Annotated in this window: 53 protein-coding genes and 2 pseudogenes (2 of these 55 cut by a window edge); 25 read left to right on the forward strand and 30 right to left on the reverse strand. The window is 58.0% G+C overall.

Going from position 1 to position 56,653, the window contains the following annotated elements; genetic code table 11:
- Window positions 1-331, reverse strand: the 5' end (the start) of a protein-coding gene (locus ACS4NR_RS07630) for a 3-oxoacyl-[acyl-carrier-protein] synthase III C-terminal domain-containing protein (RefSeq protein WP_456019583.1). Its footprint begins 719 nt before the window's first position; only the first 331 of its 1,050 coding nucleotides appear in the window; the start codon lies at window positions 329-331; the stop codon falls past the left edge of the window.
- Window positions 332-785: 454 nt separating this feature from the next.
- Here ACS4NR_RS07630 and ACS4NR_RS07635 point away from each other — a divergent pair, with 454 nt between their 5' ends.
- Window positions 786-1,457, forward strand: a complete 672-nt coding sequence (locus ACS4NR_RS07635) for a lipopolysaccharide kinase InaA family protein (protein WP_456019584.1) — start codon at window positions 786-788, stop codon at window positions 1,455-1,457.
- Window positions 1,458-1,648: 191 nt separating this feature from the next.
- Here the strand turns inward: ACS4NR_RS07635 and ACS4NR_RS07640 are convergent, their stop codons facing one another.
- On the reverse strand, window positions 1,649-2,605 hold the full coding sequence (locus tag ACS4NR_RS07640) for a LysR family transcriptional regulator (RefSeq protein WP_456019585.1): 957 nt from the start codon (window positions 2,603-2,605) through the stop codon (window positions 1,649-1,651).
- 42 nt (window positions 2,606-2,647) lie between these two features.
- Here ACS4NR_RS07640 and ACS4NR_RS07645 point away from each other — a divergent pair, with 42 nt between their 5' ends.
- Both ACS4NR_RS07645 and ACS4NR_RS07650 read left to right on the forward strand, forming a co-directional pair.
- Entirely contained in the window at window positions 2,648-3,178 is a 531-nt protein-coding gene (locus ACS4NR_RS07645; protein WP_456019586.1) for a GFA family protein, read from the forward strand.
- A 146-nt stretch (window positions 3,179-3,324) separates the two neighbouring features.
- Window positions 3,325-3,567, forward strand: a complete 243-nt coding sequence (locus tag ACS4NR_RS07650) for a hypothetical protein (protein ID WP_007967139.1) — start codon at window positions 3,325-3,327, stop codon at window positions 3,565-3,567.
- Window positions 3,568-3,617: 50 nt separating this feature from the next.
- Here ACS4NR_RS07650 and ACS4NR_RS07655 read toward each other — a convergent pair whose 3' ends face one another.
- The 5 genes from ACS4NR_RS07655 to ACS4NR_RS07675 all read right to left on the reverse strand — a co-directional run bounded on the left by ACS4NR_RS07655 (window position 3,618) and on the right by ACS4NR_RS07675 (window position 8,639).
- On the reverse strand, window positions 3,618-4,520 hold the full coding sequence (locus tag ACS4NR_RS07655; protein WP_204894628.1) for a bestrophin family ion channel: 903 nt from the start codon (window positions 4,518-4,520) through the stop codon (window positions 3,618-3,620).
- 179 nt (window positions 4,521-4,699) lie between these two features.
- Window positions 4,700-5,656 (reverse strand): 2-hydroxyacid dehydrogenase, encoded by a 957-nt coding sequence (locus ACS4NR_RS07660; protein ID WP_456019587.1) that lies wholly within the window; start codon window positions 5,654-5,656, stop codon window positions 4,700-4,702.
- 31 nt (window positions 5,657-5,687) lie between these two features.
- Complete coding sequence (locus ACS4NR_RS07665) at window positions 5,688-6,452, reverse strand: SDR family oxidoreductase (RefSeq protein WP_456019588.1); 765 nt, start codon at window positions 6,450-6,452, stop codon at window positions 5,688-5,690.
- A 45-nt stretch (window positions 6,453-6,497) separates the two neighbouring features.
- Complete coding sequence (locus tag ACS4NR_RS07670) at window positions 6,498-7,190, reverse strand: fumarylacetoacetate hydrolase family protein (protein ID WP_456019589.1); 693 nt, start codon at window positions 7,188-7,190, stop codon at window positions 6,498-6,500.
- 99 nt (window positions 7,191-7,289) lie between these two features.
- A complete protein-coding gene (locus tag ACS4NR_RS07675) occupies window positions 7,290-8,639 on the reverse strand; it encodes an MFS transporter (RefSeq protein ID WP_456019590.1) in 1,350 nt (449 codons plus the stop codon).
- A gap of 590 nt (window positions 8,640-9,229) precedes the next feature.
- On the opposite strand from ACS4NR_RS07675, the gene ACS4NR_RS07680 reads away from it, so the two are divergent.
- Window positions 9,230-10,162, forward strand: a complete 933-nt coding sequence (locus ACS4NR_RS07680) for an AraC family transcriptional regulator (protein ID WP_456019591.1) — start codon at window positions 9,230-9,232, stop codon at window positions 10,160-10,162.
- Between the two features lie 92 nt (window positions 10,163-10,254).
- Here ACS4NR_RS07680 and ACS4NR_RS07685 read toward each other — a convergent pair whose 3' ends face one another.
- A complete protein-coding gene (locus tag ACS4NR_RS07685; RefSeq protein ID WP_456019592.1) occupies window positions 10,255-11,544 on the reverse strand; it encodes a carbohydrate porin in 1,290 nt (429 codons plus the stop codon).
- On the opposite strand from ACS4NR_RS07685, the gene ACS4NR_RS07690 reads away from it, so the two are divergent.
- Complete coding sequence (locus ACS4NR_RS07690) at window positions 11,543-11,665, forward strand: hypothetical protein (RefSeq protein ID WP_456019593.1); 123 nt, start codon at window positions 11,543-11,545, stop codon at window positions 11,663-11,665. The genes ACS4NR_RS07685 and ACS4NR_RS07690 overlap by 2 nt on opposite strands.
- Here the strand turns inward: ACS4NR_RS07690 and ACS4NR_RS07695 are convergent.
- On the reverse strand, window positions 11,650-14,055 hold the full coding sequence (locus ACS4NR_RS07695) for a glucose/quinate/shikimate family membrane-bound PQQ-dependent dehydrogenase (protein WP_456019594.1): 2,406 nt from the start codon (window positions 14,053-14,055) through the stop codon (window positions 11,650-11,652). The two genes, ACS4NR_RS07690 and ACS4NR_RS07695, sit on opposite strands and share 16 nt — an antisense overlap.
- 354 nt (window positions 14,056-14,409) lie before the next feature.
- On the reverse strand, window positions 14,410-15,279 hold the full coding sequence (locus ACS4NR_RS07700) for a LysR family transcriptional regulator (protein WP_456019595.1): 870 nt from the start codon (window positions 15,277-15,279) through the stop codon (window positions 14,410-14,412).
- A 148-nt stretch (window positions 15,280-15,427) separates the two neighbouring features.
- Here ACS4NR_RS07700 and ACS4NR_RS07705 point away from each other — a divergent pair, with 148 nt between their 5' ends.
- Both ACS4NR_RS07705 and ACS4NR_RS07710 read left to right on the forward strand, forming a co-directional pair.
- Window positions 15,428-16,411, forward strand: a complete 984-nt coding sequence (locus tag ACS4NR_RS07705; RefSeq protein WP_115984668.1) for a hypothetical protein — start codon at window positions 15,428-15,430, stop codon at window positions 16,409-16,411.
- A gap of 56 nt (window positions 16,412-16,467) precedes the next feature.
- Window positions 16,468-17,235 carry a sulfite exporter TauE/SafE family protein gene (locus ACS4NR_RS07710; protein WP_095135790.1) on the forward strand — a complete coding sequence of 256 codons (768 nt, stop codon included), beginning with the start codon at window positions 16,468-16,470 and terminating at the stop codon, window positions 17,233-17,235.
- Window positions 17,236-17,285: 50 nt separating this feature from the next.
- Here ACS4NR_RS07710 and tspO read toward each other — a convergent pair whose 3' ends face one another.
- The 9 genes from tspO to ACS4NR_RS07755 form a co-directional block, all read right to left on the reverse strand.
- Complete coding sequence (gene tspO, locus ACS4NR_RS07715; protein ID WP_456020372.1) at window positions 17,286-17,729, reverse strand: tryptophan-rich sensory protein TspO; 444 nt, start codon at window positions 17,727-17,729, stop codon at window positions 17,286-17,288.
- Between the two features lie 59 nt (window positions 17,730-17,788).
- A complete protein-coding gene (locus tag ACS4NR_RS07720) occupies window positions 17,789-19,978 on the reverse strand; it encodes an ATP-binding protein (protein WP_456019596.1) in 2,190 nt (729 codons plus the stop codon).
- Window positions 19,979-20,135: 157 nt separating this feature from the next.
- Window positions 20,136-21,674, reverse strand: coding sequence for a cryptochrome/photolyase family protein (locus ACS4NR_RS07725; protein WP_456019597.1), 1,539 nt, complete (start codon window positions 21,672-21,674; stop codon window positions 20,136-20,138).
- A gap of 14 nt (window positions 21,675-21,688) precedes the next feature.
- Window positions 21,689-21,994 (reverse strand): DUF6482 family protein, encoded by a 306-nt coding sequence (locus ACS4NR_RS07730; RefSeq protein WP_095135795.1) that lies wholly within the window; start codon window positions 21,992-21,994, stop codon window positions 21,689-21,691.
- A gap of 14 nt (window positions 21,995-22,008) precedes the next feature.
- Window positions 22,009-22,719 carry an SDR family NAD(P)-dependent oxidoreductase gene (locus ACS4NR_RS07735; RefSeq protein WP_456019598.1) on the reverse strand — a complete coding sequence of 237 codons (711 nt, stop codon included), beginning with the start codon at window positions 22,717-22,719 and terminating at the stop codon, window positions 22,009-22,011.
- Window positions 22,716-23,258 carry a DUF3833 domain-containing protein gene (locus ACS4NR_RS07740; protein WP_456019599.1) on the reverse strand — a complete coding sequence of 181 codons (543 nt, stop codon included), beginning with the start codon at window positions 23,256-23,258 and terminating at the stop codon, window positions 22,716-22,718. The genes ACS4NR_RS07735 and ACS4NR_RS07740 overlap by 4 nt, the downstream gene beginning before the upstream one ends.
- A gap of 107 nt (window positions 23,259-23,365) precedes the next feature.
- Window positions 23,366-23,926: a GTP cyclohydrolase I FolE gene (gene folE, locus ACS4NR_RS07745; protein ID WP_027611787.1), complete on the reverse strand. Its 561-nt coding sequence runs from the start codon at window positions 23,924-23,926 to the stop codon at window positions 23,366-23,368.
- A gap of 241 nt (window positions 23,927-24,167) precedes the next feature.
- A complete protein-coding gene (locus ACS4NR_RS07750) occupies window positions 24,168-25,292 on the reverse strand; it encodes an alkene reductase (protein WP_456019600.1) in 1,125 nt (374 codons plus the stop codon).
- A gap of 95 nt (window positions 25,293-25,387) precedes the next feature.
- Window positions 25,388-26,065 carry a type 1 glutamine amidotransferase domain-containing protein gene (locus tag ACS4NR_RS07755; RefSeq protein ID WP_456019601.1) on the reverse strand — a complete coding sequence of 226 codons (678 nt, stop codon included), beginning with the start codon at window positions 26,063-26,065 and terminating at the stop codon, window positions 25,388-25,390.
- Window positions 26,066-26,261: 196 nt separating this feature from the next.
- On the opposite strand from ACS4NR_RS07755, the gene ACS4NR_RS07760 reads away from it, so the two are divergent.
- On the forward strand, window positions 26,262-26,846 hold the full coding sequence (locus ACS4NR_RS07760) for a TetR/AcrR family transcriptional regulator (RefSeq protein ID WP_456019602.1): 585 nt from the start codon (window positions 26,262-26,264) through the stop codon (window positions 26,844-26,846).
- Between the two features lie 188 nt (window positions 26,847-27,034).
- On the forward strand, window positions 27,035-27,283 hold the full coding sequence (locus tag ACS4NR_RS07765) for a CsbD family protein (protein WP_098964018.1): 249 nt from the start codon (window positions 27,035-27,037) through the stop codon (window positions 27,281-27,283).
- A 180-nt stretch (window positions 27,284-27,463) separates the two neighbouring features.
- Here ACS4NR_RS07765 and ACS4NR_RS07770 read toward each other — a convergent pair whose 3' ends face one another.
- Window positions 27,464-28,387: a LysR substrate-binding domain-containing protein gene (locus ACS4NR_RS07770; protein ID WP_456019603.1), complete on the reverse strand. Its 924-nt coding sequence runs from the start codon at window positions 28,385-28,387 to the stop codon at window positions 27,464-27,466.
- Window positions 28,388-28,587: 200 nt separating this feature from the next.
- Here ACS4NR_RS07770 and ACS4NR_RS07775 point away from each other — a divergent pair.
- Window positions 28,588-28,800 (forward strand): annotated as a pseudogene (locus tag ACS4NR_RS07775) (tautomerase family protein).
- Between the two features lie 59 nt (window positions 28,801-28,859).
- Window positions 28,860-29,573 (forward strand): SDR family NAD(P)-dependent oxidoreductase, encoded by a 714-nt coding sequence (locus tag ACS4NR_RS07780; protein ID WP_456019604.1) that lies wholly within the window; start codon window positions 28,860-28,862, stop codon window positions 29,571-29,573.
- 62 nt (window positions 29,574-29,635) lie between these two features.
- Here ACS4NR_RS07780 and ACS4NR_RS07785 read toward each other — a convergent pair whose 3' ends face one another.
- A complete protein-coding gene (locus ACS4NR_RS07785) occupies window positions 29,636-30,295 on the reverse strand; it encodes a carbonic anhydrase (RefSeq protein WP_095135815.1) in 660 nt (219 codons plus the stop codon).
- A 324-nt stretch (window positions 30,296-30,619) separates the two neighbouring features.
- On the opposite strand from ACS4NR_RS07785, the gene ACS4NR_RS07790 reads away from it, so the two are divergent.
- From ACS4NR_RS07790 to ACS4NR_RS07805, 4 genes are all read left to right on the forward strand, one after another.
- Window positions 30,620-31,231 (forward strand): dTMP kinase, encoded by a 612-nt coding sequence (locus ACS4NR_RS07790; RefSeq protein ID WP_456019605.1) that lies wholly within the window; start codon window positions 30,620-30,622, stop codon window positions 31,229-31,231.
- Window positions 31,232-31,469: 238 nt separating this feature from the next.
- A complete protein-coding gene (locus tag ACS4NR_RS07795; protein ID WP_456020373.1) occupies window positions 31,470-32,912 on the forward strand; it encodes an ATPase domain-containing protein in 1,443 nt (480 codons plus the stop codon).
- A 23-nt stretch (window positions 32,913-32,935) separates the two neighbouring features.
- Window positions 32,936-33,298, forward strand: a complete 363-nt coding sequence (locus tag ACS4NR_RS07800) for a response regulator (protein WP_456019606.1) — start codon at window positions 32,936-32,938, stop codon at window positions 33,296-33,298.
- Between the two features lie 241 nt (window positions 33,299-33,539).
- Window positions 33,540-34,295 carry a bestrophin-like domain gene (locus tag ACS4NR_RS07805; RefSeq protein ID WP_095135822.1) on the forward strand — a complete coding sequence of 252 codons (756 nt, stop codon included), beginning with the start codon at window positions 33,540-33,542 and terminating at the stop codon, window positions 34,293-34,295.
- Window positions 34,296-34,382: 87 nt separating this feature from the next.
- On the opposite strand, the gene ACS4NR_RS07810 is transcribed toward ACS4NR_RS07805, so the two are convergent.
- The 8 genes and pseudogenes from ACS4NR_RS07810 to ACS4NR_RS07845 form a co-directional block, all read right to left on the reverse strand.
- Window positions 34,383-35,195 carry a DUF1206 domain-containing protein gene (locus ACS4NR_RS07810; RefSeq protein WP_456019607.1) on the reverse strand — a complete coding sequence of 271 codons (813 nt, stop codon included), beginning with the start codon at window positions 35,193-35,195 and terminating at the stop codon, window positions 34,383-34,385.
- Between the two features lie 111 nt (window positions 35,196-35,306).
- On the reverse strand, window positions 35,307-35,840 hold the full coding sequence (locus ACS4NR_RS07815) for an SH3 domain-containing protein (protein WP_456019608.1): 534 nt from the start codon (window positions 35,838-35,840) through the stop codon (window positions 35,307-35,309).
- Window positions 35,841-36,036: 196 nt separating this feature from the next.
- Window positions 36,037-36,368 (reverse strand): annotated as a pseudogene (locus ACS4NR_RS07820) (NAD-dependent dehydratase); the annotation flags it as partial.
- 202 nt (window positions 36,369-36,570) lie between these two features.
- A complete protein-coding gene (locus ACS4NR_RS07825; protein WP_456019609.1) occupies window positions 36,571-37,086 on the reverse strand; it encodes a cupin domain-containing protein in 516 nt (171 codons plus the stop codon).
- A 134-nt stretch (window positions 37,087-37,220) separates the two neighbouring features.
- A complete protein-coding gene (locus ACS4NR_RS07830; protein WP_456019610.1) occupies window positions 37,221-39,623 on the reverse strand; it encodes a TonB-dependent siderophore receptor in 2,403 nt (800 codons plus the stop codon).
- A 67-nt stretch (window positions 39,624-39,690) separates the two neighbouring features.
- Window positions 39,691-40,653: a FecR domain-containing protein gene (locus ACS4NR_RS07835; protein WP_456019611.1), complete on the reverse strand. Its 963-nt coding sequence runs from the start codon at window positions 40,651-40,653 to the stop codon at window positions 39,691-39,693.
- Window positions 40,653-41,162, reverse strand: coding sequence for a sigma-70 family RNA polymerase sigma factor (locus tag ACS4NR_RS07840; RefSeq protein ID WP_456019612.1), 510 nt, complete (start codon window positions 41,160-41,162; stop codon window positions 40,653-40,655). The genes ACS4NR_RS07835 and ACS4NR_RS07840 overlap by 1 nt, the downstream gene beginning before the upstream one ends.
- A gap of 94 nt (window positions 41,163-41,256) precedes the next feature.
- Window positions 41,257-42,153: a helix-turn-helix domain-containing protein gene (locus tag ACS4NR_RS07845; RefSeq protein ID WP_166495752.1), complete on the reverse strand. Its 897-nt coding sequence runs from the start codon at window positions 42,151-42,153 to the stop codon at window positions 41,257-41,259.
- Window positions 42,154-42,314: 161 nt separating this feature from the next.
- On the opposite strand from ACS4NR_RS07845, the gene ACS4NR_RS07850 reads away from it, so the two are divergent.
- From ACS4NR_RS07850 to arnT, 6 genes are all read left to right on the forward strand, one after another.
- On the forward strand, window positions 42,315-43,673 hold the full coding sequence (locus tag ACS4NR_RS07850; protein ID WP_095135836.1) for a glutamine synthetase family protein: 1,359 nt from the start codon (window positions 42,315-42,317) through the stop codon (window positions 43,671-43,673).
- 180 nt (window positions 43,674-43,853) lie between these two features.
- A complete protein-coding gene (locus ACS4NR_RS07855) occupies window positions 43,854-44,942 on the forward strand; it encodes a polyamine ABC transporter substrate-binding protein (protein ID WP_456019613.1) in 1,089 nt (362 codons plus the stop codon).
- Complete coding sequence (locus tag ACS4NR_RS07860) at window positions 44,939-46,240, forward strand: NAD(P)/FAD-dependent oxidoreductase (RefSeq protein WP_456019614.1); 1,302 nt, start codon at window positions 44,939-44,941, stop codon at window positions 46,238-46,240. The genes ACS4NR_RS07855 and ACS4NR_RS07860 overlap by 4 nt, the downstream gene beginning before the upstream one ends.
- Before the next feature lie 185 nt (window positions 46,241-46,425).
- On the forward strand, window positions 46,426-48,081 hold the full coding sequence (locus tag ACS4NR_RS07865) for a PqiB family protein (RefSeq protein WP_456019615.1): 1,656 nt from the start codon (window positions 46,426-46,428) through the stop codon (window positions 48,079-48,081).
- A gap of 16 nt (window positions 48,082-48,097) precedes the next feature.
- Window positions 48,098-48,649, forward strand: coding sequence for a PqiC family protein (locus ACS4NR_RS07870; protein ID WP_095135844.1), 552 nt, complete (start codon window positions 48,098-48,100; stop codon window positions 48,647-48,649).
- A gap of 99 nt (window positions 48,650-48,748) precedes the next feature.
- Window positions 48,749-50,449 carry a lipid IV(A) 4-amino-4-deoxy-L-arabinosyltransferase gene (gene arnT, locus ACS4NR_RS07875; protein ID WP_456019616.1) on the forward strand — a complete coding sequence of 567 codons (1,701 nt, stop codon included), beginning with the start codon at window positions 48,749-48,751 and terminating at the stop codon, window positions 50,447-50,449.
- 12 nt (window positions 50,450-50,461) lie between these two features.
- Here arnT and ACS4NR_RS07880 read toward each other — a convergent pair whose 3' ends face one another.
- Window positions 50,462-51,352, reverse strand: coding sequence for a site-specific integrase (locus ACS4NR_RS07880; RefSeq protein ID WP_095135848.1), 891 nt, complete (start codon window positions 51,350-51,352; stop codon window positions 50,462-50,464).
- Window positions 51,353-51,787: 435 nt separating this feature from the next.
- Between ACS4NR_RS07880 and arnB the strand changes: the two genes are divergently transcribed.
- The 4 genes in view from arnB to arnD are tightly spaced (each overlapping or abutting the next) and all read left to right on the forward strand, a layout consistent with a single transcriptional unit that may run on beyond the window.
- The gene (gene arnB / locus ACS4NR_RS07885; protein ID WP_456019617.1) at window positions 51,788-52,936 is read left to right on the forward strand and encodes a UDP-4-amino-4-deoxy-L-arabinose aminotransferase; all 1,149 of its coding nucleotides are present in this window, start codon (window positions 51,788-51,790) and stop codon (window positions 52,934-52,936) included.
- Window positions 52,933-53,958 (forward strand): undecaprenyl-phosphate 4-deoxy-4-formamido-L-arabinose transferase, encoded by a 1,026-nt coding sequence (gene arnC, locus ACS4NR_RS07890; protein WP_095135852.1) that lies wholly within the window; start codon window positions 52,933-52,935, stop codon window positions 53,956-53,958. The genes arnB and arnC overlap by 4 nt, the downstream gene beginning before the upstream one ends.
- Window positions 53,955-55,946: a bifunctional UDP-4-amino-4-deoxy-L-arabinose formyltransferase/UDP-glucuronic acid oxidase ArnA gene (gene arnA / locus ACS4NR_RS07895; RefSeq protein ID WP_456019618.1), complete on the forward strand. Its 1,992-nt coding sequence runs from the start codon at window positions 53,955-53,957 to the stop codon at window positions 55,944-55,946. The genes arnC and arnA overlap by 4 nt, the downstream gene beginning before the upstream one ends.
- Window positions 55,946-56,653, forward strand: the 5' portion of a protein-coding gene (gene arnD / locus ACS4NR_RS07900; protein ID WP_443533574.1) for a 4-deoxy-4-formamido-L-arabinose-phosphoundecaprenol deformylase. Its footprint extends 177 nt past the window's final position; 708 of the gene's 885 nt are visible here — the first part of the coding sequence; it begins with the start codon at window positions 55,946-55,948; its stop codon lies beyond the right edge, outside the window. The genes arnA and arnD overlap by 1 nt, the downstream gene beginning before the upstream one ends.

A 56,653-nucleotide genomic window follows, 5' to 3' on the forward strand; every position in this document is an offset into this window, starting at 1 on the left:
GCGCCTTGGCAATGAACGTACTGTTGGCCGGCTCGATGAACCCGCGGGTGACGTTCGGATAGATCAACAGATCCAGGTCGGCCTTGTCGATGTTGGCCTGAGCGAGCGCCGAGTTGAATGCAGTCTCCATCAATTGCATTGGCGTTTCGTTGGCACCCAGCCAATGACGCGTTCCGCTGCCGCTTTTTTCAAGCAACTTGCTGATGGTCTTTAATGTTTTAGGCAAGGCTTCCTGGAAGGTATCTTTAGAGTGTTCCTCGACCAGGTTTATAACGTCCTGATTGCTGACAATGCGTGATGGGAGAATCCCGGACAACCCAACTATTTTCATATGACTTCCTTGTTGAAAGTATGCATCCGTGGGCAATGGCTGCGGATGAGCAAACCCTTACTCATCCCTGTAAGGAGCCACTGGCGGCAATACTTTTAGCACAAAGAAAATGCCGATCAAGAAGGTTGTTCGTTATTTCCTTCAATCGAATTGAATCATGATCTGGGTCAATTTAACGAGCTTTAAGGTTGATCGAAAGACAGTCGGCGGACCCTCGCGACACGGTTGGCATCTGTGTTTGATGTCGTTAGCTATCGGCGAAAAGGACACACCTGAAGGGCCAAACACCCCTCAATAGCCAATTGTCGTCACGTAGTCGCGTAAAAGCCCCAACCTGGCCCTAAAATCCGCGAACAACGAGGGAACTATTAACGTCTACCAACAGACTGAGCTGCTGGTGCGACCCTCATGCAAACGTCGCACGAAACGATTTCTACAATAAATGGAGCGCGCAATGGGCAGGGCAGGCGATGAGTTTGATTTCTGGTGGGGTACGTCTGGATCGTGGGTTGAACCGCCGAATGTGCGCCGCAGCGGCACCAGCGGTGTCCAGTTGGTTGTTCAGGGTGACAAGACGTTTTTCGTAAAGCGTCAAACCGGCCATTTGTTCCGCAGTCTCCGTTACCCCACTGGCCGACCCACTGCATTGCGTGAAGGCGTTGCCCTTTCAAGACTCGAAGAGCTGGGTGTGAATGCGCCGAGACCGGTATTTTATGGCGCGAGAAAAGTCGACGGCGTATGGCAGGGTGTCTTGGTTACCAAAGACCTGGGCGGCTTCATTGATCTGGATACCTGGTATAGCCAGGGCGCTGCAAGCCTGTTGACCACAGAGCAACATCTGCGACTTTTTGAGCGTTTAGCGCAAATGCTGGCACGGATGCACTCGGGCAGATGGCAGCACGGTTGCATGCGTTCCAAACACGTCTTTATCAAGGCGTCGATTACCGACACAGACTTCGATTTCGAACTGGCGCTGCTTGACCTGGAGAAATCTCGCGGTCGGGCTACGGCAATGGGTGCGGCGCGTCACGACATTCCGCAACTCAGACGGCATTCTTTCTGGGATGAATCGCAGTGGCGGCATTTTCTTGCGTGCTATGAGCAAGCCAGTGGTAGAACGATGTAGGTAGGTGTGCCTTCCGCCGGGGCCTTACCGACCTGTTGGCGGATTGTTAAACAGCCACAAGCCTTTGGTAAACAGCGGGGGGCAGCCCCCCAAATTGAACGTCAACTAATGGCTGAAGCGGACGTTTGACTTCATCCACTGACATACCCTCATTACCAGCGGGTCAAACAGCGGACGCTCAATCACTTCCCTCAATGGTCATTCGAGCGCAGATAGTGATGCAGTTCCTCACCTATCACTTCGAACGCCTTGGCGATCCGTTTGATTTTGCGCAAGTCACTGTGCATCGCGATCCACACATCGACCTCGAAGCCGAAGCTGTCTGGCAATACGTGAATCAGCCCATGGCTTCTGGCGATAGGTATCGGGCAAAGACCGAAGCCCAATCCCGCTTTCAATGCAGCCAGTTGCGCAAGGTGATGATCCGTGGCAATCGCGAAATGCTGATCGGCTTCAAACAGCCCGACGTCGACCAAACGACGCAAGTCGGCTGAGCGACGGTCTGGCCCGATCATCGGCCGCTGGCGCAGCGACGTCAGGCTGACGGGGTCACCATAACGCTCCAGGCACTCGGCACTGGCATGGATGCCGATCCGTAAGCTGCCGACTCGCCGCACCGCGATATCGGCCTCCATAGGACGCATCAGGCGTACGGCTATATCCGATTGCAGCCTGGCGATATCTTCCAGTGCGTCGCCGATGCTCAGTTCGAGCTTCAATCCAGGATGGTTGTAATGGAAGTTCCGCAGTAAAGCGGGCAACACCTCAACCCCCAGCAATTCGCCACAGGTCAGCCGTACCGTGCCGTGGTCCACTGACGTTTCAGCGCTGGCCGCCCGGTTGAAGGCTTGCGCGGCGAGGTCCATGGCTTCGACATGATCGATGAGGCGCTGCGCCCCACTCGTAGGTGTCAGGCCTGAGGGCGTGCGGGTGAACAGGCTCAAGCCGAGTGTCTGCTCAAGATGATCGAGGCGTCGGCGCGCGGTGGCCTGCGCAATCCCCAACAACTTCGAAGCACCGCTCAGGCTGCCGGAGCGCAGCACCGCAAGGAACACCTGCTGGCTTTCCCACTCAAGACCGCTCATACATTCTTGACCAACAGTTGCTCCTTTTTTGCTCTTCTGCTCGGGCGAGTGAAAAGGGATCATGCGCGCCGAACTTATCCGGGCGTCATTGTAAGGAGTCAACGCATGAGATTCACCGGTCAATGTCTGTGTGGGCACGTCAGCATCGAAATTGAGGCGCAGCAACTGCCACCGCTGTATGCCTGTCATTGTCTGAACTGCCAGCGTTGGAGCGGCAGCGCGTTCGGCCTGCATATGCTATGCGCGGCTTCGGCAGTGCAGGTGACGGGCGAAACAGCGACCTTTGCACACGAGCACCAAGGGCATACCTCCACGCAACATGTCTGCGGCGAGTGCCATACCCGACTGTTCAACGAGACCAGCGCCGCGCCCGGCATGCGTGTGGTGCGGGGCGGCGTATTGGAAGGTTCGGAGCGCTTCACGCCGGTCGCGCATATCTGGACGCGACGCAAGCAACCTTGGCTGGTTCTGCCGCAAGGCGTTGCACAATGGGAGGAGAGCCCGACGCCCCAGGCGTTTTGCCAGCGCACTCGGGTAAAGGAGCGTACTCCTGAAAAATCCGGAATAAAGGGGCGGATTTTTCAGGAGTACCAAGGTGGCTTAACAATGTCCGTTATCAGTAGTCTGCGGACGTAATCGAACGTCCGCCTTTGGCTTTCGCCAAGTCGCTCGATCGAGTCAAATAATCTGAACCCCGCCCGAACGCCCACGCCTAACGATCAGCTTGTGTTCATTCGCACAGGCCCGGTGCCAATACCGGCACATTCCGAGAGGTGGTCAACGTGGCTAAAGACGAGAAGAAAAGCAAAAAAGACGACGCTTCGAAAGCCAGCAAGGACTTGAAAGACAAAAAGTCTTCGCCGGAAAAGAAATCAGCGGCAGCTTCGGCGCTTTCCAAGTCCTCCGACAAGAAAGACAAGAAGAAAGACGCCGAACCGAAAAAGTCTGCGAAAAAAGCCGATAGCAAGCCGGAGAAGGCCAAGGACTCAAAGAAGGCTGACAAGCCGGCGAAAAAGAAGAAGTAATACCTGCGACTCGCCAGGGCTTTACGCCTTGGCATCCCTCAGATCGTTGTTCAAGCGGTTTCTTCAACCCTGTGCACATCCCCCAACGAATCACGCTGCATCGACTGCAGGTTTTTCTCGATGGTTTCGCACAGGGCTTCCATCTGGATCTGGTGCTCGCTGTGGCGAAACGGGCTTTGCAGGTCAGTACCGATGCGTTCGATGGCCAGCAGCATGAAGCCCACCACCGTCGAGGCCAGCGGGGTGAACCAACCCAGCGACTCCACCAGGCCCACCGGCACAATCAGGCAGAACAGCGAGATAAACAGGCGTGGGAAGTACACGTAAGGGTAGGGCAGCGGGGTATTGGCGATCCGCTCCATGCCACCCTGGCTGTTGGACAGATCGACCATCGTCGATTCCAGCCGTGCCAGACGAATACTGTCCAGGCGCCCGGCCTTGTATTCCCGGGCGAGCAGCGCCGCGGAACCGGTGAGGATGTCGTTGGCAAAGTTGTTGGTGGTGCCGCTACGGGCGAATTCATCCGCCGGGATGAACGCGCGGACTTCCTCCGGGCAAGGCTGACCTTGCAGATGCGCCGCGAGGCAATTGACGTAGGCCACATGGCGGCGCAACAGCGTCGCCTTCACCGGGTTCACTTCGTTGTCGGGATCATCCAGCAGCGTCAGCACCTGCCGGGCAAAGCTGCGCGAGCTGTTGATCATCATGCCCCACAGGGTGCGCGCCTCCCACCAACGGTTGTAGGCGCTGCTGTTGCGGAAACTGATCAGCACCACCAGAGCAGAACCGAGCAAAGTCAGAGGCATCAGCGGCAGGTTGATCTTGGCGTTGAGGAACAACATGAAATCGACGGTGACGGCGATGTCCCAGAGCAACAGCCAGAACAGCGACCAGCCCACGTAGCCCATGGTCTTGATGATCAAGCGGTATTTTTTGACGATGGTGGCTTTCAAACGGAAACCTCGTGGCGAGCGGTCAACAATTACGTCTTAGCTCGGACGGTGTTTTCGCTGTAAAGGTTCGATGGCTGGCCGCATCCATCAAACGAGGGCAACGCAGGTCACGCTCACAGGCCTGATGCCTGGGCGCGCCTGCGACGCTTTCGTGCAGAGTCAGAGATGTCTGATTACCGCTAGCCGGTGACGCATCCCTGTGGTGTTTTTCCGGCAAAGCTGTCGAGCAGACTCGCCACGACCATTTCGCCCATTCGTGTGCGGGTCTGCAGCGTTGCGCTGGCGCGATGGGGCTGCAACACCACCTGTTCGTTGGCGAACAGCGCCTCAGACACATTCGGTTCGTCGACAAACACATCCAGCGCCGCACCGGCAATCTCGCCGGCCGTGAGGGCTGCCACCAGATCCTCTTCGTTGACCAGTTTGCCCCGCGCCACGTTGATCAGGTATCCATCTTTGCCCAGCGCCTGCAGCACCTGAGCATCGATAATCGCCTCGGCTTTATCGGCGGCGGCTGCCAGTATCAAGGCGTCGCTGTCGCGGGCCAATTGCTTGAGATCAGCCACGAAGGTGTGGCCGACATCGCTCATCGGTTGCAGATCGGTGTAACTGATCGGGCAACCGAACGCAGCCGCCCGCACCGCCACGGCGCGGCCAACCCGGCCCATGCCCACAATGCCGATGCGCATGCCGGAGACCTGGCGAGCCAGCGGCAGCGGTGCCAGCGGTGTCGGGCTCTGCGGCCACTGGCCGGAGCGCACATAACGGTCGCTGGTACACAGGCCACGACACACGGCGATGAGCAAACCGATCGCCAGATCGGCGACGTCCTCGGTCAGCGCGCCGATGGTTGCAGTGACGCGGATCCCGCGATCCCGGGCGTAAGCCAGGTCTACCGCATCGGTGCCGACGCCATTGACGGCCACCACTTCCAGTTTCGGCAGCCGTGCCATCAGCGCCTGGCTGATCCCCGTATGGCCACCGGTGATCACGCCACGGATATTGGCCCCGTGCTCGTGCACATACGCCGCTTTGTCAGCCTGCTCGAAGTAACGTCTGATCGTAAACAGCTCGCTGAGACGGGCGTTGATTTCGGGAATCAGGATCGGGCTGAGCTGCAGGACTTCTGGCTTCATGTAAACCTCACTTACTCGATAAAAGGCCGGCTTAACCGCGACCGGCAAAAGGCATGGCCGTGGCCATGACTGTCATGTTCAGGACGTTGGCCGACAGTGGCAGGGCCGCGATATAGCGCACGGCATCAGCCACATGCTTGACGTCGACCATCGGCTCCACGGCGATACTGCCGTTGGCCTGGCGCACACCTTTGGTCATGCGCACCGACATTTCGGTGAGGGCGTTGCCAATATCGATCTGGCTGCAGGCGATGTTGAATTCGCGACCGTCCAGCGCCAGTGATTTCGTCAACCCGAGCACGGCATGTTTGCTGGCGGTATAGGCGCTGCTGAAAGGGCGTGGCGTGTGAGCCGAGATCGAGCCGTTATTGATGATCCGGCCGCCCTGCGGTTGCTGGCGGCGCATCAAACCGAAGGCACCACGAGCGCAGAGGTAAACGCCGTTGAGATTGGTGTCGATCACGTTGCGCCACTGCTCGAACGTCAGTTCATCCAGGGGAACGGCGGGGGCATTGACCCCGGCGTTGTTGAAGACTACGTCAAGGCGTCCATAGACTTCGGCGATGGTGGCAAACAGCACATCGACACTGGCCGGGTCACGCACATCGGTGGGCACCGCCAACGCCTGATGGCCTTGCAGGGCTGCCATCTCGACCAGTTCCTGCAACGGTTCCGGTCGGCGTCCGGCGAGTACCACGGAGTGACCGTCGGCCATCAGACCGAGTGCCACACTGCGGCCGATTCCGCTACCGGCACCGGTCACCAGGGCTACTTTCAAAGGTTGAGCGCTCGACATCTTATTGTTCTCCTGTCTACGAATCAGGTTGGGCGTGGCGCGGGATCAAGTCCGTGGGCCGACGCGCATTTCGAGTTGGCCGATACCGTCGATGCCGGCGTTGATGATGTCGCCCGGTTGCAGCACATCGACGCCGGCCGGGCTGCCGGTCATGATCAGATCGCCGGCCTTGAGCGTCACCGATCGGGAAATCCGGCTGATCACTTCACTGACCGACCAGATCTGGTTATCGAGGCTGTCGCGCTGACGCTCCTGACCGTTGACGTTCAGCCATAGCTCACCGTCGGGATGGCCCAACCGATTGACGGGGACAATGGCGGTCATCGGTGCGGCACCGTCGAACACCTTGGCCCCTTCCCATGGCAAACCGCTGCTTTTGGCCTGGCGCTGCACGTCGCGGCGGGTCAGGTCGAGGCCGGCGGCGTAGCCCCATACATAGGCCAGCGCTTGACTCTCTGGAATATCGGCGCCCCCTTCACCGATGGCGACGACCAGTTCGATTTCGTGGGCGAACTCGTCGGTCAGCGGCGGGAAGGGCACTTCACCAACGGCATCCACCACGTTGCTCGCCGGTTTCATGAAAAATACCGGTGGCTGGCGAGATTGCCCCTGAGTGTCTGGCCAGGGGTAATTACGGCCGACGCAAAACACCCGGCCGACGGGAAAACGTTGCTCACTGCCGACAACCGGCAAGGTCACTGGCAGATCCGGGGTAAAAACATACTCAGTCATGTTCATCCTGTTAAATGTCCTGTCAGAAGCTTCAGCGTACGGCGGCGCTCGTTGGCAAAGTTGGACGAAAGCCGCCTCTGGTTGGAGAAAACGGTGCTTTGCGGCTCAGTTGGTCTTCAATTCGATGCGATACAAACGGCCGAGCAGTAGCGAGTAGGAAAGGGTGCCGATCAGTGCGACAGCGCCAATGAACCAGAAGGCCCAGGCGAACGAGCCGGTGGCATGGACAATCGCCCCGATCACGATCGGCGTAACGATGCCGCCGATGTTCGCGGCCAGACTGGTGATGCCGCCGGTGAGCCCGATGAGTTCCTTGGGCGCCACTTCCGACACCGCCGCCCACGAAGACGAGGCGATGCCCTGAGCGAAGAAGGCCACGGTCAACACGGCAATGCAGATCATGTTGGAGTCGGTGAAATTGACCAGAACGATGGACATTCCGAGCATCGAGCCAATCACCAGCGGCAATTTGCGTGCGAAGGACATCGAGTAGCCCCGGCGAATCAGCAGGTCGGACACAATCCCGGCGAGAAGAATGCCGACGGTGGCGCCCACGAATGGCATCACGGCAAAAATCCCGGCTTTGATCATGGTCAGTTTGCGTTCCTCGATCAGGTAAGTCGGGAACCAGGTGAGGAAAAAGTACAGGGCAGAGGTACTGGCGAACTTGCCAATGCAAATCGCCCAGATCTGCCGGTAGCTGAACAGCTCGGCGATTTGCCGCCAGTTGAAGCGGGTGCGCTCCTGACTGCTCTTGACCAGACCACCGCCTGCTTCGATGTAGGTCAGTTCTTCTTTGCTGACTTTCTTGCAGTTCAACGGGTCGCGATACAGATAAAGCCACAGCACACCAAAAACGATGCCCAGCGCGCCCGTGCTGTAGAAGACATGGCGCCAGTCAAAGGTCGTGGCCAGCCATAACAGCGCCCCGGTAAACAACGCTGTGCCCAGGTACTGGCCGCATACATAGATACTGCTGGCCAGACCGCGCTCGCGAGCCGGAAACCACACCGTGACCGCACGACTGTTGGCCGGAAACGCCGGAGCCTCCATGGCGCCGACGGCCAGGCGCAGACCGAACAGTGAGGCGAATCCGCTGGCAAAACCCTGGCAGACGGTGACCGTCGACCAACTGATCAGCGAGACACCGTAGGTAAAACGGGAACCGAAGCGGTCGGCAATAAACCCGGCCGGCACCAGAGCCAGCGCGTAGGTCCAGGCGAACGCGGAAAAAATCAGGCCCATTTCGATCTTGTCCAGGCCCAGATCCTTGGCCATGAACGGTGCCGCAATCGAAATGTTCACCCGGTCGATGTAGTTGATGATCGTCGCGATCAGCAGCAAAGAGAGCATGAACCAGCGCCGCCGCGAAGGCAGTCGCTGAGGCAACACGGTGTCGCGCGCGCCGGGAAGCAATGGCGCAGCGCTCGATTGGGAAGTGTGGGTATTCGACATGAGTGAGCCTCGTTTTATTGTTAGAAATGTCGAGATGTTTGCGGGCAGCCGACGCCTTGCCCGCAAAAGCAGGGAGCGAGCCATCGAGTGCTGAAAAAAGACAGTGAGCGTTAGCGGCAGACGTTCAGGTTCGTCGTGCGCCAAGCGCTACAGGCATAAGTTCGGGGGGATCAGCGGGGAGCAATAGCAGAGTCATGACGTGCGCACCTTTGATTGTTTTTGAAAGAGGTCGGGCTGCATGGGTAATCACAGTGGTCGTACAACCTTGTTAAAGCAATCCGGGTTTTAGATCGTTTTTTTGTTGAAAAACCGATTTGGCAAACCTGTCCAAAAACATCCCACAGTAAATCTGTATGGCGTCGCCGCCTGATAATTGCCTACCTATTTGTTTTTAAACGGAAAATCTAAATCATCCACAATTTATTTTTTTGGACAGTCGAAATCGATTCGCGCACTGGCAAAATTTTTCACGAGCAGAGACATCGTATGACTTCTTGAAGGAGCACCCCTGAGGCTTCAAGATAAACATCGCCACTTGCCCGGCAACGCCAGGACAACCTGCCAACGTACCTGTCGAGGATTCTCAAAAAATGTCGTCACCCAGCCGTGTCCCCACCTTTGTCATGCAGCAACGTAGTGAACTCACCGACTTTTACATTCGCGACAAACAGGGCCGCCGCGCCGAGACCAGCCCGCATCGGCATGAGTACTTCCAGATTCAGGTCAACCTCGGCGGCGACACCGTGCAGCACATTGGCAACGCTGTGCGTCCGTTTCCGCGCAATACGCTGGCCTTTATCCTGCCGCATCGGGTGCATGTGATCCCGCATCCTGCGGACAGCAAGTTCATGGTGATCAACTTCTCCCAAACCTTCCTGTTGCCGCATTTGCAGTGCGACCCGATGGATCTGGAGGAGGTGTCGATTCTTCTCGCGCCTGAGCTGTCGCCGTTCCGCTTTCAGGAGCATCTGGACTTCGTTCTGGAGGATGCGGATTTCAACAAGGTCTGTGCCTTGATCGAGCAGATGCGCACGCTGGATGAGAACCGCCAGTTAGGTACCCGCGAAATGCTCAAGGGCTTGTTGCTGCAACTGATCGGCAACGTGTGTTTTCTGTATGCCGAACCGCTCAAACGCCTGGCAGAGGAAAATGCGGCTGAAGCCAGTCGACGCGATGCGCTGAGCCGCATGTATGAGTATCTGCGCAAGAACATTGCCGATCCCGATCTGAATCTGATCAAGGTAGCGGCCGCGACCTATCTGTCTCCGACGTACCTGACGCACTGGTTACGCAAGGAAATCGGCAAGACGTTTACCGAACTGGTGCTCGAACGCAGGATGCACGCAGCGCGCAATTACCTGCTTAACGGCACACGGCCGGTGGGCGAGGTGGCGAGGTTGTGCGGCTTCGCGGATGAGGCTTATTTTTCCCGGCGCTTCCGCCAGATCCACGGCCAGCCTCCGGGGCAATTCCGGCGTCGGCAGCTTGATCCCGATACGCCGCAGTCAGCGTTGAACACGTGATAAGAGAGCCTCCCGAGTCGCGATAATCGAGCAACAAAAAACCCGGCGATAGGCCGGGTTGTTTGAGTCTGCAATTGCTTCACATCGAAGGTTCAGAGCGAGGCTTTCACCTGCAAGCCAAACACCAACGCATTGTCGATGTCCTGCCCGGAAAACGCGCCCGGTTCGATGATGTATTGCATGTTCGGGCGCAGCGTCAGCCAAGGCGTGGCCTGGTAGCCGTAGCCGAGTTCGATCAACTGCTCGCCACTGTCCAGGTTCGGGAACTGCGTGCCGTTGGCCATGGCGGCGTCCTGTTGCACGTCGCGGCTGCGCGGGTTAGGCACGGCGCGGCCGTAGCCCAGAGCAACGGTGTCGCGCGGGCGACCTTCGAACGGTTTGTACAGCACCAGTCCGGTGCCATACCACTTGCTGAACGGCGAAGCCGCTTCGCTGGCCGCCGAGTACTGGCCGAACGCATGCAGGCTGCGGCCCTCGGACGTTGGCGAACTCCACACCGCCTGATCGATCAGCAAGTAGTGACCGCCACGGCCGGATACTTCTTTGTCACTGCCGATGCGTTTCACGTCGGAGCTGTCGTAGTAGTAACCCAGCTTGTATTCGCCGGGCAATTGGCCCGCGTGCTTGTACACCAGTTCGATCGGCACCACGGTGCCGGTGGTGTGTTTCGGGCCCAGATGCCAGGCGCGGCTGGAGTTGCCGTTGCTTTCCGGATCGACGTTGAACGCGGCCACGCGCAGTTGCCAGGACGGCGACAAGTCGTATTTCACCCGCACGCCCAGGTGTGCGTTGGGATAGTTGGTCCAGCCACTGCCGCCGGACATGTTCAGCGGATGGCCGCAGAAACCGGCGTTCATGAAGTTGCACAGAATGCCGCTGTCCAGACCACCGAGGTCGTTGCCCATGGCCATGTAACCCAGCTTCACGTTGAGCGCTGGAGTGAACAGGCTGCGCTCGTAGCTGAGTTCGGTCAGGCGGGTGTAGAGACCACCGTAGTTTTCCTGGATCGGCAGGCGGTTGCCAACCAGATCTTCGGAGGCGCTGTTGCCGCGGCGGTCGTTGATGGTCAGCTGAACCTTGCCGGCGTTCTCTACGCCATACAACTTGCTCAGGTCGAACTGCGCGCCGAGCTTGATGTTCTGCGAGTAACGGCCGGAGCGATGCAGGCCGCCATCGGCGTTGTAAGCCATTTCACCGGTGTAATCGCCGGTGAACTTGATGCCGTCCTGGTCCATCTGGTGGCGCAGACCGCCCCAATCGCCGGTCAGGGTATTGCGGGTCAACAGGTTTGAATCGGTATCGGCGAAGGCGGGCAGGGTGGCGCTGCAGGTCAGGCCCAACAGCACGCCATTGACCCAGCCGTTACGAGTAAAACCAAACATGGAGATCTTCCTGCTCAAAGCGGTAGCGATATCGGAAAGCGGCGCGGCACCCTCAGGTGCCGCGCGCAAAAAAGAAGCGCCCGTGTTCAGCACGGGCGCTGCGGCTTACGGCAAGGCGTAAGCCATCACGTAGTCGCCGCGATCGGTCGACTGACGTGCACCACCGGCGGTGACGACGATGTACTGCTTGCCGGTCTTCGGCGACACGTAGGTCATCGGGCCGCCCTGACTGCCAACCGGCAGGCGCGCTTTCCACACCTCTTCACCGTTGCCGCTGTTGAAGGCGCGCAGGTAGAAGTCCTGGGTGCCGGCGATAAAGATCAGGCCACCCTGGGTCGACAGGGTGCCGCCGAGGGTTGGCAGACCGATCTTGATCGGCAAGTGCATGCGGATGCCCAAGGGACCTGTGTCTTCAACGGTGCCGACCGGAACCTGCCAGGCAACTTTCTGAGTCTTCATGTCGATCGCGGTCAGCGTGCCAAACGGCGGAGCCTGGCAAGGAATGCCGGCCACCGACAGGAAGCGGTTTTTGTTCACCGCATACGGCGTGCCTTTGAGCGGTACCGCGCCCATGCCGGTGTTCAACGCTTCGCCACCGGAGGAGGCCTGAGCCTTGTTCTGCGACGGGATCATCTGAATCCACAGACCCAGGCGCATGTCGTTGACGAAGATGAAGCCGTGCACCGGGTCAGTGGAGATGCTGCCCCAATTCATGCCGCCCAGCGAACCCGGGAAGCTCAGCGATTTGTCGGTACCCGGCGCGGTGTACAGGCCGTCGTAACGCATCGATTTGAAATCGATCCGGCACAGCAACTGGTCGTACGGGGTGGCGCCCCACATGTCCGACTCAGTCAGGTGCTGGGCACCGATCTGTGGCATGCCCACCGATTTTGGCTGGGTTGGCGAGTACGGTTCGTTCGGGATGTTCGCGGCTTTGACCGGGACTTCTTTAACCTCGGTCAACGGTTTGCCGGTGGCGCGATCAAGCACGTAGATCTGCCCGGCCTTGGTGCCGATGACCAGCGCCGGAACGCTTTTGCCGTCCTTGGTGAAGTCGATCAGGCTCGGCTGCATCGGCAGGTCGAAGTCCCAGAGATCGTTGTGCACGGTCTGGAACACCCAGCGTTCATCACCGGTGGTGGCGTCCAGCGCGAGGATCGAGGCGCCGTAGGTGTGATCGAGTTTGCTGCGCTCGACACCATAGATGTCGGTGGACGAGCTGCCCATCGGCAGGAACACGGTGTTGGTCGCCGGATCGTAGGACATCGGCGCCCAGCTGTTCGGCGTGCTGCGCACATACGTGCTGCCATCGGCCGGTGCCTGTTTGTCCTGCGGGTTGCCCGGGTCGAAGGCCCAGCGCATGGCGCCGGTGATCACGTCAAAACCACGGATCACGCCGCCCGGCATGTCGGTTTGTACGTTGTCGGCCACACGACCGCCGACCACCACAGTGGTACCGGCCATCAACGGCGCGGAGGAGAGCTGGTAGTAGCTGTCCGGCACGTCACCGAGACCGGCCTTCAGATCAACCTGACCGTTGTTGCCGAAACCCTGGCAGAACTCGCCGGTGTCGGCATCGACCGCGATCAGGCGGGCGTCGATGGTGTTGGTCAGCAGACGGCGCTGGCAGTTGGCGGCCGGCGCCGGTTTGGCTTCGATGATGCTCGAATTGCTTGGCTGAGCGATGCTCTTGGTCGCATCGAAATAAGCCATGCCACGGCAACGCTGCCAGACTTTGGATTTGGCGTTGATCGCGTTCTTCCACAGCTCTTTGCCGGTGTCGGCATCCAGCGCGATCAGGTTGTTGTGCGGGGTGCAGATGAACACTTTGTTGCCGATCTGCAGCGGAGTGAGCTGGTCTTCGGCACCGTTGCCATCGCTCTCGGCGACGTCACCGGTGTGGTAGGTCCACGCCACTTTCAGCTTGTCGACATTGTTGCGGTTGATCTGGTCCAGCGCAGCAAAGCGGCTGCCGCCTTCGGTATTGCCGTAGTGCGCCCAGTCTTTTTGCGCCTTGTCCGGCTCAACCGGGGTCACGCCTGGACCAGTGCCGGTCGCGGCGACAGTCGGGTGCGCAACGAACATATTGCCGGCAGCCACCGCCAGTCCCACGGCCAGGACAGCGGCAACGGCGTAAGCGCCACGACCCGGAACATCACCGTTGGCACGCTTGAGCAGCGGGTAGACCAGCGTCACCGCCAGACCCACGGCGCTGAACATGAACAGGCGCGAGAACACCGGCCAGAACACCAGCCCGGCATCGCTCACCGCCCAGATCGCTGTCCCGAGCAGAAATGCCGCGAACAGCCAGGCGCCGGCCGTCTTGAAGCGAGCAATCAGCAGACCGGATACGGCCATCACCAGACCACCCACGAGGAAGTACCACGACCCTCCCAGGCTGACCAGCTTCACTCCGCCAGCCGCAAGTGCCAGGCCGAGCAGGGCGATGATCACCCCCAGCCCGACCAGAATGAATTTTGATATGCCCGAGAGGCGTTGACTCTGCTTCACGTTGAATGTCCCGTTGAAATGAGGCGTGCATTATATAGATAGGTAACTACCTAGTTAAATCACTAATTCAGCATGAAGCATAGATCACCGTGCCTGTGCGGGTTTGCGAGCAGGCACGAGCGCTCGCGGGACGGACAAGGACTGGTCTTGCGTCAGCTAAAGTCGCGCTTTTGTCTGGATAAATGGGATTTTTGACAGGTGGGAAGGGTGAGTCGAAAAGCGCGATTTCGAAATGCCAGCCATCAACCGACATACGGTTGCACCCTTTTCGGCTGCACAAGGACGATGCTCAGTAAGGTCAACACGCCGCGCGCGCACTGAATTCAGTGAGCACGCCGTACTGCAGACATGACCTCAGACGTTCTTGAATTCCTCTACGAGCAGCTCCGCAAATTTTTCTTTTGCTCGATGGGGCCCGCTGTTTTTATTCCCTATAAAATAATTTTGTATTGGCAGCAGGTCGTCAAATACATAGCCGCTTATGTCACCAATCCGCCGAAACTGTTCAAATACGCCTCTGGGAACTAACGAAACACCCGCTTTGGAGCTGACGCAACCGAGAATGGTGCCATAGCTGGCGATGCTGGTAATGGAACCAGAGACATCGTGCGCGTCCAGCCAGGTTTCCAGCGCTCTTCTATAAGGACAGCCTTCAGGCCACATGAATATGTCCGTGCCACTCAGGTCTTGCGGTTTATGTATCTGTCCCGCGGCTGAAGAGGCAATCAATACCAGTTCTTCCTTGTAGATTTCGATACTTTCAATATCCGGATGATCCTGATTGACGGCAATGATGGCGCCGTCCAGTTTATGATCAACCACATCATTCAATAACTGCGACCAATCACCTGTGCTGAATTGCATTTGCACAGACGGATAGAGTTGATGGTACTTTGAGAGCAGCTTGGGCAGTCTGCCAGTGGCCGATGACTCTATTGCCCCGATCTTCAATAGTCCTGACGGCGCCGCCGCAGGATCGAGAGCTCTTTGTGATTCTTGGCATAAAGACAGTATTTTGTTTGCGTAGCCGAGAAATAATCTACCGGAAGGGCTGATAACAAGTCCCCGGCCTTTCCTGATAAACAATGAAACACCGAGCTCCTTCTCTAGAAGTTTGATTCTATTGGTAATGTTTGATGGGACGCAGTGCAGTAGTTCAGAGGCGCGAATGATACTTCCGTGATCCGCGACCGTCTTGAACATAGTAAGTTGAGAAAGCTCCATGCTATTGCTCACTTATAATGAATGATTTGATCATTATAATTCACTTGTCGCCACCCATCAAGTGACATACTGTTCAAGTCCTGATTTGATTATGGAAGTTTAAATCAGGGGGCCAACTCGACATATCTTTAGGGAGAAGGATAAGCTCATGAACTCAACCATGTTGCAGAGTCGCCTTGACGCGTTTGACAGTTACAGGTCTATGCAAGAGTTTGGTGAGGTTTTTATTGATGCGCTGCCAAAGCACATAAAGAACCTGAAAATACCGGGTCGAGTCATATTGCAAAATCAGCGCAGACAGCCAGTAATGGCAAATGTCACGCACATTGCTGACATTCAGGATTCCATGCTGGAGGTGCTCAATCATTCCATTACCCAGGAAGCCCAACGCCATGCGGAGAACGCGTTCAAAGCGTTTCTTCAAACAGACACAGTGAGTTCAGCTGTTCTGAAATTTTTTAACGGATGGAATGAAACGCATAAAACTACTAGCCTGGTCTCTGCAAAGATAATTATGCGGCTTTCAGCAGATGCAATGTCCGTACCTGCTGAAAAACAAATTGAATATCTCAATGTCATGGCACATATGCATGAAGTTGCAAAAGACGACTTCGGGCTCGGACACCCAGGGCATGACGGTATGTACGAATACATGACTTCGGCTTTTGCCGCGACTGCCTGGGTTGAAAGTCAATACAAGGTTCGGGAGTGCAATGAGTTTTCAGACTTTCTTTACAATACGGGCATCGCAGAGCACAAGTCCGCTCTGAACTCGCTTGAGCACAAAAGCTCAATTATGGATGCGATGATGGTTTCTATTGCTTCTGAACTCTGGAATGGTCGTGAGTATAACTTTATCGCTCAGTACATTGAGGATAAGTTGCTTGAAGTCAATCCATTGTTGAAAAACAATGTGCATGCACTACGTAACGCCAAAGGTTACGTGATGGGCCACTCGGGGGAAGTCGAAAACAAACATGGCCTGCATGCTTTGGCCGCAGCGCAAGCGTATGGCCGAACGATGGATCTACCCTTTAAACTCGGCCGCCTGAAAGGCATCATGCTCAACTACAATGAGCGCGTAGGCAGAGCTTTCGAGGCCATGTACCGAAATCTGAATACGGAAAAATAGCTTCGAGGATGTTGTGATGCTTTACGGAGAATTACAGTTCCGAAAGGGTCCCCTGCATGGATTTTGAACAGGCGTTGTTCGCCTTGGGTTTTTTTGCTTTCTGCGGTGGTTTGATAGATGCGGCGGTCGGTGGTGGCGGGCTTGTACAGCTGCCAGCACTTCTACATGCCCTGCCTCAGTATAGTTTGGCCACTGTTTTTGGAACCAATAAGCTGGCGGTTCTGGCGGGCAACCTTTCTTCGATATACAGCTATACCAAAAGAATAAAAATCGTCTGGAAATTGATGCTGCCCACCATGCTTTCAGCATTTGTTTTTGCGTTTCTTGGTGCGTTTTCCGTTTCAATTGTTCCAAAGAAAATCATGGAGTTTGTAGTTTTTTTTATTTTGATAGCCATGGCCATATATACCTTTGCGGAAAAAAGATTAGGCCTGGTCAGCACTGACTTTCATTGCGGAACAAAAGAAATTGCCTGGGGCATTTTTTTTGGTGGCCTGATCGGGTTTTATGACGGCGTCTTCGGTCCGGGCAGCGGTAGCCTACTGTTATTCATCTTCGTCAAATACTTTGGTTTTGATTTTTTGAACGCATCCGCCTCTGCAAAACTGGTCAATCTGGGCACCTTCAGCGCAGCACTCCTGTTTTTTGTGCCAACCGGAAATGTACTGTGGGCTGTAGGTGGAGTCGTAGCGCTGTGCAACATCGCCGGTTCCCTCACCGGAGTATTTCTGGCACTGCGTTACGGAAGTGGCTTTATTCGGATCTTTTTCCTGATTTTGCTGGTTTTTCTGATTGGCAGAATGGGGCTGTCTCTATTTTCATAGATCAAAACGAGCCCCTTCAGCACTTGAAAATCACTGGACGTCAGTCTTGCTCACCTTGGGTTATTGCGCAGAATCGAGAAATTCAACGCCGCCGCCACACACAGCCAGGCCAGATAAGGAAACAGGATCAACCCGGTGATCAAATCCAGGCGCAACGCCATAAAAACCATCACCGCGACCACCAGCCACAACAGCAGCAGAATCACCATGGCGGCGGCCACCTGATGCGCGCCGAAGAACACCGGCGTCCACAACGTGTTCAAGGCAATCTGCGCCGCCCACAGCGCCAGTACTGTCTGACTGCCAGGAATCAGGCTCAAGCGATAACCGGCCCAGGCCAGCAATAGATAGATTATTGTCCAGGCCACCGGAAACGCCCAATTGGGTGGAGTAAATCCGGGCTTGTTCAGCCCTTCGTACCATGGCCCGGGTTTGAAAATCACCCCGGTAGTCGCCGCAGCGCCGCACGCGATCAGAAAAATCAGAAACGTCACCATTTATCACTCCTTGGCCGCAGCCACTCTGTCTGAATTCATATCACCATGACGGTGGTTTATTCGGATTTCACCGCCATCAGGTCGCTAACCCGCGCCACCAGCGTGTCGACGGCAAACGGCTTGGTCAGCACCTGCATGTCCGGGCCCAATTGACCGGCGCCAATCACCGCGTTTTCCGCGTACCCGGTAATGAACAGGGTCTTCAGATTCTGGCGGATTTCCCGGCCGGCGTCGGCCAGTTGCCGACCGTTCATGCCGCCCGGCAAGCCGACGTCGGTGATCAGCAAGTCGATGTGAATGTCCGAGCGCAACATCTTCAGCCCGACCACGCTGTCAGCGGCCTCTATCAAGGTGTAGCCGAGATCGCCGAGCACGTCAGTCAGCAGCGAACGCACCGTAGGCTCGTCGTCCACCACCAGAATCGTCTCGCCAGACTTGGGCAAGGCTGCCGGCGTGTTGTCCTTGTGATCCTGATTCGGCACGGGCTCGCCATGGTAGCGCGGCAGATAAATGCACATCTCGGTGCCCTGACCGACCTGCGAATGCACGCGCACCTGGCCACCGGACTGCTTGGCGAAACCGTAGATCATCGACAGCCCCAACCCGGTGCCCTGGCCCAGCGGTTTGGTGGTGAAGAACGGATCGAAGGCCTTGGCGATCACATCGGCAGTCATGCCAGTGCCGGTATCAGTCACGCACAGGCACAGGTATTCGCCCTCGGGCATGTCCAGCGTGCGCGCCGTCTCGCAGTCCAGCGCACGGTTGGCCGTCTCGATGGTGATGCGCCCGCCGTCCGGCATCGCGTCGCGCGCGTTGATGCACAGGTTGAGCAGGGCGTTCTCCAACTGACTGGCATCCACCAGCGTTGGCCAGAGTCCCGGCGCGCCGAGGGTTTCCAGGACGATGCTGGGGCCTACCGTACGCTGGATCAGTTCGGTCATGCCGGTCATCAGCGTGTTGACATCGGTTGGTCGTGGATCGAGGGTCTGGCGTCTGGAAAACGCCAGCAGACGGTGGGTCAGGGCGGCGGCTCGCTTGACCGCGCCCTGGGCGGTCACCATGTATTTGTCGACCTCGTTCAGCCGGCCCTGACTTATGCGCGCGCCCATCAACTCCAGCGCGCCGGAAATGCCGGCCAGCAAATTGTTGAAGTCATGCGCCAGGCCTCCGGTCAGTTGGCCGACGGCTTCCATTTTCTGCGACTGACGCAGTTTCTCTTCGGCCTGCATCAACTCTGCGGTGCGCGATGACACGCGCTGCTCCAGCGTATCGTTGAGCGCGCGCAACGCGGCGATGGCGCGGTCGCGCTCCGCTTCGACATTGCGCCGTTCCTCGACATCGATCAGCACGCCGGGAAAGCGCAGCGGCGTTCCATCATCGGCACATTCAACACGGCCGTTGGCCTCGATCCACTGATATTTGCCGTCAGCGCGGCGCACACGGTACTGGTGGGAGTAGGCACCACCGCGGCCGATGGCTTCGTTGATCGCGGTGGTCAGTCCATCCTGGTCTTCGGGATGCACGGTCACCATGACTTGTTCGAGGCTGAGCCCTTCGCGGCCCAGCGCCGGGTCGAGGTCAAACACCCGGGCGAACGCTTCGTCCACGGCAAAACGGTCAGTGAGCAGGTCCCAGTGCCAGGTGCCGATGATCGCACCGGCGGCGAGCGCCAGTTGCACGCGCTCGACGTTCTCCCGCGCAATGGCCTCGCTGGCTCGCAAGCGCTCCTCGGCGTCGCGCCGCTCGGTGACGTCGTTGAACAGAATGGCGATCTGCCGGTCAGCCGGATCGCCGACACGCACCGCGCGTACGTCGAACCAGCGTTCGAAGGTGTTAGCGTAGCTCTCGAAGTTCGCCGGCTCTCCGGTCTTGGCCACGTGGCCATAGGTTTCGAACCAGAATTTTTCCAGATTGGGCGCGAACTCGGTCACCCATTTGCCGCGCAGGTTGACCCCGCACTGGTGTTCGAACGCCGGGTTGGCTTCGACGAAGTAATAGTCGACGGGCTTATCCTCGGCGTCGAATTTGACCTTGACGATGGCGAACGCCGACTCGATGGTTTCCAGAATGGTGATGAAGCGAGCCTCGCTGCGTGCGAGCGCATCCCGACTGGCTTGCAGTTGCGCCGCCATGTCGCGATCGAGGTCAACGACCTGTGTGTCGACCTGAGGGCACTGAAGCGCCGCGCGCAATCGCCTTACCTCTGACTCAAGCGCTTCGCGGCTAAGGTGTTCAAGGGTATCCATGTGACCTGCTTATTGAATTTTCAGGGTCTGGCTTCATACAGCGCGTAGGCACACACGAGCAGTGAAAGTTGCGCTCGCAAGGGATTCGACCGCCAATCATCCGTTGACCGGGCGCGCTGTACTTAAGTTTCACCACCCGCGCAAGCGAGCGTTCATTTCAGATCGATTCGCCGTTATCCAGACGCGCCAACAGGTTCTGCCCGCGTTGCCACAGCGCCTCCTGTTTGGCTTGCGGCATGCGGTCGAGGTTCTTGTACATCATCGCCATGCGCTGATTGCCGCGCAGTTGCTCACCGTGGCGCATCAGGAAATGCCAGTACAGCGAATTGAACGGGCAGGCATTGTCCGCCGTACTTTCGCTGACCTTGTAGGCACAACCTCGGCAGTAGTCGGACATGCGATTGATGTATTGGCCACTGGCGCAATAAGGTTTGGAACCGAGATAGCCGCCATCGGCATGCATGACCATGCCCAGCGTGTTGGGCAGCTCGACCCAGTCAAAGGCATCCATGTAGATCGCCAGATACCACTCGCAGATCTGGCTCGGCGCGATGCCGGCGAGCAGGGCAAAATTGCCGGTGACCATCAGCCGCTGAATGTGGTGCGCGTAGGCGTGCTGCAGACTTTGGCCGATGGCCTGGCGCATGCAGTTCATCTGCGTAGCGCCGGTCCAGTAGAACTCGGGCAGTGGCCGGTCGTTGCCGAATACATTGCCCAGTGCGTAGTCCGGCATTTTCAGCCAGTACACGCCGCGCACATATTCCCGCCAGCCGATCAGTTGCCGAATGAAGCCTTCGGCGGCATTCAGCGCAATCCTGCCGGCCCAATAAGCCGACTCGACGTCGCTGCACAACTGCCGCAAATCCAGCAGGCCTATATTAAGCGCAGCGCTGATGCGCGCATGAAACAGAAACGGTTCGTCACTGGCCATGGCGTCCTGATAGTCGCCGAATCCTGCCAGGCCATAATCCAGAAAATATTCCCATAGCGCTTGCGCGTCGGCGTGGGTGACTGGGTAGTTGAAGTCGTCGAGTGCACCGTAATGCTGACTGAAGCGCGCCTTCACCAGATCCAGCACTTCACCGGTGATCGCGTCATTACTGAAACGGATCGGGTAGGGGGCTTTCACGCCTTTGGGCAGGGCCTTGCGATTCTCGGCATCGAAATTCCACGCGCCGCCCACCGGCGTGCCGTCGCCATTGAGCAGCAAGCGACTCTTGCGGCGCATCTCGCGATAGAAGAACTCCATGCGCAACTGCTTTTTGCCGGCGGCCCAGGCGGCGAACTCATCACGACTGCAAAGAAAACGCATATCGGCGTGCCAATGGATGGGCAAGCCACAGTCCCTGATCGATTGCTCCAGGCGCCAGTCCCCGCATTCGGTGACGTGCACTTCCTCGGCGTGCAACCGCTGTTGCCAGCGGCGTAACTCCCCCGGTACCGAGCCGCTGTTGTGCGGATCATCCAGGGTCACGTATTCGACGCTGACTCCTTGGTCTCGCAGTGCCTCGGCGAAATGGCGCATGGCGCTGAAGATCAGGGCAATCTTTTGCGGATGGTGCGGCACATGGCTGGCTTCTTCCATGACCTCGACCAGCAGCACAGTGTCGCGCTCGCTATCGAGCGTCTGCAATGAAGCCAGATCGAAGGACAACTGATCGCCCAGCACCAGGCACAACCGACGTTTCTGGTTCATTCACAGCATCCGTTTCATAGCGGTGTGGCCAACGAAAACGGAATCCGCAGCTCTTCGACGGGCCCGGTATCACGCCCGCACATTTCATCGTGCACGCATTGCTGCACCAGCACGCAGGGGAATGCCGGCACGGTCTGCAGCAGGTCACGCAGATGGGTGATTGAACGCAGATGCATCGGTTTGGCTGCATCGTCGAGCAAGGTGAACTGGCCGTGATCCAGGCGGATGCGGGCCAGATAAAAACCACCTTCAAGCGACAGCAACTCCAGCTCACGAATTTCGCTGTTGGCCGCACGTTCGGTCAGGGTTTGCAGATTCATGCTTCACTCCTTGCCTACCAAGGCAGGCGTTGTCCATCGTAGGCAAAGAACTGGCCGCTGTCGGCCGGGGTCAATTGGTCAATCAGGTTGAGTAACTGGTCAGCGGCAACGTCTGCCGGGCGGGCGCTGGAAGCCCCGCGAAAAGGTTGCGACAACCCCGACACGACCGTGCCCGGGTGCAAACTCAGCAAGCGGCTGTGCGGGCGGGTGCGCGCCAGTTCGATCGCCGCGGTCTTGATCAGCATGTTCAGCGCCGCCTTGGAGGCGCGGTAGGCGTACCAGCCGCCCAAACGGTTGTCGCCAATGCTTCCGACCTTGGCCGAGAGCATCGCCATCGCCCCTTGGGGATCGAGCAGCGGCAGAAAATGCCGCAACACCATTGCCGGTCCCAGCGTGTTGACTTGAAACACGGCTTGCAGCGCATCCGCCTCGATCGCGCTGTAGCTCTTTTCTGGCTTGATCCGCTCACGATGCAGCAGACCCGCAGCGTGCACGATCAACTGATAGGGCGCTTCTGCGGCCAATTCGGCGGAGGCGTTGGCGATGGTTTCCGGTTGCTCCAGATCCAGCGCCGGAACGGTACGACGCCCCAGCTCACGAACCCCGGCACAGCGCGGATCCTGACTGAGCTGCTGGCAAAACGCGCTACCGATAGCACCACTGGCACCAATCACCAGTGCGCGATAACCATCGCCCAGGGAAGCCATGCTGAAGGGGCTGTTCATTGGTTTTCTCTCGCGCCCTGGCGACGGAAGAACAAGGTCACCTGGCCAACTTCAACCCCGAGCTTGGACATGCTGGTGCGATTGATCAGCGTGTCCTCGTCCATCTGGTACATCCAGTCGTCCATGCTCATTTCATAGGTCGTGCCGTCGACCGGCAGATTCAGGCGATAACGCCAGTGCAGCGCATTGCCAGCGACCTGACCTGTGGCGACACCCACCACATCACCCGCACGCCCGCTCCAGCGCCCCTGGCCCTCGGGCGTCAGGGTCCAGACGCGGCGTTGGCGCGTGCCGTCGCTGTACAGGAAGTGCTCATCGAGAATCAGGTTGTCGCCTTCACGATGGCTGACGATGTTGACCTCAAAGCGCTTGACCACTTCCCCGGAGCGCTTTTGAAACATTCCCCAGGCTTTCACGGGTTTGCTGAAAAAGCGTTGCAGATCCAGCGCCGGTTGCTGATCGGCATAGTGGCTGACATCCACGCTGCCGCAGCTCGCAACGCCGAGTACCAGAGCCAGTAAGAGCACAAGTCGGGCCATTGCCGTTCTCCCTGAGTGCACAGGTATGGGGGGTGAGATTAGGAATATCGTGCTTGTACAGTGGGGTTGCTGTGTACAGGTTTATCGCGCCTGTCGAAGATCGGAAATCAACTTCGCCGCCCGATCAGTTGCAGAAACTCCTGACGCGTCGTGGAGCTGTCGCGAAAAGCACCGAGCATTACCGAGGACGTCATGATCGAATTCTGCTTTTCGACGCCGCGCATCATCATGCACATGTGCCGGGCTTCAATGACCACGGCCACGCCGGCGGCATCGGTGATCTGCTGAATCGCCTCGGCGATTTGCCGGGTGAGGTTTTCCTGGATCTGCAGGCGCCGGGCGAACATGTCCACCACGCGCGCCACTTTCGACAGTCCCAGCACTCTGCCGGTGGGGATGTACGCCACGTGCGCCTTGCCGATGAAAGGCAGCATGTGGTGCTCACACAAGGAATAGAGCTCGATGTCACTGACGATGACCATCTCATCGCTTTGCGATTCGAACAGGGCACCGTTGGTCACGTCTTCCAGGCTCATCGAGTAGCCGTTGCACAGATACTGCATTGCTTTGGCCGCACGTTTGGGCGTGTCGAGCAGACCTTCGCGTTCGGGATTTTCACCGACACCGACGAGGATTTCGCGGTAATGGCTGGCTAGTAGTGGGTTCATTCAGGGTGCTCGCGGCAGTGCTGTGCGTGAGGGCCAATCCATAGCGGAAGAGTTGTACGCAGATAAGTGCTTTGTATAGGTTTTATTCAAGATAGGCTGAAAAAATAAACCTGACAATCAATCGGCAATCTTTTTTGTGCAGATGCGAAAACCTCGCAGCGCAGCGCGCGAGGTTGCGGGTGTAGCGGGGGAGAAGAGGAAGCGCTCCCGGTGAGTGGGAGCGCTGTGCGAATTCGCGGAATTATTCGCTGTAGGTCGGGTAATCCACATAGCCTTCGGCATTGCCGCCGTAAACCGTGGCGGGGTTCAGCGGATTGAGCGGCCAGTCATTGGCGATGCGCGCCGGCAGGTCCGGGTTAGCCATGAACGGACGGCCGAAAGCCACCAGATCCGCCAGTCCCGATTCAATTAATTGCGCACCGGATTCAGCGTTGTAGCGTCCGGCGTAGATGATCGCGCCACTGAAGGTATCGCGCACCGCACGGCGGAAGGTTTGCGGCATCGCAGGCGCGTCGTCCCAGTCCGCTTCAGCGATGGACAGGTAGGCAATGCCCACATCCTCAAGCACCTTGATCGCTTCGATGTAAGTGGTATGCGGATCCTCTTCGACCATGCCCAGATAGGTGCGCGCCTCATCGGTGGTGGTGAACAGCGGCGCGAAACGCACGCCGACTTTCTCCTTGCCGATGCACTCGGCGACACCCGACACCACTTCGCGCAGAAAGCGCAGGCGGTTGTGCAGCGAGCCACCGTACTGATCGGTGCGCACGTTGCTGTGGGCCGAAATGAACTGGTTCACCAGATAGCCGTTGGCGCAGTGCAGTTCGATCCCGTCGAAACCGCCGTCCATCGCATTGCGCGCCGCCTGTATATAGAGCTGAACCAGTTCCTGGACTTCATCGGTGCTCAGTGCTCGCGGCGCGGATGGCGTGACCAGCTCGCCGGCGCCCGGCGCAGTTTCGATGAACACGCTGACCCGTTCGGTGGCGATGGCAGACGCTGAAACCGGTGCTGCGCCACCGGGTTGCAGCGCGGTGTGGGACACACGTCCGACGTGCCAGAGCTGCGCGAAAATCACGCCGTCCTGTGCATGAACCGCTTCGGTGACTGTGCGCCATCCGGCAATTTGTTCAGGGGTGTGAATGCCGGGAGTCCAGGCGTAGCCCTGACCGCGAGGCTCGATCTGCGTGCCTTCGGTGACCAGCAGACCGGCGCCGGCGCGTTGCTGGTAATACTCGGCCATCAATGCGTTGGCAACATTGCCCGGTTGTGTGCTGCGCTGGCGGGTGAGGGGCGGCAGGACGATGCGGTTCTTCAGGGTGTGCAGGCCCAGTTTGACGGGGGTGAAGTAAGGGCTGTTTTTCATGTGATTCCTGTTTTGGCCTTATTAGACCAGTCGACTAGCAATGCGGTAAAAAAACACCGTGCGGGATGCGCACGGTGTCTGGAGCGGTGGAGGGCTCAGGCCAACAGCTTCAGCAGTTTTTCGGCGACGGCTGCCGAGCTGGCCGGGTTTTGACCCGTCACCAGTTGGCCATCGGTCACCACGTGAACCTGCCAGTCAGCCACTTTGGAGTAACGCCCGCCGAGACGCTGGAATTCGTCCTCGATCAGGAACGGCACGACATCGGTCAGGCCCACGGCGGCTTCTTCAGCATTAGTGAAACCGGTGACGTCCCGGCCTTGAATCAACGGTTTGCCATCGGCAGCCACCACGTGATGCAGAACGCCCGGCGCATGGCAGACGAAACCGTGAGGTTTGTTGCTGCGGTCGAAGGCTTCGATCAATGCGATCGAGTGTTGGTCTTCGGCCAGATCCCACAGCGGGCCATGACCACCCGGGTAGAACACGGCATCGAAATCCTCAGCGCGGACATCCGCCAGGCGCCCGGTATTGGCCAGTGCCTGCTGAGCGGCAGGGTCCTTGCGGAAGCGGTCGGTTTCAGCGGTTTGTGCATCGGGCTCATCGCTTTTCGGATCGAGCGGTGGCTGGCCGCCGGCCGGCGATACCAGAGTGATCTGCGCGCCGGCATCCTTGAAGGCGTAGTAGGGGGCCGCGAACTCTTCGAGCCAGAAGCCGGTTTTCTTGCCGGTGTTGCCAAGCTGATCGTGGGAAGTCAGAACCATCAAGATTTTCATAGAGCGCCCTGTATTGGTCTGGTGTCCTCGACGGGTTCGTCTGCGACACCTCGGAAGGAGTGACGGGCACAGAATAGATTCATATTAGACCGGTCGTCTAGTAAATTTTTACGCCCGTGTTTCCAAGCCATCACTGTGGCAAACTCCTGCTCATCAGAAATATACGACTGGTCTAATGTTTGGTATTTTGCGCCCCATGAAACCGACCTACGACGATACCCGCCAACATCTGCTCGACACCGGCCACCGCATGATGGCCGAAAAGGGCTTCACCAGCGTTGGCCTGAGCGAGATCCTGCAGACCGCCGGTGTGCCCAAGGGCTCGTTCTATCACTACTTCAAATCCAAGGAACTCTACGGCCAGGCGCTGCTTGAGGACTATTTTGTCGGCTATCTCGCGGACATGGAGCGACGCCTGACCCTGCCCGGCCTCAGTGCCTATGAGCGGCTGATGGATTACTGGCAGGGCTGGCAGAACCGCTGCACCCTGGAAGGTCATGGCGATGAATGCCTGGTGGTCAAGTTGAGCGCGGAAGTCGCCGACCTGTCCGAGTCGATGCGCCTGACCTTGCGCGACGGCGCCGAGCGCATCGTTGCGCGCATCACGACGTGCCTGGAAGAAGGGCAGTTGGATAACAGTTTGCCGCAGACCGACGCTCGGCAACTGGCAGAAACCCTGTACCAACTCTGGTTGGGTGCCAGTTTGTTGAACAAGCTGCAGCGCACGGGGCAGTCGTTGCAGACGTCGATGGTGATGACCAAACAGCTTTTGCAAAGCTGAGGACACCCACAACCCTTTCTCCCCACTCGCCAAGGAAGCGTCAATGGGCATTCGAGGAAAAGACCTTTCCATTTTTTGAGCACCACTGACGAGCGGCAGCCATAAAAAGTGGAACTCCAACTCACAGCCACCAGTCAACTTTTCTGTCGAGACTCAGAGCTTCCCACTTACACGAAGGTTTATGAATCATGAAGAGTGAACAGGTAGAAGGCGTAGCGGAAAAGTTGGCTGGCAAGGCGCAGAGCGCGGTCGGGAAACTGATGGGTGATTCGAAGATGGAAGCTGAAGGTGCCGGACATCAAGCAGCTGGACAACTGACTAAATCCTACGGCGATGCACTGGATAACGTGTCGACCTTCGTCAAAGAAAAACCGATAGCTGCAATCGCGATTGGTGCTGCGGCATTGATCCTGATAAACCGAATTTTTCGTCGCTGAGTGAGTGACCGGGTTTTTCACCAGACGTTGAAAGACAGGAAAATTGAATTAAAGGAAAGGGCCCTTAGGGGCTCTTTTTTTTAACCGGCCTTTCATGGACGTTATGGATTCAACGACAGACCGCCGAATGCGCGGGAATGCAGCGTTGCTCTCACTGATATTTGATGATGCTCTGGAGGGTCAGTTCGCGGCCCAGTCGGCTCGATACTGCAGCAGAAAGTCGACGAATGCCCGGACGCGCTGAGGGACATAGCGGCCATGGGGGTAGAGCAGGGTGTAGGGCCTGGAGCGTCCATTGTAGGGCTGGAGTACCTCGACGAGGCTGCCATCGGCCAGTTCGCGCTCGACAATGAATTTGTAAGTCTGGAACAGACCCGCACTGTGTTTGGCCAAGGTAACGCCACCCAGCACATCATCCGAGCAGCAATAGCTGCCCTCAGTGAAGATCTCCCGATGTTTGCCCTCGACGTCGAACAGCCATGAGATGCGTCGACCGCTGCTCGGCAGTTCAAATTGAATGCACTCGTGAGCGACGAGGTCATCCAGTGTCGTTGGTGTGCCGGCCTTGCTCAGGTATTCAGGTGTTGCGACCACGACCAATTGTGCGTCTTCGAGCAAGCGCGCAATCAGGGTCGAGTCCGGTTGAGCACGGACCCGAATCGCCAGATCATAGCCCTCCGCCACAAAATCGATATTTCGGTTACCCAAGTGGATATCCACGCTGACGTCTGGATATAGCGCTCGAAACTTCGGCAGAAGCGGCAAGATCCGATGATGCCCATAGGTGGTCGGAAGACTGATACGCAGCCGCCCTGAAGGCTTCGATTGAGCTCCCATGACTTCTTGCTGCGCTTCCACCAATTGAGTCAGGGCTTGTCGGCATTGTTCGTAGAACACCCGTCCCGGTTCAGTCATCCGGATGCTGCGCGTGGTTCTCACGAACAGGCGTGATCCCAAACGCTCCTCAAGACGCAAAATTGATCGGCTTACTGCCGCAGGCGTCACACCGGCGACCTGCGCGGCTGCGGTAAAACTGCCGGTTTCCGAGGCGAGGCAAAACAGCTCGATGCTGCCTAGCTGCAGGTCATCAAAATGGCGCTTCATATTAATCACACCGGATCTTCGCGAAGTGCCCGAAAGCATACCGATGTCGATGATGCAGTGGCGAGGACCGCGGATCGATTCATTACACCGCGTCACAAATGAAGTAACCGAACCCGCATTTATTCATTGAAGGCAACCTCCTAGAGTTCACTCCACTGCCGCCTCCTCATGCCGATGAGGCGCGAACTGGAGACTCTCCCGTGCCTTTCATCAGCGTTCGTATCACCCGCGACGGCGTTACCAAAGAACAGTAAGCCCAGGTCATCGCCGAGATCACCAAAACCATGCAGACGGTGCTCAACAAGGATCCGCACCTGACGCACATCGTGATCGAGGAAGTCGATACCGATAACTGGGGCTACGCAGGAATAACCACTACCGAGTACCGCCAGTCGCTGGTGGAGCCCAAGTAATCACGCCATCAGGCTCGTCTGTGTGTGAAACCCCTTTCGTAAACTATTGAGGAATTATCATGAGCCATTCAAAAAAAGTCGTTGTGGTCACTGGCGCATCCCAGGGGCTGGGCGCAGGCATCGTCGAAGGTTTTCGCAAACTCGGCTATCAAGTGGTGGCGACTTCGCGCTCCATCAAACCGTCAGCGGATCCGGACATCCTGACCGTCGCCGGTGACATTGCCGATCCGGCGACTGCCGAGAAAATCATCCGCGAAGGCGTAGCGCGTTTCGGCCGCATTGACACGTTGGTGAACAACGCCGGGATCTTCCTCGCCAAACCGTTCACGGCCTATACCCGCGAAGAGTATGTAAATACTGTGGCCACCAACATGGGCAGCTTCTTCCACATGTCGCAGCAGGCGATTGCCCAGATGGAGAAACAAGGTGAGGGCGGGCATGTGGTCAGCATCACCACATCGCTGGTCGATCACGCCATCGATGGGGTGCCGTCGGTGCTGGCGTCGCTGACCAAAGGTGGTATGAACGCCGCCACCAAATCCCTGGCGATCGAATACGCCAAGCGCGGCATCCGCGTTAACGCCGTATCGCCCGGGATCATCAAGACCCCGATGCATGGCGAGGAAAGCCACGCCGCTCTGGGCAGCCTGCATCCGCTCGGACACATGGGCGAGGTGCAGGATATCGTCGCAGCGGTGCTGTACCTGGACAGCGCCAACTTCGTCACCGGTGAAATTCTGCATGTCGACGGCGGCCAAAGCGCCGGTCACTGATGAAGACAGCGAGTCGACAAGAAGCCGCCACAGGCGGCTTCTGCCTCACTTATATGTAGCCATCACATCTGCTTGCCGTTACGCGCTGCGATCGCAACGGTGGTCGGCGAATCAGCCAGTGACACGAATTTGCGGGTCGCGCCATCCAGAGCATCGATGCATCCCGCTTCGATGTCGTAGACCCAGCCGTGCAGATTCATGCGTCCCTGCTCAAGCGCCAGGGCCACCGATGGATGCGTCCGCAGATTCGCCAGTTGCGCGATCACGTTTTCCCGCACCAGACCATCAAGCTTGGCGCGGGGGGTGTCGAACTCATGTGCTGCGTTAATCGCTTTCGCGGCGTCCGAGTGACGTAGCCAGTTAGCAACCGCCGGAAGATGATCCAGACACGTGCAGCGTGAAATCGCGCCCATCGCCCCGCAGTCCGAGTGGCCGCAGATCACGATGTCCTGTACCCCGAGCACGGCGACCGCATACTCGACGGTCGCCGACACGCCACCCGGTTCAGGGCCGTAAGACGGCACAATGTTGCCGGCGTTACGAATCACGAACAGTTCGCCCGGCTCGCGCTGCGTAAGGAGTTCCGGCACCACACGGCTGTCCGAGCAGGTGACGAACAACGCCTTCGGATTCTGTTCTGTCGCGAGCTGCTTGAACAGCTCGACGCGTTGCGGATAAACCTCGCGCTGAAAGCGCAGAAAGCCGTCAATAATGTCCTGCATGAAGTCCTCCAAACCCGAAAAGCAGATGTGGGCACGAGCACTCGATATGCCTTCGCGCCGCTGTGGTCGGCATTATTGCAGGAGTTGCAGGTGTTGGCTGTACTCGATGTCTGCAACATGAAGCTGATGACAGCCGGGCGCTTGGGAAAATAGCGGGGCCGCAGGGTGAGGGCAGGGCCATGCCATTGGAAATGACAGTTCAGCCATCTGAATGCCGGAAATACGGTTACAGTGGTCCTCCATGTCTGTTTTCGCGCAGCTGCACCAAGTGGTAGTAGCGAACGTACAGAGGCAGAAAACCGCAAATCCACCGCTATGTGAACAATGAATATTCCGCTGTTTGTTGCTCTGGATGGGCCCAAAGGCACCGGCAAAACCACGCTGTTGGAGTCCGTCACAAAGGTACTGAGGGCTGGCAACAAGAAAGTCATCCGGCTTTGCGAGAGAAAAAGCGATCCTTTTCGGGGTGAAACCATGGCCCTGATCAACGCACTTGCCAGAAATCCTTCTCAGGATCTGGAATGGGCTGTGTGCCAGCGCCTGGCTGATAGTCGGCGCTGGATTTCCCGAAACGTGCTGACGGAGCAGCCGCTGGACAGCATCATCCTGATCGATCGCTGGTATCCGTCGGATGCAGCGTTTCGCCGAACCATCCCGTTTGCCGAGATTCTCCAGTTGAACCTGGATCGAGACGTGCGCGTGCCGGATCTGCATGTCGGCGTCGTCACCGATCCGGACATTTCATGGGCAAGGGCTGCGACAAGATCGCGAGGATTGGGCGGCACTGTGATCCAGAAGTACGCAGAGCATTTGGCGTGTACGGAGATGTTCGAGCAAGCGGTCAAGGAGCACGGTTGGGTTCTGTGCCGTAATGAGGGAGCGGTTGACGACGCTACGATGCAGGTGGTTTCTGAGATTTATAGGGTGCTGGGGTGATTGTTGGAATGAAGACAGGCGTTGGTTACTTGCTGCCCTAAACACCGCTCAGCCGTAGTTGATATCCAGGATGAATAGCGATCACAGCAAGATGCGTTTAGTCCTGCCTGTCAGCACTTTTCTTTACAGCCTGACAATGAAAAGACGCGTATTTATCAAGGTGTGAATGGCTCTCAGGAAAAAATGGCGTTAGCATTCGAGTCACTGCATATTACAGTTCGTTTCGGATCAGGGTCGCATTGTGGAAAAGCTAAAACGCCTCGAAAGTGGAATTGAAGGGCTCGACGCTCTGCTCAAGGGCGGATTGGTAGCAGGCTCTTCATACATAATCCAAGGGCGCCCAGGGTCTGGAAAAACGATCCTCGCCAACCAGCTTGGGTTCCATCATGCGAGCAACGGAGGCCGTGTTCTGGTCGCGACGTTACTCGCCGAGTCACACGACCGTCTTTTTCAATTCCTTTCTACTCTGAGCTTTTTCGACGCTTCCAAAGTAGGCGCCGAAATTCAGTTTGTCAGCGCGTTTGACACTCTGGAAAACGAAGGACTGGACGAGGTGGTGAAACTGCTTCGGCGAGAGATAAGCCGCCAGAAAGCCACAGTGATGGTGGTAGATGGCTTGCTCAATGCGCGCTCAAAAGCCGATTCGCATATCGATACCAAGAAATTCATTTCAGAACTGCAGGGGCACGCTGCTTTTGCTGGTTGCACGGTGCTATTTCTCACTAGCTCCCGCCTCGACGATGGCAGTCCTGAGCACACCATGGTTGATGGTGTGATTGAGATGGGCGAGGAGCTATACGGCACTCGTTCAGTGCGTAGAATTCAGCTTCGTAAAACACGCGGAAGCCCAGCAATGACAGGTCTTCACGAGTGTGAAATTACCGAAAATGGCTTGGTGGTTTACCCGCGACTAGAAAGTCTCTACAGTCACCCATCCTCTCCCGACAGCGCGGATATGACGCGTATCCCCAGTGGTATTGAATCACTGGACGACATTTTAGGCGGAGGTCTGCACAGTTCCAGTGTGTCTCTCGTAATAGGCCCCTCCGGGATTGGTAAAACTACCCTTGGCCTCAAATTTCTGGCTGAGTCGACTGTGGAAGTTCCTGGCCTGCATTTTGGTTTCTACGAAAGCCCGCAACGATTGCGGCTCAAAGGCCAATCGCTGGGTATCGATATCAAAGGCATGGAAGACAGGGGCGCCCTCTGCATCGCTTGGCAGCCTACAACTGAAGGCCTGCTGGATGGTCTGGGGGCACGACTTCTGAAGATCGTCGAGGAGAAGGGCATCAAGCGCCTGTTCATCGATAGTCTTAGCGGTATGACACGAGTTTCGACAAATCCGGCGCGGATCACTGACTTCTTCAGTGCCCTGATGAACGAGCTGCGATCCAGAGGGGTTACGGTATTTGCCTCTTGGGAAATGCGCGATCTGTTCGGCTCCGAGGTGAGTGCACCAAACTCTGACCTGTCCAGCATCGTCGACAACCTGATGCTGATGCGATTCTCTGAGAATTACTCTGAACTAAGCAGAACGCTTTCCATTCTTAAAGTAAGAGACAGCTCTTACGATCCCTCACGATTTGAGGTCGTCATCCGTGATCATGATGTTTTCCTGAAAAAGGCTTCAAGACATGAACCTTCAGTCCCCACTGAGTCATCGCCCGGTTCAAGATCTTAAACCTTTGTGCGGGTTGAATTAACATGACCACCATTCTGGTCGTCGACGACGAGTATTTGATCGCTGACATCCTCAGCTTTGCGCTGGAGGATGAGGGGTTCATGGTGGTGACGGCCAGCAACGGTCGAAAAGGGCTCGAGGTACTCGAGAGAGAACGGCCTGCCTTGATCATCACCGACTTCATGATGCCGGTGATGGACGGCCTGGAATTCGCCACAGCCGTTCGTGCTCTCCCTTCCGCTAATCAATTGCCGATCATCTTGATGAGCGGTGCTCAGGCACACATCGGTATGCAGAGATCGGATCTGTTTGATGCAGTATTGGCGAAGCCATTCAATATCGACCTGATCATTGCCGAGGTTAAGAAGCTCTTGGGGGCTGAGTAGTGGCTGCTCCATCTATATACCCAGATCAGCCTCAAGCCTGGCGAATGCCTGGCTGCTGGTAATATCTGCAATAGCTGGAGCTTTTCGACGTTCGGCCAATACCTGCTAATGACCAGCGAAGAATTCCATTCCAATATTGTGGTCACTCCCAAAGTCAGCTATGCATAAGTCGAGCAAGATCCTGCGAGCCGTCGACTGACAATGCTTACAGACTTGAATCAATCGGTCAGAGCACTAATGCATGAATTCACTCTGGATCGCACTGGTCATTTTCGGGTGCCTGGTTGCAGCGTCGCTTCTCATGATGCACTGGTACCCAAGACTGGCAGCCCATCATAGGGATGACGACACCAACACCGTCATTCGCTTGGTAGCCAACATTTTTGTGGTCATGACATCGCTGGTGTTCGGCCTGATGATTAATTCTGCCAAAAATACCTTCGAATCCATTGATGCGAACTTCCATGGGTATGCAACCAGCCTGATCATTTTTGACCGGACGCTACGTGGCTACGGAGAAGCTACACAAGACACGAGGAATCGCCTGATTACTTACCTCGAGCGAGCTATCGAAAACCCGTACCGAGGTGACGAAGCACTGCAGCATCGCAACAGTGAGGCGGCTAAATACTTGGATGACATCGGCAAGTCGTTAACCGGTATCAAGCCCCCGGATCGCTTCCATGAAACGATGCTTCAGGATATCCGTCAGCAATATCACTCGCTTATCGAGCAACGCTGGAGGATTGTCGAGCAGTCGGAGGGAGCGATTCCGGGCCCTTTGATCGGGATGCTGGCCGCCTGGTTGACACTCATCTTCGCTAGTTTTGGTTATCGCGCACCACGAAACTCGATGGTAATTGGAATGTTCATAATCTCGGCATTGCTCATCGCAGCTTCTGTTTACCTTGTATTGGACATGGATGTTCCTTTCCACGGCCCTATCCAGATATCCGACGAGCCCCTGCGCAGGGCGCTTGCCGTAATGCAGCTCTAGGCGGTTTGTTGCGTTGGCCCATTCGCCTGCCACGCCATGCCGACGTGATTGCAAAGTTCAGAACTTCGCCTTTTGAAATGCGGTAACCTACGGCCTCGATACTCCCGGCACATCCATATTGATCTTGCGCCAGAAAGCCTCAGAGAAACTGTAAGCCGAGAAGGCAATCAGACCTAGGGCCATCACAATCAAAATCAGCCATCCAGCGGGTAGATTCTGAAGAGCGTCGAGCGCTTCTTTCATACCAGGTGGATCCATAGCCTGATAAGTGGAACCGCTAATTGCCAGAAGTAAGGCAATTTCTATAAACACAACTCCACGGGCTATTAGACCGAACCGAGACACTGGCCGGACGTACTGCATGACGTCCTCGTCGGCCTCGAAATATTTCTCGAACGACGCCTTCCATCCTTTGATGATGTGAGCAATTCCAACACCAAGCGGAATGATTGCGATCAGGTACACCAACAAATTCGAGTGATCCCACGACAGAAGATGCGCTAGCCAGTCTTTAGTCTGCCCTCCGGAATCCCCCGACCTTCTGATACCGCTAACGAGTAGACCGACTGCAAAAAACGCCAGAGCAGCGTTGACCAAACCTCCGGCAAACAGACCAGTGCGAATCACCACTCCTTTGATTTCTTTGCCGTGATGATCGACATCTCGCGTAGCTTGCAAGACACGCCAAGCCGAAAATGCGAGCAGACCTGCCACCACAAGGCCAACTAGAAAATATCCGAATGGCTGGCTTAGTAAAGCTTCCAGGCTCTTGTGGCTGTCCTTTGGTTTTGTCGAATCAAGTGCTGCCAGCAGCGCGAAGATGCCGATGATCAAATAAAGCATTCCTCGAGCGGCGTATCCTCCCCGAGCGAGTATTACAAGGGTATGTTGCGCAGACATTGAATCTATTCCCGAGAGTAGTACAAAGCAGACCGCGATCGCTGGGAGGGGTTCGATACCAAATCGAAGACGCACTGACCGGATCTTGAATGTACTGCCCCCAACAATCGCTTAAACACCGTAACGCTTATTGCCACCTGAAGTGATGCAGTACCGACCGCCTCGTGGCCCGATACAAACGTGTCCGGAAGAACAAGGGCAGGAGGATCCGTATTCTGGAGCCTGTCTCCGGATTGGTTGTACCGGCGAAGGCGACTGTTTCGGTTTAGAGGCGGTGTAGCAATTCGATCCGGTACAAAGGCTTTTGGAAGAAAGCCACTTCGCAGGTTGGCCATCGGCACTTATGCGCACCCAATCATCCCGTTTTTCGAATACCTGAACCTTGGCTCCCCGGCTCAACTTGGAGATTACTTTTCCACCTGGTTGATCTCGGATATTTAGCTTGTCTGTGCTTACGTATTGATCAACTAAGGGGGCAGGTGGCGGTGATGGAACCGAGTTGAATGAGACCAGAGTATTCGGAGGGGGAGTGGGGCTCGGTTGCACCTGAACGGGAGGCGTGTCTTTTTTGCCTATTGCCCAAAGGACAGCGAAAAGAATAAGGAGTGGGACAAACCATGACTGAGATTTCTTGCGCATTTCCATTGTTCTCGCTCAGAAAGCATTGCCCAGCCTGTCCTTATGACCAACCCGGCTTCATAAACCTATTGCGAGCTTAGCCAGGCTTCCATTTTCTGCAGCCCTCCTAGCTATAAAAGCTTGAGTTTTGCCCAAGTAAGTATCAAGCAATCGCTGTATTTCTTACTGGACGGGAGCCACTCAGCTATCAGTTTGGAACAACCTAGGGTATCAAGCGCATCGCACGTAGTTTGTCGAACACGTCGAAAAATGCCTGATCGCTCGCCTGATAGGCAGTGAAGCCCATGGCACGGCTTTTCGACATATCCGTGACAACTTCGATGGGGCGACCGAGGTCTGCATCTGTGTGCCATGGGGACACCAGACGATCGATATCGGATTCTTTCAAACCGTGTTCCGCAACCATTTGCGTCCATACTGCTTGGTCGTTATCCATCTGCTTCTCAAGCGGTGAAAGCTGATCAACGCAGGATAATCGGCAGCAGGCAGACCGAAGTAGTCGGCAATTCGACTCCACATCCATTTCCAGCGAAAGGTGATTCGCATGTTCAGTTCTGAACACAAGACAGTCGTTGGGTACGGAAGGCGCGCAGCGTAATACATCGTTTAACATAATATACATTACACGTAACAATATGTTTCAGGATTAGCCCGTTTGCACGCCAGATTTCAATCCAGCGTATTCCCCCAAAACCTGACTTTTCAAAACCGCGGCCTTGCCTGAAATTGGCGACCTTCAATCAGCATCCCGCGTCAGCTTTTCAATCAGCGTGCGATGCTGTGGAAATCGCGCAATCAGTTTCCGTCGATCACCCATCTCCATGTCGGCAAAATCAAATCCCGGCGACACCGCTTCGCTGATCAATCCAAATCCGTGCTCATCCTCAAGCAGTCGCGAAGCTTTCCAGATTCCACCAGGCACGTGCATTTGCAAAGGCTGGCCTGCAAGAACGTCGCTACCCATCACCAGCGTTCGTAACTCACCATTACTGAGGATCATGCTGTACTCGACAGGATCGCCCAGATGGTAGAAATGCAGGATGTCCGATTGGTTGAAATGAAATTGACCCACCGGCGAATCTTCAGTCAGCAAGTAATAGATCGAAGTCATCAGGTAACGTGGGCCACCGGCGGTTTGCAGCATGGCGCGCTGATCTGCTTGAAAAGTCCTGCGAAAATAGCCGCCCTCGACATGAGGCAGCAGACCCAGCGCCGCAATCAAATCCATGACGCTTGTTTTCCCTCGATTCATGGCCCACTCCATTGATTTAAGGACAGATGCGGCGATAGCTCTACTAAACGGCTATTTAGTGGAGTTAACAGTAGATCGGCGGTTTTCTAAGCAAATACCCTTCTTTTGAGCACCTGTTTATTCGAGAAGACCATTCAGAAATCCACCGTTGCCGATAGCAGATAAGTCCTTGGCGTCGAAAGCGTCAACCCGGGTTCGCTGTCATCTGATGCGCCCGCCGAACTCCAGTAGCGTTTATCCAATACGTTCTCGACATTGGCGCGTACGGTGATGGTCTTGTCGTCCAGTTTAAAGGCGTAACGCGTCCCCACGTCGAATCGCTCCCATGAGTCGATTTCCTTCTGGTTGGACTGATCCAGATACTGCGAACTCGAATAGATTCCGCGCCCTGTCAGCGTCAGCCCTTGCACACTTGGGACATCCCACTCTGCGCCGAGATTGACGTTGTATTTGGGGGTCGCGGGTGCGCGGTTCCCGTCAAAGGTTCCATTGGTGGTCTGGGTCAGTTCGCTGTCGATGTACATCAGGCCGCCGAGCAATCGAAACCCTTTGTATGGCTCGCCGAACACACTCAACTCCACCCCGTCGTTCTGTCGTTTGCCGTTCGGGCCGAAGACTCGTGTCGTGGCGTTGGTTTCGTACGCAGGCTGTTTGATCCGAAACACGGACGCTGTCAGCGCATACGAACCCGCGTCATATTTGGCCCCGACTTCGACTTGTCGGCTGATAAAAGGCGGGAAGATTTCATCCTCGTTGACTGACGTCGATGGCGCGATTTTCCCTTGGCTGAGTCCTTCCATGTAGTTGGCGTAGAGCGACAACTTGTCCGTCGCCTTGAACAGAATGCCGCCCGATGGCGAAAGCTTTTCTTCGTCATAAGCCGTGTCGCCCTTCACGTCATCGCTCCAGTCGTCGACTTGAACCCTTTGCCAACGGGCGCCAAGGGTCAGCTGCAGGCGATCATCGAAGAAGCCCAGCGTATCGGACAGTGCTACGCCGCTGAAGCGGTTTTCCGTGTAGACCTTGGCGTCGTAGCGTGTTGGCGTGCGAGGCTTCGTGGTTTCCACCGGGTCATACAGATTGCTGCGCCCTGCTGCATACCGCGCGCCACCATTTTCGAAGTCCATGTAGAAGTAACTGGCCGCCAGGTTGAGCTCGTGGCTGACTGAACCGGTATGGAACCAGTTGCGCACACCCGCCGTGGCAGTCCGGACATTTTCGTCACGGGTGAAGTCCCGCGGTTGAACGCTGAAGTCGCCGGCGTCGTTGGTCACCGACACCGCATGCCGAAGGAAATCGTGGTTACTTTTACGGGCGCCGACGCCGCCATACAACATGACCGAATCGCTGACGTCGAACTCGCCATTGAGCGTGCCAAACGTATCCTTGGTTCGCGCCTGGCTCCAGGGTTGCGCGTAGTTGTCGCGCACATCATCAGCATCAGGAACTTTAGCGTTTGCACCGACCTGCACACGTTCTTGCGGCGCATCGGTATCGCGCTCGGTATGACCGATATCGGTAGAAAGTCGCAGGCGCTCACCGCGAAAATCCAGGCCCAGCACAGCCATGTCGCGATCGACGCTCTGGTGATCCCATTCGGTGTCACCCGATTGTTTGACGCCGTTGAAACGCAGCCCGAACTGGTTGTCCTCACCAAAGCGACGGCCGATGTCGACGGCACCGCCGAGCTGATTGTTCGAGGCGTAACTGGCCGTCAGCGACGTATTCGGCTGATCGCCGGCACGCTTGGGCACCACGTTGATCCCCCCTCCTACACTGCCCCGTGGCGAAATCCCGTTGATCAGTTGGCTCGGGCCTTTGAGGATGTCGACGCGCTCGGCCATTTCCATGTCGATCGTATAAGTCGGCAAGACACCGTAGAGGCCGTTATAGGCCACGTCGCTGTTGAACAGACTGAAACCGCGGATGGTGAATTGCTCATAACGGCCGCCTGCCGGGTTGGTCGCACGCACCGAGGGATCGTTGGCGATCAGATCGCCCAGAGTGCGGGCCTGCTGGTTTTTCACCGTTTCGCTGGTGTAGGTGGTCATGCTGAAAGGGGTTTCCATGAAATCCTTGGAACCCAGCAACCCTTGCGAGCCTCGGCGCGCCACCTGGCCACCGGCAAAGACCTCGGAATCCGTGCTACCCGTCGATCCAAGAATCGAAGTAGGTGCCAGTTCCAGGCTGCCGCCGTCCGGCGCCGGAATGACTGTGTAAGCACGATCGCCCGCCGGTTGCAGCTGTAGACCGGACCCCAGCAACAACCGGGTGAAGCCCTCCTCCACGCCGAACTCACCCGACAAACCATTGCTGTTGCGCCCGCTGACCAGTGCAGGATCTACCGACAGATTGACCCCGGCCAGTCCGGCAAAACGGGTCAGCGCAGCACCCAGGCTGCCGGCAGGCACCTGATAAGCGCGGCGGTCGGCGCTTTCCGCCCAACTGCAGGGGATCAACAGGGGGCTGGCACTCAGGCTCAACAAAAGGCTCAACTGCAACAACGGACGCAAACGACCTGGAAATACTGCAGGCATAGGAAAAAGCTCTCGATTTGGTTCACTTGCCTGGAATGACCAGCGAGGCGAAAAAAAGGGACAGATCTCAAGCTGTTTTTTTAGACTGAGAGGGATTTCGCGGAACGAGAGAGACCCAAAAGCGCGTGCGCTTCTGCACGTCGATCGGCAGGCTGGCCGCCAACAGTGAGAGCACTTGATCGGTGTTATCCAAACGAAAACTGCCGGTAATACGCAGCGCCTCCAGCTCCGGGTCCCAGCGCAGCACGCCTGGGCGATAACGGCTCAATTCGCGCAGAAAATCCCCCAGCGGCTGGTTTTGCGCCATCAATACACCGTCGCGCCAGCTCGGCATCGAGGCGTCAAACGCTCGGACAGCACCCGCGCCAGACGCCTGCAGCCTGATCTGCTGGCCCTGATTGAGGATCAGCGCTGGCCCGCTTGACGGTTGCAACTGCACCGAGCCACTGACCACCGACACATTGCAGTCACGCTCATTGAGACGCACGCAAATCTCACTGTGACTGACGATGATCCGCCCGTACGGAACATTGATGATCAGGGCTGAGTTGCCTGGCACGTCGAGCGCCATCTCGCCACGCACCAGTGTCAGCTGACCGGCAGCAAGATCCACATTGACGGCGCTGTCGGTATTCAGCTGCAACGCACTGCCATCCGCGAGCCGCAATCGCTTGTGTTCACCAGTGCTGGTGTGCAAATCCGCGCGCCAGACATCCAGCGGCAGTTGCCGACTGATCAGCCAGGCCGCCGGCACCAGTGCCGCGATGCCGAGCGCGCGTTTCAGCGCGGCCCGACGCGCAGGATCCGGACGATCCAGCGTAGCCATGGCCAACGCAGAAGGCAGAGCGGAAAACCGTTCGCGCAAGCGCTGGATTTTCTGCCACGCGTGTTCATGCCGGCTATCGCTGTTGCGCCAGGCCTGCAATTGCGCATGATCGTCAGCGCCCGCTTCGCCGGACTCAATCAACGCCAGCCATTGCGCGGCGGCGCGGGCGACCTCGCGGGCTTCATCACTGGGGGCAACGCGCATCAAAGATCCACCAGCAGACAATGCTCGTAGGCCTGCGCCATGTAACGTTTGACGGTGCGCTCGGACACTTGCAGGCGCTCGGCGATTTCGCGGTAACCGAGGCCTTCAAGCTGACTCCATAAAAACGCCCGACGCACTGCTCGCGGCAAACCATCGAGCAATTCGTCCAGCGCTTGCAGGGTTTCCAGCAGCAGCCAACGCTGCTCGGGCGATGGCACGCACTCCTCCGGCAGTTGCGCGAGGGCTTCGAGGTAGGCTTTTTCCAGACTGCGGCGGCTGTAGAAGTTGCTCAACAGGCGTTTGCCCACGGTCAGCAGATAAGCACGAGGCTCGCGCATGTCGGCAATGGGTTGAGCGCTGCACAGCACGCGCAAGAAGGTGTCCTGACTCAGATCCGCCGCATCCCACGCATTGCCCATGCGTCGACGCAGCCAGGTTTCCAGCCAGCCCCGGTGATCGCGGTACAGCGCGTGCAGGCTCTGCTCCGATGGCGTGGCGGCTTCAATCATCTCGGGAGACCCTGCGCGAAGTTAGATTCAAATGAGACTGATTCTATTTAACTTCGCTTGGGACACAAGATCTTTTTGCCCGTTACTGCAATCTCTAGCGTTTCAGCGTCTCGCTCGGCAGCTCTTTGAACAGCGCCCGATAACTGCTGGAAAACCGCCCCAGATGCCAGAACGACCACCGCATCGCCACCTCGGCCACAGTAGTTTCGGTAGGCCGGCGCTTGAGCAATTCGCGGTGTGCGCTGTTCAGCCGGCGCAGGCGCAACCAGTGACTCGGGGTCATCCCGGTGTAGGCCTTGAATGCCTGCTGCAATTGTCGCAACGGCACCCCTGCGACCTTCGACAGTTCGAGCAGATTGACGGTGTCTTCCGGCGAATCCGCTGCCCACTCCCCGACTCGCTTCATGATCATCCGTTCTTCGCTACGCCGCTGTAATCCGCCGCGATCAAGACGGGTGTGTGCGTTGTCGAGGATGAACAGGCAGTCTTCGAGTAACTGTTGAGTCAGTGAGTCTTTATCAAACGGATCAACAGCTTGCGACAACTTCGTGAGAGTTGAGCTTAACCAGCGACTGAACAAAGCGTTCTGCCCGCAGTTAAGCGGTGCCATGAACAATCCATCGAGTCTCGCCACCTCCAGACTGTGCTGACGGACGAATTCCGGGCCGAACACCACGGCGATTTCCTGGTAGTTCTCCGGGGTGATCCAGATGTTGCGGCTGTCTTCGTTGAGCAGATACAGCGCGTTGTCGCTGCGATCAAAACAGAACGCCAAGGCACCCGATGGCGCGCTGAATGTCTGCTCGACGCGGGTGTTCATCTGTTCTTCGTAGACCTGCACACCCTCCAGGTCCAGATAGCGGATCTGCCCGGCGAAATGGCCGGGAGACATCTGCTGGTAATGCTGGACCCAACCCGGCGTGGCGCGGATCTGTTCGGTGACATCAGCGGTATTGAAAGCCTGAACCTGAAGCGGATTACACGTTGTCATGGGAGACCTTGCGCACTCTTTTGGTGCGCTTTGGTGCTGCTTAAAGTGGATAGATGGAACGGCAAGGCACGCCCAAGATAGTCGCCAACGCGCCACAGGGGAAGGGGCGGAAGATGAAACCCGCCCTCCCCGGCGTCTATAAAACCAATAACGAGGTCTTTATGAATGCCCCTTTCGATCAGCTGTTCACGTGGCTGAAAGATCACAAGATTACCGAAGTTGAATGTGTGGTCAGCGACCTGACCGGCATTGCCCGCGGCAAGATCGCACCGACCAACAAGTTCCTGCATGAGCGAGGCATGCGCCTGCCGGAAAGTGTGCTGCTGCAAACGGTAACCGGGGATTTTGTCGACGACGACATCTACTACGACCTGCTCGACCCGGCCGACATCGACATGGTCTGCAAACCGGTGAGCGACGCCGTGTATGTGATTCCATGGGCGATCGAGCCGACCGCCATCGTCATCCACGACACCTTCGACAAGTTCGGCAACCCGATCGAACTGTCGCCGCGCAACGTGCTGAAGAAAGTCCTGCAGCTGTACACCGACAAGGGCTGGAAGCCGATTGTTGCACCGGAAATGGAGTTCTACCTGACCCAGCGCTGCGAAGACCCGGACCTGCCACTCAAGGCGCCGCTGGGCCGTTCGGGCCGTGCCGAAAGCGGCCGGCAGTCGTTCTCGATCGATGCCGCCAACGAATTCGATCCGCTGTTCGAAGACGTCTACGACTGGTGCGAGCTGCAAGGTCTGGACCTGGACACACTGATCCACGAAGACGGCCCGGCCCAGATGGAAATCAACTTCCGTCACGGCGACGCACTGGATCTGGCCGACCAGATCACCGTGTTCAAACGCACCCTGCGCGAAGCGGCGCTCAAGCACAACGTCACCGCCACGTTCATGGCCAAACCGATTGGCGACGAGCCCGGCAGCGCCATGCACTTGCACCAGAGCGTGGTGGAGATCGCCACCGGCAAGCCGATCTTCGCCAATGCCGACGGCACAATGAGCGAGCTGTTCCGCCATCACATCGGCGGCCTGCAGAAGTACATACCGAAAGTGCTGCCGATGTTCGCACCCAACGTCAACTCGTTCCGCCGCTTCCTGCCAGACACTTCGGCACCGGTGAACGTCGAGTGGGGCGAAGAAAACCGCACCGTCGGCCTGCGAGTACCGACCTCCGGGCCGGAAGCCATGCGCGTGGAAAACCGCCTGCCGGGCGCCGATGCCAACCCGTATCTGGCGATCGCCGCGAGCCTGCTGTGTGGCTACATCGGCATGGTCGAAGGCATCGAACCGAGTGCCGCCGTCGAAGGCCGCGCCTACGAACGCCGCAACCTGCGCCTGCCGATCACCATCGAAGACGCGCTGACGCAAATGGAAGAGTGCGACACCGTTGCCCGATACCTGGGCAACAAGTTCGTGCGCGGCTACGTCGCAGTCAAACGCGCCGAGCATGAAAACTTCAAGCGCGTGATCAGCTCCTGGGAGCGCGAGTTCCTGCTGCTTAGCGTCTGATCCATCCCACAAAGCCCCTTCACCTCTGTGGGATGGGCTTTTGTGGGAGGGGGCTTGCTCCCGAAAGCGGTCTGTCAGTCACAGAAATGTTGAATGTGCCGGCCTCTTCGGGAGCAAGTCCCCTCCCACAGGAATTAGCGAACCACCTGAAAAATCCAAAAAAATCGAAGAGGTGTCGATATGCGTCTATTGAAATCCATGGTTCCCGCCGCACTGGCGCTGTTGTGCAGCACCGCAGCCCTGGCCCAGCCACAGGTCAGCGTCTACAACTGGACCGACTACATCGGTGAAACCACCCTCGCCGACTTCCAGGCCAAGACCGGGATCAAGGTGATCTACGACGTTTTTGACTCCAACGAAACCCTGGAAGGCAAACTCCTCGCCGGCCGTACCGGCTACGACGTGGTGGTGCCGTCCAATCACTTCCTCGCGCGTCAGGTGAAGGCCGGCGCGTTCCTCAAACTTGATCGCGAGCAGTTGCCGAACTGGAAGAATCTCGATCCCAAGCTGCTCGAATTGCTTGAGAAGAACGACCCGGGCAACCAGCATTCGGTACCGTACCTGTGGGGCACCAACGGCATCGGCTACAACGTCGACAAGGTCAAGGCTGTGCTCGGCATCGATCACATCGATTCCTGGGCGGTGCTGTTCGAGCCGGAAAACCTGAAGAAACTCACCCAGTGCGGCGTGTCGATGATGGACTCGGCGGACGAAGTGTTCCCGGCGATCCTCAACTACATGGGCATGGACCCACGCAGCGAAAACCCGGAAGACTATAAAAAGGCTGAAGCGAAACTGCTGAGCATCCGCCCGTACATCACCTATTTCCACTCCTCGAAATACGTTTCCGACCTGGCCAATGGCGACATCTGCGTAGCCTTCGGTTACTCCGGCGACGTGTTCCAGGCGGCCAACCGGGCCAAGGAAGCCAACAACGGGGTGAACATCGCCTATGCGATTCCCAAGGAAGGCGCCAACCTGTGGTTCGACCTGCTGGCGATCCCGGCCGACGCCAGCAACACCAAGGAAGCCCACGCCTTCATCAATTACCTGCTCGATCCGCAAGTGATCGCCAAGGTCAGCGCTTCGGTCGGTTACGCCAACCCGAACCCGGCTGCCAAGCAGTACATGGATCAGGCGCTGGTGAACAATCCCGAGGTCTACCCGTCGCAGGCGGTACTGGACAAGCTCTACATCTCCTCTACCCCGCCCCAGTCGATCATGCGTCTGATGACCCGGTCCTGGAGCAAAGTGAAGTCGAACAAATGAATCAGTACAGCAAAGAACACGCCCGCTCCTATTACGCCGCTTCGGCCCGGGCCAGCACGCCCTGGCCGGCACTTGACGCTGATCTCAGCGCCGATGTCTGCGTGATCGGCGGCGGGTTCACCGGGGTCAACACCGCGATTGAACTGGCGCAGCGCGGGCTGTCGGTGGTGTTGATCGAAGCCCGGCGCATCGGCTGGGGCGCCAGCGGGCGCAATGGCGGTCAATTGATTCGCGGTATCGGTCATGAGGTCGAAGGCTTTGCCCGTTACGTCGGCAATGACGGCGTGCGTTACTTGCAGCGCGCCGGCATCGACTCGGTGGAACTGGTGCGCCAGCGCATCACCGAGAACGCCATCGAGTGCGACTTGCGCTGGGGCTTCTGTGAACTGGCCAACACCCCCGCACAGTTCGCTGCGTTCAAGGACGAACAGGTCAGCCTCGACGAACTCGGCTATCAACATCAGACCCGCTTGGTCGGCCCGGAGCTGATCCGTCAGCAAGTGGTCAACGCCGACGTTTACGCGGGGGGTCTGATCGACATGGGCTCCGGCCATCTGCATCCGCTGGATCTGGTGCAGGGCGAAGCGCGTCTGGCGGCGTCCCTCGGTGTACGGATCTTCGAGCAAAGCCCGGTGCTGCAGATCATTCATGGCGAAACCGTTGAAGTGCGCTGCGCCACCGGCAGCGTGCGAGCCGGCAGTCTGGTGCTCGGTTGCAATGCGCATCTGGAGGAACTCGAACAGCAACTCAGCGGCAAGGTACTGCCCGCCGGCAGTTACATCATCGCCACCGAGCCGTTGTCCGAAGCTCGTGCCGCGCAACTCATCCCGCACAACCTCGCGTTGTGCGACCAGAAAGTCGGCCTCGATTACTACCGGCTCTCGGCGGACCGACGCCTGCTGTTTGGCGGCGCCTGTCACTATTCGGGCCGCGATCCGGCGGACATCGCCGCCTACATGCGCCCGAAGATGCTCAAGGTCTTCCCGCAACTGGCGGACGTGCGCATCGACTATCAATGGGGCGGCAAGATCGGCATCACCGCCAACCGCTTCCCGCAGGTTGGCCGGCTCAAGCAGCAGCCGAACGTGTTCTACGCTCAGGGTTACTCCGGTCACGGCCTCAACGTCACGCACTGGTGCGCCAAGCTGCTGGGCGAGGCCATTCACGCCGGCCACAGTCAGGGCATGGACGTGTTCAGCGCCGTGCCGCACATGACCTTCCCCGGCGGCCCGGCCCTGCGTTCGCCGCTGCTGGCACTGGGCATGTTCTGGTATCGCCTGCGTGAAATCCTCGGCTAACGCTCGCCCCTGTAGGAGCTGCCGAAGGCTGCGATCTTTTGACCTTAAAAACCAAGATCAAAAGATCGCAGCCTTCGGCAGCTCCTACACGTAACCTTATTTGCTCTATCGCCAAGCACTTCTATATTGATGAAGTGCTTTTGCGTTCCTGACGCTCAGCATCCACAAAACCGAGGAGGACATGGATGAAGTCGTCAGCCGCCGATGAGCCACGAGCACCGGGCCAAGCGCCGATCAAGACGCGTCGTTTCAGTATTTCACTGGTGTGGATCGTGCCGATCGTCGCGGTGCTGGTCGGTATTTCGCTGGTGGTGCACAACCTGATGCAGGAAGGCCCGACCATCGTCGTCAACTTCAAGACCGGCAGCGGCCTGACCGCCAACAAGACCGAAGTCAAATACCGCAATGTGGTGATCGGTCAGGTGACTGACGTCGAGTTGAGCGGCGATCAGAAAAGTGTCGACGCCACAATCAAACTGTCCAAACAGGCTGAAACCTTTACCCGCAAAGACTCGCAATTCTGGGTCGTGCGTCCGCGCATCGGCGCCGGTGGCGTGTCGGGCATCGACACCCTGCTCTCCGGCGACTACATCGGCGCCGATATCGGTCAGGCCGACAGCCGCGCCAAACGCTTCGAGGGCCTGGAGAATCCACCGCCGATCACCTACGGCGAACCGGGCAAGCGTTTCATGCTGCATGCGCCGGATCTGGGCTCGCTGGATATCGGTTCGCCGGTTTACTACCGCAAGATTCCGGTCGGCCAGGTCGTGACCTACACCCTCAATCCCGAGGGCAAAGGCGTGGACATCGAGGTGTTCATCCATTCGCCGAACGACGCGTTCGTCACCGAAAACACCCGGTTCTGGAACGCCAGCGGCATCGATATCAATGTCGGCGCCAACGGCTTTGCGGTGAAGACCGAATCACTGTCCACCATGCTGGTCGGCGGCATTGCCTTCCGTGCGCCGGATTACAGCCCCAACGATGTAGCCGCTGCCGACGACAAGGACTTCGAACTGTTCGCCGATCAGCAGACCGCCCTCGCCCCGCCCAACGGCAAGGCGCAATACATGGTGCTGCGTTTCGAACAGTCCTTGCGCGGGCTCAAGGTCGATGCGCCGGTAGAATTTCTCGGCATGGAGATCGGCCGGGTGGTCGGCATCAATCTGGATTTCGACGCGAAGAAACGCACCTTCCCGCTTAACGTCGGCATCGTCATTTACCCGCAGCGCCTGGGTCAGGCCTACAAAAAGATGCTCACCGAATTCAAGCACGATCCTAACGACGAAGCGGCCGGCATTCGTCTGCTCGGTACCTTCGTCGACAACGGCCTGCGCGCCCAGGCCCGCAGCGGCAACCTGCTGACCGGGCAGTTGTACATCGCGCTGGATTTCTTCCCGAAAGCCGAGAAAATCGCCTTCGACGCGACGGCTCGGCCGGTGGTCTTGCCAACCGTGCCCGGCAGCCTCGAACAGTTGCAGGAAAAACTCGAAGCGGTGGTCGACAAGCTCAACAAACTGCCGGTCGAGCGGATTGCCGGCAACCTCGACAGCAACCTCGTGGAGCTGCGCAAAGGCCTGACCCAGTTCAACGCGAAAACCCTGCCGAGCGTGCAGACCACCCTGGCCGACGTCAGCAAGACCCTGCAGTCCGCCAGCTCGACCCTGGCCGAGGATTCGCCGCAGCGCGAGAAACTCACCGAGACCCTCGACGAACTGGGGCGCATGTCGCGTTCGCTGCGTGAGCTGTCGGATTATCTCGGCCGCCATCCCGAATCGCTGATTCGCGGTCGTCCCGACAACGCGGCGCCGCTGGATCTGAAAGGACCGCCACGCAATTGAGCACAGGAGCTACCCCATGGCTTTACCGCTGAAGATCACCGTGCTCGCTGCGTTCATGCTGCTTGGCGCCTGCCGCAGCGAGCCGATCAACTTTCACACCCTGACCCCGGTGCAACTGCCGCCGTCCCGGGCCGGCGCGCAGATTCCGATCGAGGGGATCAGCGTGCCGCCGCAGGTCGACCGCCCACAAATCGTCATCCGTCAGGGCAACAACGGCCTGGCGATTCTGGAAACCCAGTGGTGGGGGGCGAGTCTGGCGGATGAGCTGCGCAGTGCCTTGAACGATCAACTGAGCAATACCGGCGGTCGCGGCAATGTCTCGGTGCGCATCGATGTGCAGCGGTTTGATTCGATACCCGGACAATACGGGCTGATCGACGTCAAATGGCGCCTGCGCCCGAGCGGTGCGGCGGACAATGCTCTGCTGACCTGCCATTCAACCTTGCAAACTCCGTCCGGCCCGAGCATCGACGACCTGGTGGCCGCGCAACAGAACAACGTCAAACGCCTGGCTGCCGTCATCAGTCAGGCGGCGGGCAACCCGCGCGGGTGTCCGCCAGCGTCCTGAACAGTTGACCGCCTCCCCCTGAACCGAGTGTTCAGCAACCATTCAAACAGACCATCGTAAAGTGGCTCGCGTCATCAACCATACGTTGCGCTGAATGAAATGTTGCGGTTCAAAGGTTTAGCACTGTGCGCTGAGTCAATACAGTCTTGTCTATTTAAGGCGATTCCCGGGCTGGTACTGGCTTTCGTGGTGTTTTATCTGCTGCCACTGATGAGCCACGGGCTTTGGATTCCCGATGAAACCCGTTATGGCCAGATCAGTCAGGAAATGCTCCTGAGCGGTAACTGGGTCGCTCCGCACTTCATGGGCATTCGCTACTTCGAAAAGCCGATTGCCGGTTACTGGATGATTGCCATCGGTCAGGCCATTTTCGGTGACAACCTGTTTGGTGTACGTATTGCCTCGGCGTTGAGCTCCGGGCTCAGCGTCTGGCTGGCGTATCTGCTGGCCCGCCGACTGTGGAACAACCCGCGTACCAGCGCGACTTGCGCCTTGCTGTACATGAGTTTCGGCTTGGTTGCCGGTCAGGCCGGATACGCGAACCTCGATCCGCAGTTCACCTTGTGGGTCAACCTGAGTCTGGTCGCGGTGTGGTTCGCGATCGACAGCAAAACCACAGGTGCACGGCTCGGGAGTTGGACTCTGCTGGGCATCGCCTGCGGCATGGGGCTGATGACCAAGGGTTTTCTCGCCCTGCTGCTGCCAGTGCTGATCGCCCTGCCCTACATGATCTGGCAGCGTCGCTTCGGTGAACTGCTGCGTTATGGGCCACTCGCGGTGCTGGTGGCAACGCTGATCAGCCTGCCGTGGGGGCTCGCTGTTCACTCTCGGGAAGCGGATTTCTGGCGTTTTTTCTTCTGGCACGAACACATTCGCCGTTTTGCCGCGGGTGAAGATGCCCAGCACGCCCGGCCATGGTGGTTCTACCTGCCGCTGTTGTTCGCCGCTACCCTGCCATGGGCAGTGCTGCTGCCGTCGACGCTGATGCGCATCTGGCGGGAAAAACGCGAGCCGAAAATCGCCTTCCTCGCCCTGTGGTTCCTGCTCCCGCTGGCATTCTTCAGCCTCAGCAGCGGCAAACTGCCGACTTACATCATGCCGTGCCTGCTGCCACTGGCGTTGTTGATGGGCCACACCTTGATCAACTGGCTCAATACGGGCAACGGCCGCGTCTTGCGCGCCAATGGCGTGATCAACACCCTGCTGGCAAGCGCGGCGCTGGTCGCGCTGCTGTATGTACAGGCGACCCGGGAGACCTACCAGAACAGCGAGATGTTCAGCCTGTCGCTGCTGTACATCGTGCTGGTCGGCTGGATCATCAGCAACGCCTTGCAAGTGCTGCGCCCGCTGACGCTGTGGGCGATGCCGGCGTTGGGCATCGGCCTGCTCGTCGCGTTGCTGCCGGCGGCGATGCCAGCGACCATCGTCAACAGCAAGATGCCGGATCAGTTCATTGCCGAGCATCAGCAGGCACTGAGCGAAACCAGCTCGTTGCTGAGTAACGACCTGGGCGCAGCCTCCGCGTTGTCATGGCGCTTGCGTCGCCCGCAGGTGGACCTGTTCAACACCGTCAGCGAACTCAAGTACGGTCTCGATGACCCGGCCATGGCGTCACGCAAGGTCAGCCTCGACGGCGTCAGCGAGTGGATGACCCAAGCGCGCAAAAAAGGCTCGGTGGGTGTGGTGATGCGCGTCAACAGCACCTCTGACGAGCAACAACTGGCGCTGCTGCCGGTCGATGGCCAGCACTGGCGGCGTGGCAACCTGGAAATCTTCATCTTTGCCCAGAGCCAACCATGACCGTCGCGTTGATCAGAGATCGAAGCGATCCACCGCCCGCCGCCGCTCGTTGTCATCGCGCACATCGTAATTGGCGGTGGTCTGGATGTTGCTGTGATGCGCGAGTTTCTGCGCGATCGACAGGTCATGCTCCTCGATCACCCGAGTGATGAACGAGCGACGGAAGTCGTGCGGCATGATCTTCACCCCGACCTGCGTGCCGCGCTGGCGAGCGATGTAGTAGATCGCATGCTTGGTGATGCGCTCGCGGGTGATGTGGCTGCCACGGCGAATACGGTTGAACAGGAAGGCATCGTCGCTCTCGCCCTCCTTGAGCTGTGAACGGCGCAGTTCGAGCCACGCATCAAGTTTGCTGAACGCCCATGCCGGTGCGTATTTGATCAGCTGTTTGTTGCCTTTACCGGTGACGCACAGGCTGCGTTCCGTGAAGTCGACCTGATTCAAGTCCAGATCCACCGATTCCGACTTGCGCATACCGGTGCCGTACAGCAACGCAATGATTGCCGCATCACGCAGGCCCTGTGGGCGCGGGTCGGCGGCGCAGACTTCCATCAACTCGTGAATCAATGTGCGCTTGAGATTGCGCCCCTGAGACAACCGCGTGCCGGCAATGCCCTTTACCGAACGCATCTTTAAAAGATGTTCCTGAGTGATCAGGCTCATGCGCCAGGCCTCATTCATGACCCCGCGCACCGCATTCACATACAACGAAGAAGTGTTGGGTGCGTAGTTGTCTGCGCGTAATGCAGCGACCAGCGCTACAACATCTTCCGGTTGCAAGGCATGCCAGGGAATCTCCTCGACATTCATGTCTTCAAACCCCAGGCGATCGGCCGCGTCTTGCAGCACGTAGCGCATGGTCAGTTGGCTGGAAGGCGCCAAACGCGCGAGGTACAGGCTCATCGGGTTGGTTTTTGGTGCGTCGGGGTTTGCAGCAACTAAATCAATCAAACGTTAAACCTTAAGTAAAAAACGTACAGCACTACAACAACTAAAAAATGCAATGTACTTGAAGTAAAGAAGGTACTTGAACCGCACTGGCTGACTAAAAACCACGATGAACGGCAGAAGTCTGAACGGCGGCTGTATAAGTCACAGATAAACGATTCGCCCACCGGTTTTTCATATTCCTTTCACAAAAACCGGCATAGCCTTAGTTCCCATAGGTGCGGTACCGGCTATGCCCAACCTGCCGGGCAAATCGTGAAAAGTCAATCAATCGCCGACGTCATGCTTTTTGCCAAGTTATTGATGCAAGGTCAGTTTTCTGTGTCTGCGCTGAGGCTGGATCGAATAACTGCGTGAATCCATCCTTTATTTTCTTGTAATGAGGTGCCCATGAGTCAGGCGTTTCTCCCCTTCTCCCGCCCAAGTATTGGCGATGAGGAAATTGCCGCTGTCGAGCAAGTATTGCGCTCGGGCTGGATCACCACCGGGCCGAAAAACCAGGCACTCGAAGAGCAGTTTGCACAATACGTGGGTTGCAAACATGCGGTGGCCTTGTCTTCGGCCACCGGCGGTATGCATATCACGTTGCTGGCCCTGGGCATCGGCCCGGGCGACGAAGTCATCACCCCGTCGCAGACCTGGGTCTCGACTGCCAACATGATCTCCCTGCTAGGTGCCAAACCGGTGTTCGTCGATGTCGATCGCGACACGCTGATGACCGACGCCGCGCGCATCGAAGCGGCCATTACCCCTCGGACCAAGGCGATTATCCCGGTGCACTACGCCGGCGCTGCGTTCGATCTCGATCCGCTGTACGCCCTGGCTGACAAGCACGGCATCGCGGTCATCGAAGACGCCGCTCACGCTGCCGGCACTCGCTACAAGGGGCGTCACGTCGGTTCGCAAGGCACGGCGATTTTCTCCTTCCACGCAATCAAGAACATGACCTGTGCCGAAGGTGCGATGTTCGTCACCGACGACGAAGCCCTGGCCAGCCGTGTGCGCATGCTCAAGTTCCACGGTCTGGGCGTTGACGCCTATGACCGTCTGACCGGTGGCCGCAAACCGCAGGCGCAAGTCATGGAGCCGGGCTTCAAGTACAACCTGGCCGACATCAACGCCGCGATTGCCCTGGTGCAATTGCAACGCCTGGACGACATCAACGCCCGCCGCACCGAGCTGGCCGGCACCTATTTGCAAAAACTCGAAAGCCTGCCGGTGCAACCGCTGGCCCTGCCCGCCTATGCCCAGCAACACGCCTGGCACCTGTTCATCCTGCGCATCGACAACGAGCGCTGCGGCATGGACCGCGAAGCCTTCATGAAGGCGTTGCAGGATCAGGGCATCGGCACCGGCATCCATTTCATCGCCACCCACCTGCACACCTGGTATCGCCAGCGTGACCCCGACCTCTACCTGCCCGACACCGAATGGAACTCGGCGCGGCTGTGTTCGATTCCGCTGTTCCCCGACATGACCGGTCAAGACCTTGACCGTGTGGTCGGTGCCATCGCACAAACCCTGGAAAATCGCCTGTGAAACCTTATCCAATCCGTAGCGTGTCGATCGTCATCCCGATCTACAACGAACAGGAAAGCCTGCCCGAGCTGCTGCGTCGTACCGAGGCAGCCTGCCGCCAGTTGCATCACGATTTCGAAATCGTGCTGGTCGACGACGGCAGCCGCGACGAATCGGCAAACCTGCTCGAAGAAGCCGCCGGGCGTGAAAACAGTCCGTTCGTGGCGGTCATTCTCAACCGCAACTATGGTCAGCACGCCGCGATCATGGCCGGTTTCGAACAGTGCAAGGGCGACGTGGTGATCACCCTCGACGCCGACCTGCAGAACCCGCCGGAAGAAATTCCGCGGCTGGTGGCCGAGGCCGCAAAAGGTTACGACGTGGTCGGCACCGTGCGCGGCAACCGTCAGGATTCGGCCCTGCGCCGCTACCCGTCGAAGCTGATCAACCTCGCGGTGCAACGCTCCACGGGCGTTGCCATGAGCGACTACGGCTGCATGCTGCGCGCCTACCGCCGCACCATCATCGACGCGATGCTCGCCTGCCGCGAACGCAGCACGTTCATCCCGATTCTGGCCAACAGCTTCGCCCGTCACACCACCGAAATCGTTGTGGCCCACGCTGAGCGTGAACACGGCGACTCGAAATACAGCCCGATGCGTCTGATCAACCTGATGTTCGATCTGGTCACCTGCATGACCACCACCCCGTTGCGTCTGCTGAGCATCGTCGGCTTCGCCATGGCCGGGCTGGGCGTGCTGTTCGCGATTGCGCTGATCGCCCTGCGTCTGACCTTCGGTGCCGGTTGGGCCGGTGACGGCATGTTCGTGCTGTTCGCCGTGCTGTTCGTGTTTACCGGTGGCCAGTTCATCGGCATGGGCCTGCTGGGTGAATACCTGGGCCGCATGTACAGCGATGTGCGCGCCCGTCCACGTTTCTTCATTGAAAAGGTGTTGCGTAACCAACCGGCCCATCCGGCCCCAGCCATCACCGTTGATGGTCTTTCTTCTACTTCCTCTACTCCCGATCAGGTGCTCTCATGAGTGCAAAAACTGTTGTTTTCGCTTACCACGATATTGGTTGCACCGGCATCGAAGCCTTGCTCAACAGCGGCTATGACATTGCAGCCGTGTTCACTCACGCCGATGATCCGAAAGAGAACGCGTTCTACGCGTCGGTTGCACAACTGTGCGCCAGCAAAGGCATCCCGGTGCACGCCCCGGAAGACGCCAACCACCCGTTGTGGATCGAGCGCATCGCCAAGCTCGACCCGGACTATATTTTCTCCTTCTATTACCGCCACCTGCTGAGCGAGCCACTGCTGGCCCTGGCCAAAAAAGGCGCGTTCAACCTGCACGGCTCGCTGTTGCCACGCTATCGCGGTCGTGCTCCGGCGAACTGGGTGCTGGTCAACGGCGAAACCGAAACCGGCGTTACCCTGCACCGCATGGTCAAACGCGCTGACGCCGGCGCCATCGTTGCCCAGCATCGTGTTGCCATCGAACGCAGCGACACTGGCCTGAGCCTGCACGGCAAATTGCGCACGGCTGCCAGCGACCTGCTGCGCGACATCCTGCCGAGCATGCTGCAAGGCAACATCACTGAAACCCCGCAGGACGAATCGCAAGCCACCGTGTTCGGTCGCCGCTCCCCGGCAGACGGCAAACTGGTCTGGGCCAAACCCGCCGAAGAACTGTTCAACCTGGTGCGCGCCGTGACCCGCCCATACCCCGGCGCGTTCTGCGCCGTGGGCGAGCACAAACTGATCGTCTGGAGTGCAGAGGTTGTCGGGGGCAACGAAGGCCAGGCGCCGGGCCGCGTGATCAGCGTTGATCCGCTGCGCATCGCCTGCGGTCAGGATTCGCTGGTGATCAACGCCGGTCAGCGCAACGACAACGGTCTGTATCTGAGCGGCCCGCAACTGGCCAACGAACTGGGGCTGGTCGATGGCTCGCTGCTGCGCGGCGCTGAATCCGGTCGTGCGCCACGTCGCACTCGTGTGCTGATTCTGGGGGTCAACGGCTTCATCGGTAACCACTTGTCCGAGCGCCTGCTGCGTGACGATCGCTACGAAGTCTATGGCCTGGACATCGGCTCCGACGCCATCGACCGCCTGCGCAGCCACCCGCACTTCCACTTCGTCGAAGGCGACATCAGCATTCACTCCGAGTGGATCGAGTACCACATCAAAAAATGCGACGTGGTCCTGCCGCTGGTGGCCATCGCCACCCCGATCGAATACACCCGCAACCCGCTGCGCGTATTCGAACTGGACTTCGAAGAAAACCTGAAACTGGTGCGCTACTGCGTCAAATACAACAAGCGCGTGATCTTCCCGTCGACTTCCGAAGTCTATGGCATGTGCCAGGACAAGAACTTCGACGAAGACAGCTCGAACCTGATCGTCGGCCCGATCAACAAGCAGCGCTGGATCTACTCGGTCTCCAAGCAACTGCTGGACCGCGTGATCTGGGCTTACGGCGCCAAGGGCCTGAACTTCACCCTGTTCCGTCCGTTCAACTGGATGGGCCCGCGTCTGGACCGTCTGGATTCGGCGCGTATCGGCAGCTCCCGCGCCATCACCCAGCTGATCCTCAACCTGGTGGAAGGCACGCCGATCCGTCTGTTCGACGGTGGCGAGCAGAAGCGTTGCTTCACCGATATCGCTGACGGCGTCGAGGCACTGGCGCGCATCATCGATAACGACAACGACGTCTGCAACGGCCAGATCATCAACATCGGCAACCCGGACAACGAAGCCAGCATCCGTCAGTTGGGCGAAGAGCTGCTGCGTCAGTTCGAAGCGCACCCGCTGCGCCACAACTTCCCGCCGTTCGCCGGTTTCCGCGACGTGGAAAGCAAGGCGTTCTACGGTGCCGGTTACCAGGACGTCGAACACCGCAAGCCAAGCATTGCCAACGCCAAGCGCCTGCTGAACTGGGAGCCGAGCGTGGAAATGCGCGAGACCATCGGCAATACCCTGGATTTCTTCCTGCGTGAAGCCATGCTCGAAATCGCGGACAAGCAATAATGCAGGCAGGTCTTCGTATCGACGTCGACACCTACCGTGGCACCCGGGAAGGTGTGCCGCGGCTGCTGGAAATGCTCGACGAGGCGCAGGTCAAGGCAACGTTTTTCTTCAGTGTCGGCCCGGACAACATGGGCCGGCATCTGTGGCGCCTGATCCGCCCGCAGTTCCTCTGGAAAATGCTGCGTTCCAACGCTGCCGGCCTGTACGGCTGGGACATTTTGCTGGCCGGCACGGCCTGGCCGGGCAAACCGATTGGCCGTGATCTCGGGCACCTGATGCGTCAGACCCGGGACGCCGGTCACGAAGTCGGCCTGCACGCCTGGGATCATCATGGCTGGCAGGCCAACGCCGGGCGCTGGAGCGACGCGCAACTGATCGAACAGATCCGGCGCGGTGTCGACACCTTGAGCGACATCCTCGGCGAAAAGATCCAGTGTTCGGCCGCCGCCGGTTGGCGTGCGGACGAGCGCGTGATCGAGGCCAAGCAGACTTTCGGCTTGCGCTACAACAGCGATTGCCGTGGGCAAAGCCTGTTCCGTCCGCTGCTGGCGGACGGCACGCCGGGCACCCCGCAGATTCCGGTGGATCTGCCGACCTTCGACGAAGTCGTCGGCCCGCGCGTGGCCGCGAAGGACTTCAACGCCTTCATCCTCGACCGCTTCCGGCCGCAAGCACTCAACGTCTACACCATTCATGCCGAAGTCGAA

The sequence above is a fragment of the Pseudomonas sp. JQ36 genome, from assembly GCF_053851495.1.

Excerpts from the sequence above, each read along its gene's own strand:
- ACS4NR_RS07790 (WP_456019605.1), top strand. The coding sequence starts at position 30,620 with ATGAATATTCCGCTGTTTGTTGCTCTGGATGGGCCCAAAGGCACCGGC.
- ACS4NR_RS07680 (WP_456019591.1), top strand. The coding sequence starts at position 9,230 with ATGTCGTCACCCAGCCGTGTCCCCACCTTTGTCATGCAGCAACGTAGT.
- ACS4NR_RS07860 (WP_456019614.1), top strand. The coding sequence starts at position 44,939 with ATGAATCAGTACAGCAAAGAACACGCCCGCTCCTATTACGCCGCTTCG.
- ACS4NR_RS07665 (WP_456019588.1), bottom strand. The coding sequence starts at position 6,452 with ATGTCGAGCGCTCAACCTTTGAAAGTAGCCCTGGTGACCGGTGCCGGT.
- ACS4NR_RS07810 (WP_456019607.1), bottom strand. The coding sequence starts at position 35,195 with ATGTCTGCGCAACATACCCTTGTAATACTCGCTCGGGGAGGATACGCC.
- ACS4NR_RS07830 (WP_456019610.1), bottom strand. The coding sequence starts at position 39,623 with ATGCCTGCAGTATTTCCAGGTCGTTTGCGTCCGTTGTTGCAGTTGAGC.
- ACS4NR_RS07780 (WP_456019604.1), top strand. The coding sequence starts at position 28,860 with ATGAGCCATTCAAAAAAAGTCGTTGTGGTCACTGGCGCATCCCAGGGG.
- ACS4NR_RS07770 (WP_456019603.1), bottom strand. The coding sequence starts at position 28,387 with ATGAAGCGCCATTTTGATGACCTGCAGCTAGGCAGCATCGAGCTGTTT.
- ACS4NR_RS07640 (WP_456019585.1), bottom strand. The coding sequence starts at position 2,605 with ATGATCCCTTTTCACTCGCCCGAGCAGAAGAGCAAAAAAGGAGCAACT.
- ACS4NR_RS07850 (WP_095135836.1), top strand. The coding sequence starts at position 42,315 with ATGAATGCCCCTTTCGATCAGCTGTTCACGTGGCTGAAAGATCACAAG.
- ACS4NR_RS07880 (WP_095135848.1), bottom strand. The coding sequence starts at position 51,352 with ATGAGCCTGTACCTCGCGCGTTTGGCGCCTTCCAGCCAACTGACCATG.
- ACS4NR_RS07840 (WP_456019612.1), bottom strand. The coding sequence starts at position 41,162 with ATGATTGAAGCCGCCACGCCATCGGAGCAGAGCCTGCACGCGCTGTAC.
- ACS4NR_RS07735 (WP_456019598.1), bottom strand. The coding sequence starts at position 22,719 with ATGAACAGCCCCTTCAGCATGGCTTCCCTGGGCGATGGTTATCGCGCA.
- ACS4NR_RS07765 (WP_098964018.1), top strand. The coding sequence starts at position 27,035 with ATGAAGAGTGAACAGGTAGAAGGCGTAGCGGAAAAGTTGGCTGGCAAG.
- arnT (WP_456019616.1), top strand. The coding sequence starts at position 48,749 with ATGTTGCGGTTCAAAGGTTTAGCACTGTGCGCTGAGTCAATACAGTCT.
- ACS4NR_RS07660 (WP_456019587.1), bottom strand. The coding sequence starts at position 5,656 with ATGAAGCCAGAAGTCCTGCAGCTCAGCCCGATCCTGATTCCCGAAATC.
- arnB (WP_456019617.1), top strand. The coding sequence starts at position 51,788 with ATGAGTCAGGCGTTTCTCCCCTTCTCCCGCCCAAGTATTGGCGATGAG.
- ACS4NR_RS07645 (WP_456019586.1), top strand. The coding sequence starts at position 2,648 with ATGAGATTCACCGGTCAATGTCTGTGTGGGCACGTCAGCATCGAAATT.
- ACS4NR_RS07710 (WP_095135790.1), top strand. The coding sequence starts at position 16,468 with ATGGATTTTGAACAGGCGTTGTTCGCCTTGGGTTTTTTTGCTTTCTGC.
- ACS4NR_RS07870 (WP_095135844.1), top strand. The coding sequence starts at position 48,098 with ATGGCTTTACCGCTGAAGATCACCGTGCTCGCTGCGTTCATGCTGCTT.
- ACS4NR_RS07730 (WP_095135795.1), bottom strand. The coding sequence starts at position 21,994 with ATGAATCTGCAAACCCTGACCGAACGTGCGGCCAACAGCGAAATTCGT.
- ACS4NR_RS07855 (WP_456019613.1), top strand. The coding sequence starts at position 43,854 with ATGCGTCTATTGAAATCCATGGTTCCCGCCGCACTGGCGCTGTTGTGC.
- ACS4NR_RS07670 (WP_456019589.1), bottom strand. The coding sequence starts at position 7,190 with ATGAACATGACTGAGTATGTTTTTACCCCGGATCTGCCAGTGACCTTG.
- ACS4NR_RS07755 (WP_456019601.1), bottom strand. The coding sequence starts at position 26,065 with ATGAAAATCTTGATGGTTCTGACTTCCCACGATCAGCTTGGCAACACC.
- ACS4NR_RS07760 (WP_456019602.1), top strand. The coding sequence starts at position 26,262 with ATGAAACCGACCTACGACGATACCCGCCAACATCTGCTCGACACCGGC.
- folE (WP_027611787.1), bottom strand. The coding sequence starts at position 23,926 with ATGAACCCACTACTAGCCAGCCATTACCGCGAAATCCTCGTCGGTGTC.
- ACS4NR_RS07635 (WP_456019584.1), top strand. The coding sequence starts at position 786 with ATGGGCAGGGCAGGCGATGAGTTTGATTTCTGGTGGGGTACGTCTGGA.
- ACS4NR_RS07835 (WP_456019611.1), bottom strand. The coding sequence starts at position 40,653 with ATGCGCGTTGCCCCCAGTGATGAAGCCCGCGAGGTCGCCCGCGCCGCC.
- ACS4NR_RS07825 (WP_456019609.1), bottom strand. The coding sequence starts at position 37,086 with ATGAATCGAGGGAAAACAAGCGTCATGGATTTGATTGCGGCGCTGGGT.
- ACS4NR_RS07720 (WP_456019596.1), bottom strand. The coding sequence starts at position 19,978 with ATGGATACCCTTGAACACCTTAGCCGCGAAGCGCTTGAGTCAGAGGTA.
- arnA (WP_456019618.1), top strand. The coding sequence starts at position 53,955 with ATGAGTGCAAAAACTGTTGTTTTCGCTTACCACGATATTGGTTGCACC.
- ACS4NR_RS07705 (WP_115984668.1), top strand. The coding sequence starts at position 15,428 with ATGAACTCAACCATGTTGCAGAGTCGCCTTGACGCGTTTGACAGTTAC.
- ACS4NR_RS07740 (WP_456019599.1), bottom strand. The coding sequence starts at position 23,258 with ATGGCCCGACTTGTGCTCTTACTGGCTCTGGTACTCGGCGTTGCGAGC.
- ACS4NR_RS07750 (WP_456019600.1), bottom strand. The coding sequence starts at position 25,292 with ATGAAAAACAGCCCTTACTTCACCCCCGTCAAACTGGGCCTGCACACC.
- ACS4NR_RS07845 (WP_166495752.1), bottom strand. The coding sequence starts at position 42,153 with ATGACAACGTGTAATCCGCTTCAGGTTCAGGCTTTCAATACCGCTGAT.
- ACS4NR_RS07675 (WP_456019590.1), bottom strand. The coding sequence starts at position 8,639 with ATGTCGAATACCCACACTTCCCAATCGAGCGCTGCGCCATTGCTTCCC.
- ACS4NR_RS07815 (WP_456019608.1), bottom strand. The coding sequence starts at position 35,840 with ATGGAAATGCGCAAGAAATCTCAGTCATGGTTTGTCCCACTCCTTATT.
- ACS4NR_RS07805 (WP_095135822.1), top strand. The coding sequence starts at position 33,540 with ATGAATTCACTCTGGATCGCACTGGTCATTTTCGGGTGCCTGGTTGCA.
- ACS4NR_RS07685 (WP_456019592.1), bottom strand. The coding sequence starts at position 11,544 with ATGTTTGGTTTTACTCGTAACGGCTGGGTCAATGGCGTGCTGTTGGGC.
- ACS4NR_RS07800 (WP_456019606.1), top strand. The coding sequence starts at position 32,936 with ATGACCACCATTCTGGTCGTCGACGACGAGTATTTGATCGCTGACATC.
- ACS4NR_RS07700 (WP_456019595.1), bottom strand. The coding sequence starts at position 15,279 with ATGGAGCTTTCTCAACTTACTATGTTCAAGACGGTCGCGGATCACGGA.
- ACS4NR_RS07865 (WP_456019615.1), top strand. The coding sequence starts at position 46,426 with ATGAAGTCGTCAGCCGCCGATGAGCCACGAGCACCGGGCCAAGCGCCG.
- ACS4NR_RS07725 (WP_456019597.1), bottom strand. The coding sequence starts at position 21,674 with ATGAACCAGAAACGTCGGTTGTGCCTGGTGCTGGGCGATCAGTTGTCC.
- ACS4NR_RS07690 (WP_456019593.1), top strand. The coding sequence starts at position 11,543 with ATGGAGATCTTCCTGCTCAAAGCGGTAGCGATATCGGAAAGCGGCGCG.
- ACS4NR_RS07785 (WP_095135815.1), bottom strand. The coding sequence starts at position 30,295 with ATGCAGGACATTATTGACGGCTTTCTGCGCTTTCAGCGCGAGGTTTAT.